General features: G+C 64.3%; 37 protein-coding genes. 16 read left to right on the plus strand and 21 right to left on the minus strand.

The features are described from left to right. Positions 1-91: 91 nt before the first annotated feature. From C7I87_RS34325 to C7I87_RS34355, 7 genes are all read right to left on the minus strand, one after another. Positions 92-1,090: an ABC transporter ATP-binding protein gene (locus C7I87_RS34325; protein ID WP_149908368.1), complete on the minus strand. Its 999-nt coding sequence runs from the start codon at positions 1,088-1,090 to the stop codon at positions 92-94. A 15-nt stretch (positions 1,091-1,105) separates the two neighbouring features. Next, complete coding sequence (locus tag C7I87_RS34330; protein ID WP_149908369.1) at positions 1,106-2,161, minus strand: Gfo/Idh/MocA family protein; 1,056 nt, start codon at positions 2,159-2,161, stop codon at positions 1,106-1,108. Between the two features lie 3 nt (positions 2,162-2,164). After that, the gene (locus C7I87_RS34335; protein ID WP_149908370.1) at positions 2,165-2,632 is read right to left on the minus strand and encodes a DUF4304 domain-containing protein; all 468 of its coding nucleotides are present in this window, start codon (positions 2,630-2,632) and stop codon (positions 2,165-2,167) included. Continuing rightward, positions 2,629-3,468, minus strand: a complete 840-nt coding sequence (locus tag C7I87_RS34340) for a carbohydrate ABC transporter permease (protein ID WP_149908371.1) — start codon at positions 3,466-3,468, stop codon at positions 2,629-2,631. Before C7I87_RS34340 ends, C7I87_RS34335 begins: the two co-directional genes overlap by 4 nt. A gap of 10 nt (positions 3,469-3,478) precedes the next feature. Further along, positions 3,479-4,408, minus strand: a complete 930-nt coding sequence (locus C7I87_RS34345) for a carbohydrate ABC transporter permease (RefSeq protein WP_149908372.1) — start codon at positions 4,406-4,408, stop codon at positions 3,479-3,481. A gap of 234 nt (positions 4,409-4,642) precedes the next feature. Beyond that, a complete protein-coding gene (locus tag C7I87_RS34350; RefSeq protein WP_149908373.1) occupies positions 4,643-5,902 on the minus strand; it encodes an ABC transporter substrate-binding protein in 1,260 nt (419 codons plus the stop codon). Between the two features lie 117 nt (positions 5,903-6,019). Then, positions 6,020-6,970 carry an N-acetylmuramic acid 6-phosphate etherase gene (locus tag C7I87_RS34355; protein WP_149908374.1) on the minus strand — a complete coding sequence of 317 codons (951 nt, stop codon included), beginning with the start codon at positions 6,968-6,970 and terminating at the stop codon, positions 6,020-6,022. Between the two features lie 199 nt (positions 6,971-7,169). Between C7I87_RS34355 and C7I87_RS34360 the strand changes: the two genes are divergently transcribed. From C7I87_RS34360 to C7I87_RS34380, 5 genes are read left to right on the plus strand one after another with little or no spacing between them, the layout of a single operon-like run. Then, positions 7,170-8,048, plus strand: coding sequence for a glucosamine kinase nucleotide-binding domain-containing protein (locus C7I87_RS34360; RefSeq protein WP_149908375.1), 879 nt, complete (start codon positions 7,170-7,172; stop codon positions 8,046-8,048). Beyond that, positions 8,045-8,827 (plus strand): GntR family transcriptional regulator, encoded by a 783-nt coding sequence (locus C7I87_RS34365; protein WP_149908376.1) that lies wholly within the window; start codon positions 8,045-8,047, stop codon positions 8,825-8,827. Before C7I87_RS34360 ends, C7I87_RS34365 begins: the two co-directional genes overlap by 4 nt. Beyond that, the gene (locus C7I87_RS34370) at positions 8,824-9,858 is read left to right on the plus strand and encodes an SIS domain-containing protein (RefSeq protein WP_149908377.1); all 1,035 of its coding nucleotides are present in this window, start codon (positions 8,824-8,826) and stop codon (positions 9,856-9,858) included. The genes C7I87_RS34365 and C7I87_RS34370 overlap by 4 nt, the downstream gene beginning before the upstream one ends. After that, the gene (gene nagA, locus C7I87_RS34375) at positions 9,855-11,027 is read left to right on the plus strand and encodes an N-acetylglucosamine-6-phosphate deacetylase (RefSeq protein ID WP_149908378.1); all 1,173 of its coding nucleotides are present in this window, start codon (positions 9,855-9,857) and stop codon (positions 11,025-11,027) included. The genes C7I87_RS34370 and nagA overlap by 4 nt, the downstream gene beginning before the upstream one ends. A gap of 10 nt (positions 11,028-11,037) precedes the next feature. Beyond that, a complete protein-coding gene (locus C7I87_RS34380; protein WP_149908379.1) occupies positions 11,038-12,150 on the plus strand; it encodes an NAD(P)/FAD-dependent oxidoreductase in 1,113 nt (370 codons plus the stop codon). Positions 12,151-12,172: 22 nt separating this feature from the next. Here the strand turns inward: C7I87_RS34380 and C7I87_RS34385 are convergent, their stop codons facing one another. The 5 genes from C7I87_RS34385 to C7I87_RS34405 form a co-directional block, all read right to left on the minus strand. Further along, positions 12,173-13,699, minus strand: a complete 1,527-nt coding sequence (locus tag C7I87_RS34385; RefSeq protein WP_149908380.1) for a malonate--CoA ligase — start codon at positions 13,697-13,699, stop codon at positions 12,173-12,175. Between the two features lie 189 nt (positions 13,700-13,888). Continuing rightward, positions 13,889-14,632, minus strand: a complete 744-nt coding sequence (locus C7I87_RS34390; RefSeq protein WP_149908381.1) for a GntR family transcriptional regulator — start codon at positions 14,630-14,632, stop codon at positions 13,889-13,891. A gap of 382 nt (positions 14,633-15,014) precedes the next feature. Further along, positions 15,015-15,692 (minus strand): ribulose-phosphate 3-epimerase, encoded by a 678-nt coding sequence (gene rpe / locus C7I87_RS34395; protein WP_149908382.1) that lies wholly within the window; start codon positions 15,690-15,692, stop codon positions 15,015-15,017. A 203-nt stretch (positions 15,693-15,895) separates the two neighbouring features. Continuing rightward, positions 15,896-19,756 (minus strand): DUF7929 domain-containing protein, encoded by a 3,861-nt coding sequence (locus C7I87_RS34400; protein ID WP_149908383.1) that lies wholly within the window; start codon positions 19,754-19,756, stop codon positions 15,896-15,898. 10 nt (positions 19,757-19,766) lie between these two features. Next, a complete protein-coding gene (locus C7I87_RS34405) occupies positions 19,767-21,731 on the minus strand; it encodes an NHL repeat-containing protein (protein WP_149908384.1) in 1,965 nt (654 codons plus the stop codon). 485 nt (positions 21,732-22,216) lie between these two features. Between C7I87_RS34405 and dnaK the strand changes: the two genes are divergently transcribed. From dnaK to C7I87_RS34435, 6 genes are all read left to right on the plus strand, one after another. Next, a complete protein-coding gene (dnaK, locus tag C7I87_RS34410; RefSeq protein ID WP_149908385.1) occupies positions 22,217-24,133 on the plus strand; it encodes a molecular chaperone DnaK in 1,917 nt (638 codons plus the stop codon). A 221-nt stretch (positions 24,134-24,354) separates the two neighbouring features. After that, positions 24,355-25,485: a molecular chaperone DnaJ gene (dnaJ, locus tag C7I87_RS34415; RefSeq protein ID WP_149908401.1), complete on the plus strand. Its 1,131-nt coding sequence runs from the start codon at positions 24,355-24,357 to the stop codon at positions 25,483-25,485. 104 nt (positions 25,486-25,589) lie between these two features. Then, complete coding sequence (pmtA, locus tag C7I87_RS34420; protein WP_140506955.1) at positions 25,590-26,195, plus strand: phospholipid N-methyltransferase PmtA; 606 nt, start codon at positions 25,590-25,592, stop codon at positions 26,193-26,195. A gap of 45 nt (positions 26,196-26,240) precedes the next feature. Then, on the plus strand, positions 26,241-26,837 hold the full coding sequence (locus tag C7I87_RS34425; RefSeq protein ID WP_149908386.1) for an NADPH-dependent FMN reductase: 597 nt from the start codon (positions 26,241-26,243) through the stop codon (positions 26,835-26,837). Positions 26,838-26,848: 11 nt separating this feature from the next. Then, complete coding sequence (gene pyrF / locus C7I87_RS34430) at positions 26,849-27,532, plus strand: orotidine-5'-phosphate decarboxylase (protein ID WP_188394116.1); 684 nt, start codon at positions 26,849-26,851, stop codon at positions 27,530-27,532. A 27-nt stretch (positions 27,533-27,559) separates the two neighbouring features. Continuing rightward, on the plus strand, positions 27,560-27,847 hold the full coding sequence (locus C7I87_RS34435; RefSeq protein WP_149908388.1) for a DUF1330 domain-containing protein: 288 nt from the start codon (positions 27,560-27,562) through the stop codon (positions 27,845-27,847). Between the two features lie 97 nt (positions 27,848-27,944). Here the strand turns inward: C7I87_RS34435 and C7I87_RS34440 are convergent, their stop codons facing one another. The 7 genes from C7I87_RS34440 to C7I87_RS34470 form a co-directional block, all read right to left on the minus strand. After that, positions 27,945-29,003, minus strand: a complete 1,059-nt coding sequence (locus C7I87_RS34440; RefSeq protein WP_149908389.1) for a D-alanine--D-alanine ligase family protein — start codon at positions 29,001-29,003, stop codon at positions 27,945-27,947. A gap of 123 nt (positions 29,004-29,126) precedes the next feature. After that, a complete protein-coding gene (locus C7I87_RS34445; RefSeq protein WP_149908390.1) occupies positions 29,127-30,002 on the minus strand; it encodes an SMP-30/gluconolactonase/LRE family protein in 876 nt (291 codons plus the stop codon). Next, positions 30,002-30,640: a 2-dehydro-3-deoxy-6-phosphogalactonate aldolase gene (locus tag C7I87_RS34450; RefSeq protein WP_149908391.1), complete on the minus strand. Its 639-nt coding sequence runs from the start codon at positions 30,638-30,640 to the stop codon at positions 30,002-30,004. The genes C7I87_RS34445 and C7I87_RS34450 overlap by 1 nt, the downstream gene beginning before the upstream one ends. Beyond that, a complete protein-coding gene (locus tag C7I87_RS34455) occupies positions 30,637-31,590 on the minus strand; it encodes a 2-dehydro-3-deoxygalactonokinase (RefSeq protein ID WP_149908392.1) in 954 nt (317 codons plus the stop codon). The genes C7I87_RS34450 and C7I87_RS34455 overlap by 4 nt, the downstream gene beginning before the upstream one ends. Next, a complete protein-coding gene (locus C7I87_RS34460) occupies positions 31,587-32,354 on the minus strand; it encodes an SDR family NAD(P)-dependent oxidoreductase (RefSeq protein ID WP_149908393.1) in 768 nt (255 codons plus the stop codon). The genes C7I87_RS34455 and C7I87_RS34460 overlap by 4 nt, the downstream gene beginning before the upstream one ends. Positions 32,355-32,521: 167 nt before the next feature. Continuing rightward, positions 32,522-33,871 carry a putative bifunctional diguanylate cyclase/phosphodiesterase gene (locus tag C7I87_RS34465; protein WP_149908394.1) on the minus strand — a complete coding sequence of 450 codons (1,350 nt, stop codon included), beginning with the start codon at positions 33,869-33,871 and terminating at the stop codon, positions 32,522-32,524. Between the two features lie 175 nt (positions 33,872-34,046). Further along, on the minus strand, positions 34,047-35,891 hold the full coding sequence (locus C7I87_RS34470) for a GtrA family protein (protein ID WP_246696533.1): 1,845 nt from the start codon (positions 35,889-35,891) through the stop codon (positions 34,047-34,049). A gap of 114 nt (positions 35,892-36,005) precedes the next feature. On the opposite strand from C7I87_RS34470, the gene C7I87_RS34475 reads away from it, so the two are divergent. The 3 genes from C7I87_RS34475 to gshB all read left to right on the plus strand — a co-directional run bounded on the left by C7I87_RS34475 (position 36,006) and on the right by gshB (position 38,395). Next, entirely contained in the window at positions 36,006-37,001 is a 996-nt protein-coding gene (locus C7I87_RS34475; protein ID WP_149908403.1) for a glycosyltransferase, read from the plus strand. A 3-nt stretch (positions 37,002-37,004) separates the two neighbouring features. Continuing rightward, positions 37,005-37,379 (plus strand): GtrA family protein, encoded by a 375-nt coding sequence (locus tag C7I87_RS34480; protein WP_149908395.1) that lies wholly within the window; start codon positions 37,005-37,007, stop codon positions 37,377-37,379. A gap of 71 nt (positions 37,380-37,450) precedes the next feature. Then, positions 37,451-38,395 (plus strand): glutathione synthase, encoded by a 945-nt coding sequence (gene gshB / locus C7I87_RS34485; RefSeq protein WP_149908396.1) that lies wholly within the window; start codon positions 37,451-37,453, stop codon positions 38,393-38,395. A 10-nt stretch (positions 38,396-38,405) separates the two neighbouring features. Here the strand turns inward: gshB and C7I87_RS34490 are convergent, their stop codons facing one another. Continuing rightward, on the minus strand, positions 38,406-38,780 hold the full coding sequence (locus C7I87_RS34490; protein WP_149908397.1) for a cupin domain-containing protein: 375 nt from the start codon (positions 38,778-38,780) through the stop codon (positions 38,406-38,408). Between the two features lie 448 nt (positions 38,781-39,228). Here C7I87_RS34490 and C7I87_RS34495 point away from each other — a divergent pair, with 448 nt between their 5' ends. Together C7I87_RS34495 and C7I87_RS34500 are read left to right on the plus strand one after the other, a co-directional pair. Beyond that, positions 39,229-40,761 carry a YifB family Mg chelatase-like AAA ATPase gene (locus C7I87_RS34495; RefSeq protein WP_149908398.1) on the plus strand — a complete coding sequence of 511 codons (1,533 nt, stop codon included), beginning with the start codon at positions 39,229-39,231 and terminating at the stop codon, positions 40,759-40,761. 204 nt (positions 40,762-40,965) lie between these two features. After that, on the plus strand, positions 40,966-42,069 hold the full coding sequence (locus tag C7I87_RS34500; RefSeq protein WP_149908399.1) for an acyltransferase family protein: 1,104 nt from the start codon (positions 40,966-40,968) through the stop codon (positions 42,067-42,069). A gap of 54 nt (positions 42,070-42,123) precedes the next feature. Here the strand turns inward: C7I87_RS34500 and C7I87_RS34505 are convergent, their stop codons facing one another. Next, positions 42,124-44,292: a malate synthase G gene (locus C7I87_RS34505; protein WP_149908400.1), complete on the minus strand. Its 2,169-nt coding sequence runs from the start codon at positions 44,290-44,292 to the stop codon at positions 42,124-42,126. Positions 44,293-44,604: the final 312 nt, after the last annotated feature.

Below are 44,604 nucleotides of genomic sequence, written 5' to 3' on the forward strand. Positions count from 1 at the left end.
CAACTCCCAAAACGTCATATGCGATTCCCCTGCCGTTTACGGGGAGAAATGTCCGGCAGGACAATGAGGGGCGGCGCCGACCTATTTCAGATTAGCTGATCGTCTTCCCATCAGCCCCAAACCTATACGTCTTCGCCGGATCCGGCGTCGCATAGAGCGTGGCGCCAGGCTCCGCGTCGTACACGCCGAAAATCCGCACAGTGATCAGCCCGGCCTTCTCGCAGTCGAGATAGAGATTGGTGTCGGCGCCGAGATGTTCGGCATGCACCACTGTGCCCTTCCAGGCGCCTGCCTTGGGATCGACGGTCAGGTGTTCCGGCCGCACGCCGATGGTCTTGGCCGTCTCGCCGAGACGGCCGCCATCGATGAAGTTCATCTTCGGCGAGCCGATGAAGCCGGCAACGAATTCGTTTGCCGGCGAATTGTAGAGCTGCATCGGCCCACCGATCTGCTCGATCCGACCGGCATTGAGCACGACGATCTTGTCGGCCAGCGTCATCGCCTCGACCTGGTCGTGGGTGACGTAGATCATCGTCGCCTTCAGCCGGCGATGCAGCTGCGCGATTTCCAGCCGCGTGTTGACGCGTAGCGCGGCATCGAGGTTCGACAGCGGCTCGTCGAACAGGAACAGTTTCGGCTCACGCACCACTGCGCGGCCGATGGCGACGCGCTGGCGCTGGCCGCCGGAGAGTTCCGCCGGCCGCCTTTCGAGATAGGGCTCCAGCGACAGCATGGACGAGGCGATGCCGATGCGGCGATCGATCTCCGCCACAGGGGTGCTCGCCTGCTTGAGGCCGAGGCCCATATTGTTCTTCACCGTCAGATGCGGGTAGAGCGCATAGGTCTGGAACACCATGGCAATGCCGCGTTTCGCCGGTGGGGTGACGGAGACATCCTCGCCATCGATCAGCACCCGGCCCGAGGTCGAATCCTCCAGCCCGGCAATGACCCGCAGCAAGGTCGACTTGCCGCAACCCGAAGGGCCGACGAAGACGACGAACTCGCCGTCCGTCACTTCGAGGTCGATGCCCTTCAGCACCTCGACCGGCCCGAAAGCCTTCTTCACATTCTCAATCTTCAGCGAGCCCACGGCTTCTTCCTGTCGTTAGAGTTTGACGGCTGCGCCACTGCGCACGCTCTCGTCGGCGGCAAGGCAGACGGCGAGCGACCGCACCGCGTCGTCCATGTGTCTGGTGAGATCGATGTCCTCGCGGATCGCCTTGAGGACAAAAGCCTGTTCGAGATCGCAGAGATCCTGATGGCCGGGTTCGCCTTCCATCGACAGCATCTCGTCCGGTTTTGCGAACTTGCCGTCCGCGCCGGTCGCCGCACTGTGCAGGCGGATGGTCGAAGTCTTGGTGTGGGTGTCGATGTCGTCCGACTTCACACCTTCCTTCATGACGATCGACACGCAGCCCTTGGGCGACATGACGTCCTTGACGAAGAAGGCGGTCTCCGAGATCATCGGCCCCCAGCCGGCTTCGTACCAGCCGACGGAGCCATCATCGAACAGCACCTGCAGATGGCCGTAATTGTACATGGAGGGCGCGACCTCCTCGGTCAGCCGCACCCCCATGCCGCGCACCTCGACCGGCTTGGCATCGGTGATCTGCAGCATGACGTCGAGATAGTGCACGCCGCAATCGACGATCGGCGACGTCGTCTGCATCAACTGCCTGTGCGTCTCCCAGGTATGGCCCGAGGATTGCTGGTTGAGGTTCATGCGGAAGACATAGGGACCGCCGAGCTTGCGCGCCTCGGCGATCAGCCGGATCCAGGACGGGTGGTGGCGAAGGATGTAGCCGATCACCAGTTTCCGGCCATTGGCCTTGGCCGCCGCGACGACGCGCTTGGCATCCGCCACCGTCGTCGCCAGCGGCTTTTCGACAAAGACGTGGCAGCCGGCCTCGAAAGCCTTCACCGCATAATCGGCATGGCTGTCGGAATAGGTGGCGACGCAGGCGACGTCGGGTTTTTCCTCGCGCAGGGCGTCATCAAAAGAGCGCCTGATGCCATAGCCCGCCAGTCCGTCCGGCAGCGGCACGTCGGAACGGTTGACCAGCGCGGCGATCTGAAAGCCGGGATTGGCGTGATAGGCCAGCGCATGGCTGCGGCCCATATTGCCGAGGCCGGCGACAACGGCTCGAAGGGGCTTAGTCATGTATCAATTTACCTTTTCTTGCGGGCGAGCCTTGAGAGCAACCATCACGTGAGGCTCGTATTCATCCGCGACCCGCAAAGCCGCTTGCTCGCTGTCGCAGCGGGCCAACAGTCGAAAACCGAAAGCATCGACGCCGTCCTTAATCAGCAACAGCCTCTGATCGTCAGGCAAAGGATGCTCAAGGTTGAGCGCTTGCTCGAAGGCCTTCGACTGCTTGTCTGCCATCGGCGAATTGACGCGCCAACGAATGTGACATTGGTGTTCTTTCGGTCGGCGCTCCGGCCCAAACCGCGTGAACCAGACAGCGGCGTTGAGGTAGAACTGCGACCCCCAGGCGGACTTCTGCAGGTTGAGCAGGCCGATCGTTTCTGGCCATTCGCGGTAGTAGTTCGTAGCGCGAACGCCTCGAAATCCATAGGGGCTCGCGGTTTCGGCAAGCCCTTGGACGATAAGCTCTCGCCCCTCACTCATTTCACCGCCCCCGACGTAATGCCGCGGATCAGCTGCCGCGAGAAGATGACGTAGAGGATCAGCACCGGCAGGATCGCCAGCGAGAGCGCGGCCAGGATGGCGTTCCAGTTGGTGACGAACTGGCCGAGGAAAAGCTGCGCGCCGAGCGTCACCGTCTTGGTTTCTTCCGACGGCGCCAGGATCAGCGGAAACCACAGATCGTTCCAGATCGGGATCATGGTGAAGACGGCGACGGTCGCCATCGACGGCCGCACAAGCGGCACCACCAGGCGGAAGAAAATGGTGTATTCCGACAGGCCGTCGATGCGGCCGGCATTCTTCAGGTCGTCGGACACCTGCTTCATGAATTCGGACAGGATGAAGACGGCGAGCGGCAGGCCTTGCGCGGTGTAGACCAGGATCAGCGCGGTCAGCGTGTTGACCAGCCCGCTCGCCACCATCAATTGCAGGATGGCGACCGTGGCGAGACGGATCGGGATCATGATGCCGAGCGCCAGGTAAAGCCCCATCAGCGTGTTGCCGCGAAAGCGGTATTCCGACAGCGCGAAGGCAGCCATGGCGCCGAACAGCAGCACGAAGAACAGCGAGCCGACGGTGACGACAAGGCTGTTCTGGAAATAATGGATGAAATCACCCTGGCCGATCACTGTGGTGTAGCCGATCAGGTCGAAGGTTTTTGGCGTCGGCGGCGTCAGCGGCGCACCGAATATGCCGGCGCGGGACTTGAACGAATTCATGATGACCAGGACCACCGGGAAAAGCGCGATCGCCGTATAGGTCAGCAGGATCGCGTGGGCGCCGATGGTGCGAGGCAGCGAACGGGTGGCGATGCTCATCTCTTGCCCCTCAGAACTGGTAACGACGCAGGCGCGTCTGGATGAGGAAGAGGTAGACGCAGACGCCGCCGAGGATGATCAGGAACATGATCGTGGCGATGGTCGCGCCCATATTGGGGTCGCCGACCTGCAGCTGGAAGCCGAAGAAGGCGCGATAGAGGAAGGTGCCGAGAATATCGGTCGAATAGTTCGGCCCGGCGAGCGCGCCTTGTGCGGTGTAGATCAGGTCGAAGGCGTTGAAATTGCCGACAAAGGTGAGGATCGAGATGATGCCGATCGACGGCAGGATCAGCGGCAACTTGATCTTCCAGAACTGCGACAGGCCGGTGATGCCATCGCATTCGGCCGCCTCGATCACCTCTTCGGGGATCGACAGCAGGGCGGCATAGATCAGCATCATCGGGATGCCGATGAACTGCCACACCGAAACCAGGCTGAGCGCGGTCAGCGCGTATTGTTCCTTGCCGAGCCAGGGCGTGAACAGGCTTTTCAGGCCGACGAAATCGAGCAGATGCGGCGCCACGCCCCATAGCGGCGACAGGATCAGCTTCCAGGCAAAGCCGACGATGACGAAGGACAGGATGGTCGGCACGAAGATCGCCGTGCGGTAGAAGGCCGAGAACCGCAGCTTCGGGCTGGACAGGAGGGCGGCCAAAAGCACGCCGACCGGGTTCTGCACCAGCATGTGGATGATGAAGAACCAGACATTGTTGCGCAGCGCGTTCCAGAAATTGACCGACCAGTTGGGATCGCCGAACAGGGTGCGGAAATTGTCCAGGCCGACGAAGATCTGGGACTGGTCGACGTTGCGGAACAGCGAGAGCTGCAACGTGCCGGCGAGCGGCAGGATCATGATCGCCGTATAGACCAGCACCGCCGGCGCCAGAAAGACGGCGATATGCCAGCGGAACGGTCTTTTCGGTCGTGTTTGTGCGGCCATGAGTTCGGTCCCCGCCGTCTCTCGGTTCCAGACGATGTGATGCTAGATGATGCCTCGATGCACGGCCCAAACCTTGCCCGGTGCGGCAAGACAGAGGCCTGCGACTGGTCAGCCAGCCTTCCCCAATAAGAGCAAGGGTAAGGCCGAGAGGCCGTGCCGACAATCGCTATCTGAACTGCCAGATAATCCGGAACCGGCCGGGCATGCGCCCAGCCGGCTCCGTCGCCTGAGCTCTTACTTGGCCGGATGATACCAGCTGTCGAGACCGGTCTGCAGCTTTTTGGCCGCGGCTTCGGGCGTATCGGTGCCGTTGATGACGTTGGCCGATTCAACCCAGGTCTCGTTTTCGAGGTTCGGCGTGCCGCGCGACAGGATCTGGTAGGTCGAGCGGATCGTCGACTTGCACTTGCCGCGCCAGGAGACGAATTCCTGCGCCAGCGGGTCCTGCATCTTCACCGGCGAGGAGTTCAGGCTGAAGAAGCCCGGCAGCGCGTTGGCGTAGATGGTGGCGAAATCCGGCGAGGCCACCCAGGACAGGAAGGTCTTGGCCGCATCCGCATGCTTGGAGGCCGCATTCAGGCCCATGCCGATATCGGTATGGTCGGAGATGTAGCAGGTGTCGCCGGCCTTCTCGACCGGCGGCGGGAAGGCGCCCATCTTGAACTGGGCCTGGGTGTTGAACAGGCCGATTTCCCACGAGCCGGCAGGGTAGATGGCGGCGCGGCCGAGCGTGAACAGGTTCTGGCTATCCGGATAGGTCTGGGCTTCGAAGCCGTCGCCCAGATAAGGCTTCCACTTGGCCAGTTCCTCATAGGGCGCGACCCAGTCCTTGTCGGTCAGCTTCTGGTCGCCCTTGATCAGCGCCTTGCGGCCGTCCTCGCCCTTCCAGTAGTTGGGGCCGATGTTCTGGTAGCCCATGGTCGCGGCTTCCCAGAGGTCCTTGGTACCCATCGCCATCGGGATGTAGGTGCCGTCGGCCTTGATCTTGTCGAGCGCGGCGAAGAACTCGTCGCGGGTCTGCGGCACCTTGATGCCGAGCTTGTCGAAGGCGTCCTTGTTGTAGATGAAGCCGTGGATGACCGACGCCATCGGCACGCAGAAGCTCGCCTTGCCGTCATCGGTCTGCCAGGCGGACTTGGCGACGGGCGAGAAGTTTTCCATGCCGGGCAGTGCCGAGAGATCGGCAAGGTTGCCCTTCTTGAACAGTTCGAGCGATTTGTCGAACGGGCGGCAGGTGATCAGGTCGCCGGCCGAACCGGCGGCGAGCTTGGCGCCGAGCGCGGCGTCATATTCGGTCGGAGCCGAGGGGGCGAACACCACCTTGATGCCGGGATTCTTGGCTTCGAAAGCCGGGATCAGCTTGTCCTTCCAGATGGCAAGGTCGTCGCCGCGCCAGCTTTCGATGTTGAGCGTTACGTCCTCGGCGTGAGCCAACCCGGCGGAGCCGAGAATGCTTGTGCCCAGAAGCAGTGCCGTCAGTAGTTTCGTTGTCATGCTCAGTCTCCCTGTTGACCTTTTTCAGGTTCGGTTTTGATGAGAACCTAGGCTTTGGAGCCCTTGTTCCCCTCGCAAGCCCGTTTCACCCCGATCGAAATCGGGATGAAACAGGCTCTATTTCTTTGTCCGAGCATGATCTTTTCCGAAAAGCGGTTTCCACTTTTCGGGATCATGCCCCAGCGCGGAAAGGGCTGGCCGCAATTTCTGGCCTGTCCCTTCCAGTATCTTCTGCGCCGCATCGGCGCTGTCGGCGCCGGCGGCGAGCAGAATGGCGGTCTTGACCGCGCCGCCGCTCTTTTCGAGCAGGCTGGCGGCATCTTCGCGGCTCGCGCCGCTGATGGCGGCAACCATCCGTGCTGCCCGGTCGCGCAGCTTCATGTTGTCGGCCATCAGGTTGACCATGTAGCCGTCATGAACATGGCCGAGATGGATGGCGGCCAGCGTCGACAGCATGTTGAGGGCGATCTTCTGCGCCGTGCCGGCGCCCATGCGGGTCGAGCCGGCAATGACTTCCGGAGGCGTTTCGAGCAGGATGGCGATGTCGGCCTGCTTGAGCAGAGCCGAGTCCCTGTTGTTGGCGATGCCGATGGTGGCGGCACCCCGGCGCCGCGCGTCCTCGATGGCACGCACCGCATAGGGCGTCGTGCCGCTGGCGGAAAGGGCGATCAGGCAATCGCCCGCGCCGATCCCGGCATTGGCGACCGCTGTCGCGGCCTCCCCGGTATCATCCTCCGGCCCGCCGGCCAGTACCTTGAAAGCTTGGTCGCCGCCGGCAATCAGGATGGCGATGCGGTTGCGCTGGATGCCGAACGTGCCGGGCAGTTCCAGCGCGTCGGCTAGCGCCATCAGGCCGGAGCTGCCTGCCGCGGCATAGGCAAGCTTGCCGCCGCCGCTCAGGCTGCCGGCAATGATCTCGGCTGCCTTGGCGATGGAGGGAATGGCGTTGCGGACGGACTTAGCGGCCTCGACCTGCGCATCGGCCAGCGAGCCGAGGATCGCTTCGGGGGCCTGGATATCCAGCCCCTCGGCATTCCCGTGCAGCGCTTCGGTGCGCGTTTCGGCCATCCCATTTCCTCCAACTCCGAAAACAATACCAAAAAAATACCACTTGTCCACAGTCATTAACGAATTCGTCGACTGGAAATCGGTGCGCCGGCAAAATGATCAGCTTTTTCAATAAAATACACCTTAATCTTTTTGAAAGACAAATTAAGACTTGGCTATTGGTACTTTATTGGTATTATCGGCTTGGAGGAGAAATCGCGTGAAATTCGTGCTCGGTATCGATGGTGGCGGCACCAGTTGCAGGGCCGCCCTGGCAACAGCGGGCGGCGTTGTCGTCGGCCGCGCCAAAAGCGGCGCCGCCAACATACGCACCGACCTCACCGGCGCCCGCTCGAACATCGTCGATGCGGCGCGGCAGGCTTTCATCGCCGCCGGTAAGGATCCGGACCTGATCCCGCAAACACCCGCCATTCTCGGCCTTGCCGGAGCCAATGTCGGAACCTACCGGCAGCAGCTCGAAGCGATCCTGCCGTTCAGCACCAGCCGCGTCGAGACCGATGCCGAGATCGCTCTCGAAGGCGCGGTCGGTTCCGGTGACGGCGCGATGGCGATCCTGGGCACCGGCACTGCCTATATGGCGCGCAAGAACGGCAAATCGCGCGCCATTGGCGGCTGGGGGTTCCAGGTCGGCGACCAGGGCAGCGGCGCCCGCATCGGCCGCGACCTGCTTGAACAGACATTGCTCGCCCATGATGGCGTGCGCCAGGCCTCGCCGCTGACCGACAGCATGATGGCCGTTTTCCGCAACAATCCCGAGGACGTGGTCGAGTTCACCACCAACGCCAAACCAGGCGATTTCGGCGGCTTCGCGCCGAAAGTGTTCGAGCACGCGCAAAAAGGCGACATCGTCGCCAACTGGATCCTCGACAAGGCAGTCGCCGATGTCGAGGCATCGCTCGGCGCGCTCGACCTCGCGGCCGGCGCGCCGCTCTGCCTGCTCGGCGGGCTGGCGCCGCTCTATGCGCCGCGCCTGTCGGCGCGCTACCGCGCCCTGCTGAAGGAACCGCTCGACGACGCACTTGGCGGTGCTGTTCAGATGGCGGCGCGTCTGTTCGCCAGGACGGAGGCCGCACGATGAGCGATGCCGCCGACCAGATCTTCGCCGCGCTCAAACAATCTTCGCAAAGCGGCGCGCCGCTTTACCTACAGCTGCGCAAAAGCATAGAGGACGCCGTCAATCGCGGCCTGATCGGCCCGGGCGACGCGCTGCCTTCCGAGCGCGACATCGCCACCAAGGCCGATATTTCGCGCGTCACCGTGCGCAAGGCGGTGCAGGACCTGGTCAAGGGCGGCATATTGGTGCAGCGGCACGGCTCCGGCACCTTCGTGGCGCCGCGCATGGAGCGTGTCGAGCAGTCGCTATCCAGGCTGACTTCCTTCACCGAGGACATGGCGCGGCGCGGCATGGCGGTGCGTTCGGCATGGCTCGACCGCGGCCTCTATGCGCCGTCGCCCGACGAGATGATGGTGCTTGGCCTGTCGTCGAGCGAGCTGGTGGCGCGCGTGGCGCGCCTGCGCATCGCCAACGACACGCCGCTGGCGATCGAACGCGCCTCGCTGTCGGCCAGCGTGCTGCCCGACCCGGCCGGCATCGGTTCCTCGCTCTACGCGGCACTGGAACTGACCGGCAACCGGCCGGTGCGCGCCGTGCAGCGCATCTCCGCCGCCAATCTCGGCGACGGCGATGCGCGCCTGCTCGAAGTGCCGCCGGGCATTGCCGGCCTGCACATCGAGCGTATTTCCTATCTGGCGAGCGGCAAGGTGATCGAATTCACCCGCTCCATCTACCGGGGCGACGCTTATGACTTCGTCGCCGAACTCCGGCTGACCGGGCCGGGAGAGGACAACAGACCATGATCCCCAACCCCACTCATATGCAGCGCGAGATCGAGGAGATCCCGCAAGCCGTCGCCCGTCTGCTCGACGGCTCGGGAACAGTGCTGGCCGAAGCCGGGCGCGGCATCAGGGAGCGCGACCCGCATTTCGTCGTCACCGTGGCACGTGGCTCGTCCGACCATGCCGCCACCTTCATGAAATATGCCGTGGAGCTGACCGCAGGCCTTGCCGTTGCCTCGGTCGGCCCCTCGATCGCTTCGATCTATGGCCGCAAGCTCCGGCTTGACGGCTCGGCCTGCCTGGCGATCTCGCAGTCGGGCAAGAGCCCCGATATCGTCGCCATGGCCGAAACCGCCCGGGCCGGCGGCGCGCTGACCATAGCCGTCACCAACACCGCCGATTCGCCGCTGGCGCGCGCCTCCGACTATGCGATAGACATACTGGCCGGGCCGGAACGCAGCGTCGCGGCGACCAAGACCTTCATCAATTCCGCCGTTGCCGGTCTGGCCTTGATGGCGCATTCGACCGGCGACGAAGCCCTTCTCGCGGCACTTGCCCGGTTGCCCGAGCATTTCGGCAAGGCGATCGCCTGCGACTGGATGAGCGTGCTGGCCGAAACGATCGAGAAACAGAAATCGCTGTTCATCCTAGGCCGCGGCCCCTCGGCGGCGATGGCCAACGAGGCGGCGCTGAAATTCAAGGAGACCTGCGGCATGCATGCCGAGGCCTATAGCGCGGCCGAAGTCATGCATGGCCCGCTGGCGCTGATCGGCCCCGACTTTCCGGTGCTGGCACTGGCCGCGCGTGATGCGTCCGAGCCCTCCGTCGCCGAAGCCGCCGACAGCCTTGCGGCCAAGGGCGCGCCGGTTTTCGTCACCTCGGCACTCGCCAATCGCGCCACGCGGCTGCCGCATGTCGCCACCGGTCACCCGCTGACCGATCCGCTGACGCTGATCGTCTCCTTCTACATGTTCGTCGAGGCCTTTGCGCGCCATCGCGGGCTCGATCCGGACGCACCGCGCAACCTTCGCAAGGTGACGGAGACCGTATGAGCGACCGTTTTGCCCTGACTGGCGCCCGTATCTTCGACGGCGACGACTGGCATGAAGGCGCAGCCCTTGTCGTGCGCGACGGCCTCATCGAGGCCATGCTGCCGCAAGGCGCACTTCCCGCGGATATCCGCGTCGGCGACACCGGTGGCGGCATGCTGGTGCCGGGCTTCGTCGACATTCAGGTCAATGGCGGCGGCGGGGTGATGCTCAACGACCATCCCGACGTCGCCTCGATCGAAACCATCTGCCGCGCGCATGCGCCGTTCGGCACGACGGCGCTGCTGCCGACGCTGATCACCGACACACCCGCGATCACCGCCGCAGCCATCGCTGCCGGCGAAGCCGCAGCGCTGCAAAAGGTGCCGGGCTTTCTCGGCCTGCATCTGGAAGGGCCGCATCTGTCGATCGCCCGCAAGGGCGCGCATGATCCGGCGCTGATCCGGCCGATGACGGACGCCGACCAGGCCATGCTGATCGCGGCGCGCCGGAAGCTGCCGGTGCTGCTCACCACGATCGCGCCGGAATCCGTCGACCCGGCCCGCGTCACGGCCTTGGCCAAGGCCGGGATCGTCGTCAGCCTCGGCCATTCCGACACGGGTTATATCAAGGCAAAGGCCTTCGCCGAGGCCGGCGCCAGCGTCGTCACTCACCTGTTCAACGCGATGAGCCAGATCGGCAACCGCGAGCCCGGGCTGGCGGGAGCCGCCATCGACATCGGCAGCTTGTCGGCCGGGCTGATCGCCGACGGTATCCATGTCGACCCGGCCACCATCGCGATAGCGCTGCGGGCCAAACAGGGGCCGGGCAGGATCGTGCTGGTCACCGACGCGATGGCAACGATCGGCACCGACATGACCTCGTTCACGCTCAACGGCCGCACCATCTACCGCAGGGATGGCAGCCTGCGGCTTGCCGACGGGACGCTGGCTGGCGCCGACCTCGACATGATCTCGGCCATCCGGTTCATGCACCGCACCGTCGGGATCGAGCTGTCCGAAGCCTTGCGCATGGCGTCGCTCTATCCGGCGCAGGCGATCGGCCAGTCGCACCGGCTCGGCCACTTTGCCAATGGCACGGCGGCGGACATCGTTGCGCTGTCGGACGACCTTGGCATAGGAAGCGTATGGATCGGCGGCGGCAAGGTGTTCGAGGCTGTCGCTCCACGCTGAGAGCGAGACCATGCAGACAATCGATTGTGTCGTCGCCGGAGCAGGCGTCGTCGGGCTTGCCGTCGCCAGGGCGCTTGCCTTGTCGGGCCGAGAGGTGGTGGTGATCGAAAAGGCCGACGCGATCGGCACCGTCACCAGTTCACGCAATTCGGAAGTCATCCATGCCGGGCTCTATTATGCGCCTGGCAGCCTGAAGGCCCGGCTCTGCGTCGAAGGCCGCCGGCTTCTCTACGCCTACTGCGCCAAACACAATATCGGCCATCGCCGCGCCGGCAAGCTGATCGTCGCCAGCGAGTCCGGCCAGGCGGACGCGCTGCGGGCGATCGAGGCCAACGCGAAGCGCTGCGGGGTCGACGACCTCCAGCTTTTGACAGGTGGCGAGGCCGAGCGCCTGGAACCGGCGCTGACCTGCGCCTCCGCGTTGCTGTCGCCATCGACCGGCATCATAGACAGCCATGCGCTGATGCTGTCGCTGCGCGGCGACGCCGAGGCCGCCGGCGCGTCCTTCGCTTTCCTCACCTGCGTTGCCGGGGCGACGATCGAAACCGACGGGATCCGGATCGACACGCGCGATGCCAATGGCGAGACTTTCGCGTTGGAGGCCGGCGCTTTCGTCAATGCCACGGGCCTCGATGCGCAGGCGGTGGCCAGCCGGATCGATGGTTTCCCAAGGGGTCTTATCCCTCGGCGGTGGCTGGCGCGCGGCAATTATTTCGCGCTTCCGGGGCGGTCTCCCTTTTCACGGCTGATCTATCCGGTTCCGGTCGAAGGCGGCCTCGGCGTCCATCTGACGCTCGACCTGGCCGGCAATGCGCGCTTTGGCCCTGACGTCGAATGGATCGACGGCGTGGATTACACGGTCGATCCCGGCCGAAGCGCTGTCTTCTACGAGGCGATTCGCCGCTATTGGCCCGCACTTGCCGACGACGCCCTGCAGCCGGCCTACGCCGGCATAAGGCCGAAGCTCTCCGGACCCGGCCAACCCGCCGCGGACTTCCTGGTGCAGGGGCCGGACGATCATGGCGCGGGCCGGATCGTCAATCTGTTCGGCATCGAAAGCCCCGGCCTCACCGCGAGCCTGGCGATCGCCGACCATGTCGTCGAACTCTTGTACCCGGCCTGAGCCGGCGCAGGAGGGTATCTGCCTAGCCGGCCTTGGTGGAGGCGTAGAGATCCTTGTAGCTGTCGCGCAGCAAGTTCTTCTGCACCTTGCCCATCGTGTTGCGCGGCAGTTCCTCGACGAAGATCACCCGTTTGGGATGCTTGTACTTTGCCATGCGACCGGTGACGGCGTCGAGGATTTCGGCCGCGGTGATCCGTGACGCGGGCGAGCGCACGACGACAGCGGTGACGCCTTCGCCGAAGTCCGGATGGGCAAGGCCGATGACGGCGCTTTCCAGGACGCCGTCGAGCGCGTCGATCTCGCTCTCGAGTTCCTTCGGATAGACGTTGTAGCCGCCCGAGATGATCAGATCCTTGCCACGGCCGACAATATGGACGTAGCCGTCGGCGTCGATCATGCCGAGATCGCCGGTGATGAAGAAGCCGTCGGCGCGGAATTCCGCCCTGGTCTTTTCCGGCATGCGCCAGTAGCCGCCGAACACGTTCGGGCCCTTGACCTCGATCATGCCGACCTCGCCTTGATCAAGCGGCTTGCCGCTGTCGGGATCGGCAATGCGCAGCGACACGCCGGGCAAGGGGAAACCAACCGTTCCGGCGCGCCGCTCGCCCTCATAGGGATTGGAGGTGTTCATGTTGGTCTCGGTCATGCCGTAGCGCTCGAGGATGGCGTGGCCGGTACGCTCGCGCCATGCCTGGTGCGTCTCGGCCAGCAGCGGCGCGGAACCGGACACGAACAGCCGGATGGTCTTCGCCGCCTCGCGATCCAGCCCGTGCTGTTGCAGCAGCCTGGTATAGAAGGTCGGCACGCCCATCAGGGCAGTGGCGCGCGGCAGCAGAGAGACGATGCGGCCCGCGTCGAATTTCTGCTCGAACAGCATCGAGGCGCCGGCCATCAGGACGACGTTGGTGGCGACGAACAGGCCATGCGTGTGGAAGATCGGCAGCGCGTGGATCAGCACGTCATCCCTGGTGAAGCGCCATTGCTCGACCAGCACCCGTGCGTTCGAGGCGAGGTTTTCGTGGCTGAGCATGGCGCCTTTCGAACGGCCGGTCGTTCCCGACGTGTAGAGGATCGCCGCAAGGTCGTCCGCGCCGCGCTCGACATCGTGGAAATCGGCGGATTGACGCGATGCCTGGTGCGCAAGGGATCCCTGGCCATTGCGGTCGAGCGTGACCACGACGGCACCGGACGGCTCGACCATCCCATGGATATCCGCCGACCGTGCCGGATCGCAGACAATCACCCGAGGTGCCGCATCGTCGAAGAAATAGCCAAGCTCGGTCAGCGTATAGGCGGTGTTGAGCGGCAGGAAGACGGCGCCGGCGCGCACGCAGGCGAGATAGAGCAAAACCATCTCCGGGCTCTTCTCGACCTGCACGGCAACCCGGTCACCGGGCGCGACATCCATTTGCAGCAGCACATGCGCGAGCTGCGCCGACCGCGCCAGCATGTCGCCATAGGTGAGCGAGCGTCCATCGTCGGTTTCCATCAACGGGTGCCCAGGCGCCGGCATCCGGGACCGGAATGCGTCGAACAGATGATTGCTCATGAAATCTTCCTGGCTGACGGCAATTGGGGGTGACGGCAATGTCGACGCCGGCCTTGGGGGTGGATCGGCACGCGGCGAAGCGTTCGCGTGTCCCGGCCCCGCCGTCAAGGCCGCAAACAGCTGCCCGGCCCACCCGTCTACCGGAAAGATTCGAGGGATGGGACAGCAAGCGCGACGATCAGACAGCCGTCAACGGTGGGCCCGCTGGCCCGGAACGGAGAGCTTTGGAGCCCCGCCTTGCTTGAAGCGTTCCATGCACATGGCGGCGGTCAGTTGGTAGTGAGTTATCAGGGCCTGGACGGCGTCATCCGCATTTCCGTCCAGCGCATTTTCAGCAATCAGCCGGTGTTCGGCAAAATCGTCGCGCTGAACGCTCTCGCTGTCATTGGCCATCTGGCGATAGCGGTAGGCGTGATCGGAAAGCTGGTCGCAGAAGCCCACCAGCCAGTGCGACCGGCAGGCCGAGATCAGCACCCGATGGAAAATGCGGTGCAATTTCTCCCAGTCCGGATCGAGCGACGAGGTACTTTGCCGCGAAAGACGTGAGGCGCGTCCCAGGCGATGCAGCGCCAGCACCAATTGTTCTTCCCATTCGGCGGTGCGGTGGGCGATCGATTCGCGCAGCGCCCGCTCCTCAAGCCAGCAGCGGGTGCGCGTCAGCTCCTCGAGTTCGGCCGCACTGACTGGCATGATGAAGAAGCCGCGCTGGTCATGGCGGCCGAGGAGACCTTCGGAGGCAAGGCGATTGAGAGCTTCGCGAACCGGAGAGGCGCCCGCGCCATACTTGGAAACGACCCACTCGACGCGCAGCTTGCTTTCGGCTTCCAGAGCGCCGCCCAGAAGATCATCACGCAGTTGATGATAGACCGTGCTGGCAAGCGTGCTCTTGGCTCCCGGGCCGTCGTCGGTCAGATCGGCAGCTCCATATGTCAAAGCGACTCCTTGTCCCCAACTGTCCTCTTGGGCAATTCGAGTCCGAAAATTCCGCTTCTGTACATATCATACAGCGCCACGCTTCCGCCGCTCAAGCAGAAGATCGCGCTATTGTACTTTAGGCCAAAGAAATATATCCGATCGGCACGCCGATCGTTGGAATTCGAATATCTCTACAACCAGCAGAACTTAACGTGTTTTGTATGCACGCAGAATCCTTTGTTTGCCGTGTCCTGTGCGAGCATCTTTTCTGTCGCGCGCAAAGACAGTGCCGGCTTCGCCGAATCAGGCCTTCCGCAAGGATTTGAAGTCGGCCTCGACACTGAGGGGCCGTCTCCGCCCACCGGCCTACCAAAATTGAAACCCGGACGACTGGGCTGAGCTAGCCTGCGGCCTTGTCAGCCGCTGTCCTGATCGCTTCGATATTAGCGCGGTAAGCGTCGACGTTGCCGCCCTTGAAGATGGCGGCACCTGCCACCAGCACATCGGCCCCGGCGGCAGTCACCAAAGGGGCTGTTTCCGGCGAGACGCCGCCGTCGATCTCGATGCGGATCGGCCGGCCGCCGATCAACGCCTTGACCCTTCTCACCTTGTCGACCATTGCGGGGATGAAGGCCTGGCCGCCGAAACCCGGATTGACGGTCATGATCAGGATCAGGTCGAGCCGGTCGAGCACATATTCGACGGCGCTTTCCGGTGTCGCCGGATTGAGCGAGACGCCAGCCCTCTTGCCGAGGTTCCTGATGGTCTGCAGCGAGCGGTCGAGATGCGGCCCGGCCTCGGCATGCACCGTCATGCCGTCGCAGCCGGCGTCGGCGAAGGCGGCCAGATAGGGATCGGCGGGCGCAATCATCAGGTGGCAGTCGAAAAAGGCCTTGGTGCGGCTGCGGATCGCCTTGATGACAGGTGGGCCGAAGGTGATGTTCGGCACGAAATGCCCGTCCATCACGTCGAGATGGATCCAGTCGGCACCGGCCGCCGCCACCGCCTCGACCTCGTCGCCGAGCTTCGAGAAATCCGATGCCAGCACCGACGGTGCGATCAAGGTTTTTTTGCTCATCTCGCGGCCTTTCCGGGCGCCCCTTCATACGATCGCCCCGAACCGACTGCCTAAAGCGCTCCCGGCGACTTGTCGAGGGTGCAAGCGCGGTTCCACAAGGTGGTGTCGCGGCGCGATCTTGTAGGCGCCGGTTCGGCCTGCCCGAGCCACGAAAAAACCCGCCGGATTGCCCCGGCGGGTTTTTCGTTTGGCGTCGCAGGTGCTTACTGCTGCTGGAGTTTCAGTATCCGGTTTGGAACCGGGTCCTGTTGCTGGTCGATCGGCTGTCTGCGCCGCGGCAGCAATTGCAGCAGCTGACCCGGGTTGAGCTCCAGCGACGGCTGCCCGCGGATCGGTCGGCAGTTCGGATACCGCCCGACCGTACCGTCCGGGCAGTGTCGCCTGAAGATCGGCTGGCACTGGCCATTGACCATCTGCGAGCCCGGCGCGCATTCGCTCTGTTGCCTCGGCTTGCGGCATGCCCCGTCGATCACCTCGGTCCCACGCGGACAGATGCATTCGCCGCGCTTGTTGTGGACCTGGCCGCGGATATCGCACTGCTGCACATCAGGCTGCTTGCGCCGGCAGGCATTGCCTTGCACCTCGGTACCCCTCGGGCAAACGCAATTGCCATCGGAGTCATGGACCTGGCCACGGATGGTGCACTGGTCAGGTTTCGGCCGGACCGGACGGCAGGTGCCGTTGCGCAGCTCGGTGCCTTGCGGGCAGACGCAATCGCCATCGGCATTGCGGATCTGGCCATCGATGCGGCACTGCTGAGGTTTTGGCCGGATCTGGCGGCAGGCACCGTCTCGCACCTCGGTCCCTTGCGGGCAGATGCAGTAGCCATCGGCGTCGTGGATCTGACCACGGATGGTGCACTGCTCAGGCCTCGGCCTGTCGCGGACGCAGGCATTGGCCTTCCTGTCGAGATGCGTGCCGTCCGGGCAGGTGCAGCCATTGCCGTCCGAGGTCGGGACCGAGCCGGGCATGGTGCAGCCCGGTTTGTCGATCCTGACACAGGCGCCGTTCTCCAGCCCAGTCCCGCGCGGGCAGACACAGCGTCCGTCCTCGGTGCGGATCTGGCCTTCGAGCAGGACGCAGCGCGGTGGCGGCGGCAGTGGCAATGGCAGAAGGTTGGTGCCGCCGCCAGTGCACTGGCCGTTGCGGAAGGTGGTGCCTTCCGGGCAGACGCAGCGGCCGGCGTCGTTCATGACGAAGCTCGGCGAACACTGGTTCTTCACCTCGTGCGTGATGGTGAAAGGATGGCACGCATAGGCCTTGCCGCGATCGCCCTGCCCGTTGGTCGCATCCTTGGACAGCACGTCGCCGCCCTGCACCCGTGTGTCGGGAGACAGCACGCCGACGCAGTTCTGGCCGTTGACGTTGCCCTGCAGGTTGGCCAGGCGCCCGTCGTCGGGAATGACCACCGTCACATGGTGCGACTGGCTTTCACCGGCGCCGAGCGTCAAGTTGGCGATGCAGGAGGCCGGCAGCGTCGTCGCTTCGGGCGAGCAACCGAAGGGCGGGTCGATCGAAGTGATCGCAACGCCATCCAGCCGGCCAAGCCCGTCCACGCCGATCGCATCGCCGATGCGGACCGGACCCGAGAAGGGGCTCGTCCCGTCATTGGATATGGTGATGTCGAACGAGCAGGGCTGGCCGACGCGGCACTCGCGGTCGCCGGTCTTCTCGACACGAATGGTCGAGGAGCCGCCGCCCTTGGCGCAGGCCTGGCCGATCGGATAGACGACGTCGTCGCCCTGTGCCGGGCCATAGGAGCCCCGCGCGCAGTTCTCGAACTCGCCATTGGCCGAGACAGTCACGTCGAAGTGCCTGGAGGTTCCGGGCGTCATGACGGCGCCGGGAATCTGGCACGACAACGCATTGGCCGGAACCGGTCCGCACGCCCATTCCGCGCCATCGGGGGTGACGGTCTGGATCTGGACCGGCGCTCCGCCCGACACCAGCGTGGCGGCATCGTTGACCCGCACCGGACCGGTGGGGGCAGCCGTACCGACGCTGGTGATGGTGATGCGGCAGGAAACAACTGCTGCACCCGCCAGCGAGCCGCTGCAGACCTTGGTGATGCGCAAGGTCGGCTGGCCGCCATTGGGATGGCGGATGCGTTCCTTGGCGCAGGCCTTGTTGTTGGTGAGGTCGACCTCACCGGGGATGGCCTTCACCTCGGCGCAGTTCTCGACCGTGTCCGACCGATAGCTGGCCGGCACGACCGCCTTGACGAAGATCGGCGTCGAGGCGCCCGCGGGCAGCGAGATGGCGGCATTGTCGCAGCGGAACTGGCTGGGGCCGTCCGGGCCGCATGTCCAGGGCGGGCTCGGCCCGAAGGTCGAGGATGTCGGCGCGCCGCTTGGGTAGTTGTCGATCACCGTCAGCGGCCCGTTATAGGTCGATGTGCCGTTGTTGATGATGTCGATGATGAAGGTGCAGACGCCGTCGGCGGTGCAGACTTCGGTGCGGGCACGCTTCTTGAGGATCAGGTCAACCTTCTTCTCGACCGGCGGCTGGCAATCCTGGTTGCGGTCGCCGCGGCGGCAGATCGGGATCGAGGCACAGCCACGGTCATTGGCCTGGCTGCCGAAAAGCGGCTTGCCGCTGGCGCCGTAATTGTAGGTGGCGCAGTTGCGCAGCACGCTGCCTTGCCAGCCTCCGGCCGGCCTGAAGCCGAGCTTGAGGTCGACGGAGGCTCCCGGAGCGAGCGTGGTCACCGGATAGGTGCACGTCATCGGGGTGGTTCCCGGCGCGCAGACCCAGGGCGGGTTGGGCCCCGAGCTCAGTGTCGAGCCGGCCGGCAGCGTCACCTCGTCAAGCACGATCTTGCCGTTGTAGGGCGCTGTGCCGACATTGGTGACCCGGATGGTGAAGTCGCAGCCGCCGGCCATGGTGCAGCGCGGAACGTCGGCGCGTTTCTCGACCTTGAGATCCGGCTCCTTGTCCCGGGGCGGGCACTTCTGGTCACGCGGGATGACGATGTCGATGGTTTGCGTGCAGCACAGGCCCCAGCCCTCCTTCGGCCCGGCATAGGTGTTGATGCCGGTGACGATGAGGTGGATGACGTCGCCGGGTGACGCGCCGACGATCTTCCAGTCGAGCACACCCCCGCCCGCCGGCACCTTCTGGGTGTCGGGGATGATGGTGATGCCCGGTGAGGTCGTCGAAACCTGCACCCACTTGCCGCCCATCTCGGGGCCGACCGGCATGTGGTAGATGAAGGCGCCGCCGCCGGGCACGCAGTCGACCGTGCCGCGTTCGACCTTGAAGCATTCATGGTCGGTGGGAGGTGGCGGAGGTGGGTTGCATTTGGTCAAATCGATCCGGATCGAGGTCTTCTCCCCGGTTGCGATGTTGCCGTCGTCCGGCTTGCCCGGATCCTGCGACGGGATGCTGGTGCTCGCGCCGGCTTCGTTGGTCACCTTGATCAGGCCCTGGTTGTCGACCATCGTCGGCGCAGGAAACGCCGCATGGTCGATCTTGGCCGTGATCTGGAAGGTGATGACGCGTTCGTTCGCAGCGCCGACGCCATCAAGATCACTGGCTGAAAGCCGGAAATCGGAAACCGTCGCCGTATCGTTCGGATTTGTCGACGTGCTGATCGAAGCGCCCGGCAGCGGTCCGCCGGACGAATCCGTGCCGTCTCCGGCCACATGCACGCCGACGATCTGCAGGCCGTGCGGAAGCACGTCCTTGAAATCGAGACGCGCCTTGTTCAGCAAAGCCGCCAGGTTTGGGTTGGCAAAGTTCTGCGGATCGCCGCGCACGCCGAAGCTGAGGAAATATTCGACATAGTCGCAGCTTCGTTGCCCGCCTTTCTTGGTGAAGAAGGGCACGAGCCGACCCGGCTCGGGATTCACGATGCGTGGGTTGTCGAAATCGAGCCTGGGCTGCGTGACAGCGGTGTAGACTTCAGAGGCGAAGCCTTGCACCGGAGTTAGGGTGGCGACCGCGATACCGGCCGCCATCAGCCAGCGCGCGCCGCGCCTGGCGAGTGACAGGGGTTTCATGATCGTCTCCATGACGGTTGACTTGTTGCCGGCCGCGAGCGGGGAGGGTGCGAGATTGTTCATCTTCCCCTCCTCAACGTTCGCAGCTGACGGCTGGGGTTCGGAGCGGCAAGGTCATCTTGCAGCAAGGGTAGTAGTCACCCTTGTCCTTGTCGGACTTCCTGTAGAAGCAAAGTCCAACATCCACTCTGTCGCCCGGATAGTGGCCGGTGATGTCGATCGTGTACGGCTTGCCAGGTACATGCGATATGGGTGATGTCACCCCGACGCCTGGTGTCCTGGACTGGGCCTTGATCGAATCGCCGCCGAAGCCGGCATGGTCATGGAGATAGAGATCGGCCTCGAGACCTGAGGGCGTGCAGTAATACTGGACGTCCTCGACATCGAGACACGGAGGCAGATTGCCGGGCGGTGGGAAGTCCGGCGGGTAGAAGGGAGGCTCATAGCCGCCCGGTATTTCCTCATAATAGCCAGCACGGCCCTCGCAGGGATGCCAGACGGCGACGTCGCCGACATGGCCTTCCACTTCGGGATCCTCGAAATAGCCGTCGAAATCGACAAACCAGGAGCCGAAGGGCGGCACGTTGGCCGGCTTGACCAAGTCCTTGGGCGTGATCTGCACGCCATGCACGGCAATCGGTCCGCCAGCCGCGAGCTTTTCTGCGAGCTCGGGGTTGTCGCGCAATTTGTCGCCGGTATTGACCAAGGTCTGGGTGCAGACCGAGGTGTCGAGATTGCCGTCGGCGTCGTAGCCATATTGCAGGTCGAGGCCGCCGGCCGACTGGCGGTTACCCTGCGGGAAGCCGACCGCATATTCCTGCGGCGTTTCCACCCAGACCGATTCCGTCGAGGGATCGTCGGGATTTTCTCTGAAGTAGCGGATGACTTCGCCCTTGCCGGAATCGGCGAAGCGGCTGTAGTCGTAGCGGTTTTCGATCGGGCCGCGCTGGGCGAGATACATGAAGCCGCTGTTGTCGAAGGCGATGTCGGTGACGGCGTAGTCCTTGTCGGCCTTGACCGTCAGCTCCCAGCGCGGATCGCCGGCAAAGGTGCCGTCGCGAGCTATGGCCACCGACCAGATTTCCGACTTTTCGCCGACCGAATAGTAAAGCCGGCCGCCATGATAGGAGACGGCCCAGACCCGGCGCTCGTCCTGGGTGTAGCCCCAGGTCTCGGCGTCTTCGGTGTCGAAGGCCGCGCCCCGTATGTCCATCACCGCGCCATCGTCGGCGACGGGAGCCAGCCCATGCGCCGGTCGCCCGGCGACGCCGTGATCGAACGTGTCCACCAGTCTGCCGTTGGCGTCGATGCGATGGATCAGGCCGGTATCGAGGTCGGAAGCGAAGAACTGGCGATGGACGGGATCGAAGGTGATATTGCCGATGCCGGGACCGCTGTTGGTGTCGATGTCGGCGAATTTGGCGACCTGGCCGGTGATGCCGTCGATCTTCCAGATGGTGCCCGGTCCGCCGCCGTTTTCGGTGCCGAACTGGCCCTCCATGAAGGTGGCGCCCGCGGTGCCGCGGCGCTGCCGCTCCGGCCTGCCGTCCTTGTCGGCGTCCGGCGTGACGATCTCGATGCCATGCAGCGAAGTGGCGGCGGCATAGAGGTTGGGAACGCCCGACGGCACACCGTCGCGCACGCCGTCATCATAGGTGAGGCCGAACACCTCGCCGATCTGGCCAGCCGTTACTTCGAAAGGCGGCGGCGTGAAGACGAGCTGGCCAGAGGCCGGACCGCCCAAGTGCGTAACGTCGAACACTCGCAAGGTGGCGCGCGACGTGTCGATGAAGGTCTCGTCGACCGGATCCACGCCGGGCGGCAGCCCTTCATCTAAATTGGGGATGACGGTGCCGGGAAAGCCGGTGACCGCCATCGAGCCTGGATAAATGATCTGGGTTTCCTGCGCCCGGGCGGCGCCTCCAAGCCAAAGGCTGGCGGCAAGCGCCAGGGCCAGCAAGCCGCCGGCCTGCAATGCACCGCGCAAGCGGCCGTCAAAGTCAAAAGAAGACACGAACGTGCCGCGGACGCGAGACATCAAGCTACCCCCGTTAGCCACGGGAGAAACACCCGGCGTCGCCGCGCAAACCAGGGCAAGGCGCGGTGGTCCGGCACGTTCTTCCCTGATCGAATTGTCTGCTTTCCTCTTGGTCACGATACGCCTGCTCCTGCACAGGGTCAACGGAATCAGCGGAAAGCCCAGCGCATCGACCCCGTCCCGAAGGCGGTGGTCGCGCCGAGCTCCTGTTGGTCCCGGAGACCGCGGAGTCTCTGGGTTGCTGGTCATGGGGCTTCCTTTCCGGTCCGCACCATGCGGCACCTGAGCGTCAGTCGCGTGCGATGGTGGAAAGGTTCATGGAAGCCTTGCGCAGAATGCTTGCGCGCGATCCCGGCTGTTCTTATATACGCGCCAGCCCTGCGGTGCCGGAACATCGGTGCCGAACGGGAATTCTTGTGAACAGGGGCTTTCGTCGGAACGCCTTACCGGGTCCTGAGAGCCTGCTTAGCGGAGAGACTAGAAAAATGGCAAAAGTAATCGGTATCGATCTCGGCACCACCAACTCCTGCATCGCCATCATGGATGGCAAGGAACCGAAAGTGATCGAGAATGCGGAAGGCGCGCGCACGACGCCTTCTATCGTCGCCATCTCAGGCGACGGCGAACGTCTCGTCGGCCAGCCGGCCAAGCGCCAGGCTGTCACCAATCCTGAAAACACCATCTTCGCGGTCAAGCGCCTGATCGGCCGCCGCTATGACGATCCGGTGACGGAGAAGGACAAGAAGCTTGTCCCTTACAAGATCGTCAAGGGCGACAATGGCGATGCCTGGGTCGAGGCCGGCGGCAAGAAGCAGTCGCCCTCGCAGATCTCGGCCATGATCCTGCAGAAGATGAAGGAAACGGCGGAAGCCTATCTCGGCGAGAAGGTCGAGAAGGCGGTCATCACCGTTCCGGCCTATTTCAACGACGCCCAGCGCCAGGCCACCAAGGACGCCGGCAAGATCGCCGGTCTCGAAGTGCTGCGCATCATCAACGAGCCGACCGCGGCAGCGCTCGCCTATGGCCTCGACAAGAAGGAAGGCAAGACCATCGCCGTCTATGATCTTGGCGGCGGCACGTTCGACATTTCAGTGCTCGAGATCGGCGACGGCGTGTTCGAGGTCAAGTCGACCAATGGCGACACCTTCCTCGGCGGCGAGGATTTCGACATGCGCCTGGTCGAGTATCTGGCGGCCGAGTTCAAGAAGGAACAGGGCATCGACCTGAAGAACGACAAGCTCGCCCTGCAGCGCCTGAAGGAGGCGGCCGAGAAGGCCAAGATCGAGCTCTCGTCGACGACGCAGACCGAGATCAACCTGCCCTTCATCACCGCCGACGCGACCGGTCCGAAGCACCTGACGCTGAAGCTGACGCGCGCCAAGTTCGAAAGCCTGGTCGAGGACCTCGTCCAGCGCACCATCGAGCCGTGCAAGGCGGCGCTCAAGGATGCCGGCCTGAAGGCTGGCGAAATCGACGAAGTGGTCCTGGTCGGCGGCATGACCCGCATGCCCAAGATCCAGGAGATCGTGAAGCAGTTCTTCGGCAAGGAGCCGCACAAGGGTGTCAACCCGGATGAGGTCGTCGCTTTGGGCGCCGCCATCCAGGCCGGCGTGCTGCAGGGCGACGTCAAGGACGTGCTGCTGCTCGACGTGACGCCGCTGTCGCTCGGCATCGAGACGCTGGGCGGCGTGTTCACCCGGCTGATCGAGCGCAACACAACGATCCCGACCAAGAAGAGCCAGGTGTTCTCGACCGCCGAGGATTCGCAGTCTGCCGTGACCATCCGCGTCTTCCAGGGTGAGCGTGAAATGGCCGCCGACAACAAGGCGCTTGGCCAGTTCGACCTGGTCGGCATTCCGCCGGCACCGCGCGGCGTACCGCAGATCGAGGTGACGTTCGACATCGACGCCAACGGCATCGTCAACGTTTCGGCCAAGGACAAGGGCACCGGCAAGGAGCACCAGATCCGCATCCAGGCGTCGGGCGGTCTTTCGGACGCCGATATCGAGAAGATGGTCAAGGATGCCGAAGCCAATGCCGACGTCGACAAGAAGCGTCGCGCCGTGGTCGAGGCCCGCAACCAGGCCGAAGCGCTGGTGCATTCGTCGGAGAAGTCGCTGAAGGAATATGGCGACAAGGTCTCCGAGGCCGAGCGCACGGCGATTTCGGACGCGATCGCGGCGCTGAAGACCGCCGCCGAGGGCGACGACCCGGCCGACATCGAGGCCAAGAGCCAGACGCTTGCCGAAGCTTCCATGAAGCTCGGCCAGGCCATGTACGAGGCCTCGCAGAAGGAAGCGGCGGAAGCCGATGCCAAGGCGGATGCCGCCAAGGACTCCGATGTGGTCGACGCCGATTTCGAAGAAATCAACGAAGACGACGACAAGAAGAAGTCGGCCTGAACGGCTTGACGGCAAGATAATGCGGAAAGCCCGGCGCAAGGCCGGGCTTTTTTGCAACCCTCGCGGAAAAAAGTGCGAGCGCTGCCGAAAAAATCACTGAAAACCACGGACAAGTTCGTGCCGACCCTAGCATACGGGCAGCACCGCTCCTAAATCGAACAACGTGCCGGCAAACGACGCACAACATGCATCAAGACGTTGATCCGGAACTGCGGGAAAAAATGAAAGCTGATTTCTACGAAACGCTGGGCGTGCAAAAGGGCGCCGACGAGAAGGAGCTCAAGAGCGCTTTTCGCAAGCTCGCCATGCAGTTCCATCCCGACCGCAACCCCGGCGATCATTCCTGCGAGCACAGGTTCAAGGAAATCAACGAAGCCTACGAGACGCTGAAGGACCCGCAGAAGCGCGCGGCCTATGACCGTTTCGGCCACGCCGCTTTCGAGCAGGGCGGCATGAATGGCGGCGCGCAAGGCTTTGGCGCCGGCGGCTTTGCCGACATCTTCGAGGATATTTTCGGCGACATGATGGGCGGCCGCCAGCGCCGCTCGTCCGGTGGCCGCGAGCGCGGCGCCGACCTGCGCTACAACATGGAAATATCGCTGGAGGAAGCCTTCGCGGGCAAAACCGCGCAAATCCGCGTGCCGGCTTCGATATCCTGCACAGAATGCTCGGGCAGCGGCGCCAAGCCGGGCACCCAGCCGGTCACCTGCTCGATGTGCAACGGCCACGGCAAGGTGCGTGCCACGCAGGGCTTCTTCTCGATCGAGCGGACCTGCCCGCAATGCCAGGGCCGCGGCCAGACCATCAAGGACCCCTGCCCGAAATGCGCCGGCCAGGGCCGCGTCACCGAGGAGCGCTCGCTGTCGGTCAACATCCCGGCCGGCATCGAGGACGGCACCCGCATCCGCCTTGCCAATGAAGGCGAGGCCGGCCTGCGCGGTGGGCCGTCGGGCGACCTCTATATCTTCCTGGCGGTCAAGCCGCACGAATTCTTCCAGCGCGACGGCGCCGATCTCTATTGCAAGGTGCCGATCTCGATGACCACGGCCGCCCTTGGCGGCTCCTTCGAGGTGACGACGCTGGACGGCACGCAGACCAAGGTGAAGGTGACCGAAGGTACGCAGAACGGACGCCAGTTCCGTCTTAAAGGCAAGGGCATGCCGGTGCTGCGCCAGCCCAATGTCGGCGACCTCTACATCCAGACCGCGGTCGAGACGCCGCAGAACCTGTCGCGCCGCCAGCGCGAATTGCTGGAGGAGTTCGAACAACTGTCCTCGCAGGACAATTCGCCCCAATCGAGCGGCTTTTTCGCCCGCATGAAGGATTTCTTCGAGTCTTTCGGCGAGCGTTGAGGCGCGACCAGAACTATCTTGTCCCCGACATAGGCATGGCCGCGCCTTGCCTTGCGTCACCCAGGTGTTAAGTAGCTTCAAGGGGAGCGCTGAGGAGAGCTTGCATGGCACGTGGTCACGGACTGCGGAAGGCGTTTGCCGAGAAGTTCGACGACGAACTCAAATTCTTCAAGGGCTGGATCGACAAGCCGAAGACGGTCGGCTCGATCGTTCCGACCAGCTCGATCACCGCGCGCAAGATGGCCTCGATCGTCAACCCAAAGTCCGGCCTGCCGGTGCTCGAGGTCGGTCCCGGCACCGGGGTCATTACCCGCGCCATCCTTGCCCAAGGCGTGCGGCCCGAGAACCTCTACGCGGTCGAATATTCAACCGATTTCGTGCGCCATCTGCGCCAGCTCTATCCCGGCGTCAACGTCATCGAAGGTGATGCCTTCAACCTCAACGCGACGCTTGGCGAGAGGAGCGGGATGATCTTCGACAGCGTCGTTTCCGGCGTGCCGCTGCTCAACTTCCCGGTCGCCCAGCGCATCGCCTATATCGAGAGCCTGCTCGACCGGATCCCGGCCGGACGGCCGATCGTGCAGCTGACCTACGGTCCGATGTCGCCGATCCCGGCCGGCCGCGGCGACTACACGGTCAAGCATTTCGACTTCATCTTCCGCAACATCCCGCCGACGCAGCTGTGGATCTACCGACGCGAAGCGCATTGATTTGGGCTGGCCTAGGCTGTACCTGTCCGTCGACAAGGGTGGCCAATGGCAGTGATCCCGAAAATCCTCGTCTTCGCCGGCTCGGTGCGCAGCGGCGCCTATAGCGGCAGGACCGCCGACGTGGCGCAGAAGGAACTTGCGGTGCAAGGCGCCGAGGTCACCCGCATTTCGCTCGCCGACTATCCCTTGCCTATCCTCGACGAGGACCTGGAGAAGGAAAGGGGTGTCCCCGAAAACGCCCAGAAGCTCGCGCGGCTGATCGCCGCTCATGACGGGCTGCTGATCGCGACGCCGGAATATAACGGCTCCATCCCGCCGCTGCTCAAGAACACGATCGACTGGGTGAGCCGCGTGCGCAGGGATGGCGGCCGGTCGGTCAGGCCTCTTGCCGGCAAGGTCGCCGGCCTCTGCTCGTCCTCCAACGGACACTTCGCCGGCATCCGCTGCATCAACCATCTGCGCGCCGTGCTGGTGCGTTGCCAGATGGAAGTGGTGACGCCGGAATGCTCGGTGCCGGAGGGTGGCGACGCCTTCGACGGGGACGGCCATTTCCGTGACGAAAGACTGCACAGATCGATGGAGCACCTATGCCGCACGCTGATCGAAACCTCACGCATGCTGTCCACGCGGATCGAGGCGTGATCGCCGCGACGATGCAAGACCGATTGATCGTCGGCCTCGACGTGCCGACCGTGAAGGAAGCCGAGCAGGCGGTGCGCGAGCTCGACGGCGTGGTCTCCTTCTACAAGATCGGCTATCAGCTGGCCTTTGCCGGCGGGCTCGACTTCGCCAGGGAGCTGGCCAGCGGCGGGACGAAAATCTTCCTCGACATGAAGCTGCTCGACATCGACCACACGGTGGCCAAGGGCGTCGAGAACATCGTCAAGATGGGCATGACCATGCTGACCATCCACGCCTATCCCAAGGCGATGCACGCGGCGGTGGAGGCATCGCGCGGCAGCGAGCTTTGCCTGCTCGCCGTCAGCGTGCTGACCTCGATGGACGAACAGGACATGATCGATGTCGGCTATGAATATGACCCGCACACGCTGGTGCTGAGGCGCTCGGAACAGGCGCTGCATGCCGGCATGGGCGGCATCGTCTGCTCGGCTGCGGAGGCCGAAGCGGTGCGCCGCATCGTCGGCCCCGACATGGCGGTGGTGACGCCCGGCATCCGGCCGGCGGGCAGCGACCATGGCGACCAGAAGCGCGTGGTGACGCCAGGGCAGGCGATCCGCAACGGTGCCAGCCACCTCGTTGTCGGCCGGCCGATCGTCGCAGCCGGCGACCGGCGCGCGGCGGCGGAGGCGATACTCGAAGAGATGCGCTCGGCCTGACGAGCCCGCATGGATAGGAGGAAGAGAATGCCCAAGGGATACTGGATCGCCCGCGTCGATGTACGCGACGCGGAAGGTTACAAAGATTACGTCGCGGCGTCGAAGCCGGCTTTCGAGCGCTTCGGAGCGAAATTCCTGGCGCGCGGCGGCGAGCATGAGAAAGCCGAGGGCCCAGGGCGGGCACGCAATGTCATTATCGAGTTTCCGTCGCTCGCCGCCGCGCATGATTGCTATCACTCGCCGGAGTATCAGCGCGCGGTGGCGATCCGCCAGAAGGTCGCCGACGGCGAGATCGTGCTGGTCGAAGGCATCTAAAGCGCGTCGCGTCGAAACGGATTCAGGCGACGCGCTTCAGGTCTTGTCTTATGCATGTCGTCTTCCCAAAACCGAGGTCACTTTTGGGCGACATGCATCAGCGAAAGAGGCTGTTCGCCGCGGTTTCAGCCATGGCGTCGGCCAGGCTCAGCCCCCATTGCTGGCGGCAATAGGCGCGGAAATCGAAGCAGGGCAGGCCGGGGCAGACCTCGAACTCGATGAGATGGACCGTATCGTCGGCCTCGACGCGCAGGTCGACGGAAAACACGTCGCGCAGGCCGAGCCCATCCATCAACCGCTTGGCAATCGCGCGTATCCTGGCATCGGCCACCGGCTGGCTGTCCGCGACCGGGGCGAGTTCGGGTTCGGCATAGTGCCCGGCAGCCTTCGCCGCCTCGCCGGTGTCACCGTAAAGCGCCAGGCTGTCGGCCATGGTCTGGAAGTCCGCGCCTGACTCGACAAAGGCGATGCCAAGCGCCTCGACACCAACTTGCGGCGTCAGCCCGAGGAAGGAGGCGCGCACGTTGCGGCCGGAGACATAGGGCTGGACGACGACATCATCGCGATAGGCGGAGAAGACACGCCGGCTAAGCTCCAGCGCGTGGCCGAGATCGGTTACGCGCGAATCCGGCCAGATGCCGATCTTGGCACCGAGCCGGTTGGGCTTGACGAACCAGCCGGCCGCGGAGGCCGGCGGCTCGACCAGCCAGTTTCCATTCCGGGCGAGACCCGCCTGCGGCACCGGCAGGCCGAGCGCGCCAAGCACGGCGCCGGAGCGGAACTTGTCCTGGCAGAGCGCGAAGAGCGAATCGTCGGCGCCGATCGTCTTGAACCCACCCAGCCTCGCCAGCGCCGGGGACACGCCACCACGGAAATAGGCGATGCCGTCGGACAGTGTCCAGACCAGCGTGCTTTGCGGATCCTCACCGTCAAGCGCCCCGGCGGCATCGTCGAGTGCCACGGGCGCAAAGGACAGGCCGCGCGCCGCGCAGGCATCGGCAAGCGCACCGAATTCAGGGGCGAGGTCCGTCGACTGCGCCAAATAGGACGAGATTTCAGTGGCGCGCTGTGGTGCGTAGCCGTCGGCGATCAGACGGTCGAAGCAAGCCTTTTCGGGCTCGTAGACAAGGATCAGCTTTGGCTTGTGGCTGGACATGCGATGAATGAATCCCGGCAAATGCGATCGCCCAGCATGGCACGGCGCATGCCACGGGCTTTCGCGAAACCGACCGTCCCGGACGGTTGCGTGACAACGCCGGCTTTCATCCGCCGCCTCTATTCAGGCGATCAGCACGCGCGGCTCGAAGCGGCCGTTGACCTTGATGTCGAGCAGGAAGGTCATGCCCGCCTGCGGATCGAGCTGGCGCTGCTTGTCGTCCTTGCCCTTCCAGGCCGACGTCACCGCCAGCCGGTCGGCGTTCCTGCCGACGAAGGCCGGGCAGGAGGGCTGCGTCACCGGCATCGCAATTTCGCGCAGCAAGGTGCCGTCGGGCGAATAGGCCTTGACCGCCTTGCCACCCCAGACGGCATTCCACAGCACGCCGTCGCCGTCGATGACCGATCCATCGACATAGCCCTTGGACGAGCGGTGATCGACGAACACTTTCGGATCACCGTCGGGCAGGCCGGTCGCCGGGTCACAGGCGACGCGCATCAGCAGGCCGGTCGAGGTGTCGGTGTAATAGGCGAGCGCGCCATCCCCGGAGAAACAGATCGAGTTCGAGACGGTGATGTCCGAAAACAGACGACGCAGTTCGCCCTTGAAGAACCAGTAGATCGAACCGGCACCCTTTGCCTCGCCTTTGCCCATCGTCCCCATCCACAAGGCGCCGCAGGGATGGACACGGGAATCGTTGGAGCGGGTAAGGGGGTTGTCCGCCTCGACAGGCGTATGCAGCGTCATCTGGCCGGTCGCGACGTCGCGGACGAAGAGGCCGGTCTCCGTGGCGATCAGCTGGCGCCTGTCGTCGATGATGGCGATGGCGCTGGCCATCTGGCCAAGCTCGTGGATCTTGAGCGCGCCGCCGGCCACGGGCTTTTCCAGCAGTTGGCCGTTGACGATGTCGAACCAGAACAGCGCGTCGGTGGCGGGATCGTAGCTTGGCCCTTCGCCGAGCTCGCAGACATGGTCGGAAAAAACCGAAACCTCGCTCATCATGCGTCTCCGAATGCTGCGTCCCAGGCCGCGACGGCGGCGTGAGCGCGCGCCGCCACGTCGTCGACGCTCATGCCTGGCTTGAACAGGCTGGAGCCGAGCCCGAACACCGTCACGCCAACCGCCTTGTAGCCGGCAAAGTCCTTCTCCGAAACGCCGCCGACCGCGCCGACCAGCGTCTGCGCCGGCAGCACGGCCCGGATCGCGGAAATGCCCGATGCGCCGAGCACGCTGGCGGGAAAGAATTTCAGCGCCGAGGCGCCGAGCCGGATCGCCTGGAAGGCTTCCGTGGGCGTAAACACGCCGGGCATGGTGACCATGCCGTATGTCCTGGCGCGGCCCATTACCTCGGCATCGATGTTGGGGCTGACCAGCAGCCGTCCGCCGGCGTCGTGAAGATTGTCGACATCGGCGGCCGTGAGCACCGTGCCGGCGCCGACCAGGGCCGTTTTCGGCAGCACTTCGACGATCCTGGCGATCGACGAGAACGGCTCGGGCGAGTTGAGCGGCACCTCGATCGCCTCGATGCCGGCGTCGAACAGCGCCTGGCCCATGGCGATCGCCTCAGTGGGCTTCAGGCCGCGCAGGATGGCGACCAGCCCGCGCTTGAGCTCGGGAAAAGGTGCGGTCTGGCTCATATGGCGGCTCCGGTTCTGGCGATCATGCCGTTCTCGCGCGCGGCTTCGATCAGCCCGGCGCGTACTGCTTCGTCGGCGTCGACGGTGCGGAGGCCGAGCCCGGCAAGGCCGAGCGCGGCCTGGTAGAGCCCGGCCAGCGCGCCCGAGGCAACCAGCACGACCGCTGTCGCGCCGGCGCCGTGCCTGCGTCTGGCGGAGGCGATCTCGCCGCCGATCAGCAGGCCTGACAGGCAGGCGGCGGCGTCTTCGGCCTTGAGATCCTGGAGCAGGCCGGCGGCGCGGATGGCAAACAGCCGCGAGGTGACGTCGCCACCCTCGCCCAGCGCAATCTCGCACCAGCGGCGGAAGAACGGATTGTCGGCAGCAACCGGGCTGGGATGTTCGCCCAGCGAATGGCGCAGGATCGAGTGCTCTCCAAGCACGGAAAACAGCTCGCCCGTCGGCCAGGTGCCGAAACCAGCGACGGCGCCATCCTCGACCAGCACCCATTTCGAATGGGTGCCGGGCATGCAGACGAGGTCGCGGCCTTTGGCCGGCAGGCCGGCACCGGCAAGCTGCGTCTCCTCGCCGCGCATGACGTCGGGCGCATCGGCCAGGCGCTGGGCAAGGCCGGGGACGATGCGGATGTCGCGTTTCTGATCAGGCACCCGGGCGGCGCCGCCGAGAATGGCGCCTAGCGGCGCCGGCACGCTGACATAGGGCGCCTCCAGCCAGCCCTGGCGGGAGCCGGCCATGCCGCAAATGATAACGGGCAATTCCTCCGGCGCGCCGATCGCTGCCAGATGCCCCTCCAGCACGTTGGCGAAGCCCTTTTCGCGCGCGGTGATCAGGCCGTCGTCGCCGCGACGCTCGGCAAGCACCTTGCCGCTGCCATCGACCAGCCATGCCCGAAGCCGGGTCGTGCCCCAGTCGAGCGCCGCGACTGCCGGAACGTTGCTGGCTGAGCTCACAGGAAGCCTCCATCGACGATCAGCATTTGCGCGGTCAGCATGCGCGAGGCATCCGAGGCCAGGAACAGTACCGTGCCGACCATGTCGTCCGGCCGCATGACGTCCCTGATGCATTGCTTGGCGACGTGAGCGGTGAGCGCTTCTTCCGTCACCCAGCGCTCCTGCTGCCGCTCGGTGATCACCCAGCCAGGCGCGACGGCGTTGACGCGGATGCGGTCCGGCCCGAGCTTGCCGGCCAGACCCTTGGTGAGGCCGAGGATGCCAGCCTTGGCGGCGGTATAGGCCGGCATGTCGGGATGGTTGATGAGATAGGAGGTCGAGGTGAAATTGATGATCGAGCCGCCGCCGGCCCGCTTCATGCCTGATGCCACGGCCTGCGCGGTGAAGAAATGCGGCCGCAGGTTGACGGCGAGATTGTTGTCCCAGAACTCGACGGTGACGTCCTCGACGGCGTGGCGTTCGTCCCAGGCGGCGTTGTTGACCAGCACCGTGACATCGCCATGCGCCTCGGCCGCCCTCGCCGTAGTGGCGCGCAGCGCCTCGACGTCGCGCAGATCTGTCTTGAGATAGAGCGGTCGGCGACCGAGCTCCTTCTCGATGCGGTCGGCGAGCGTGGTGCTTGGCGCATCGGCGATGTCGATGAAGGCGACCTTGGCGCCCTGGCGCATGAACCCTTCCGTCAACGCCGCGCCGATGCCGGAGCCGCCGCCGGTGATCAGCACCGAAGCGCCTTCGAGGTCGGCAAAACGCGCCGATGGCATCATGATTTTCGTCTCCCGGGTCAACCGGCGCGCATCCTAGCCAGACACGTCCGGCGGGCAAGGGCGAAAAGACGCTATTTCGGGCTTATGTCTGACAAAAAGGCGACGGCGCCCGCGCGCGACCCGCCAAACGGCGTCGCCGCATGGCGGGCAACGCCGAAACCTGCCGCTCAGATCGCCTTGGCGCGCAAGGCGCCACGGAAGGAATCACGGAGATAGCCCAACGTGGCGTCGGCATCGGCCGGCTTGCCGAACAGATAGCCTTGTCCGCCGGCGCAACCGAACTGGACCAGCCGGTCGGCCTGTGCTTCCTCTTCGATGCCTTCGGCGACGACGTCCATGCCGAGCCCTTCGCACATGGCGAGGATGGCGCGGATGATGTGTTCGGACGGCCGGTCGTCGAGAATGGAGGAAACGAAGGCGCGGTCGATCTTGAGCTTGTCGAAATGGAATTCGCGCAGGCGGCCGAGCGAAGACTGGCCGGTGCCGAAATCGTCGAGCGAGACACGGATGCCGACACGGCGCAGATCCTCGACGATCTGTGCGGCCGAGGCCGGGTCGTTCATCAGGCCGGTTTCGGTGATCTCGATTTCCAGCCGGCGCGGATCGAAGCCGGTGCGATCGAGGATCGCCAGAATGTGCAGGCCGGTGTTCTGATCGACGAGCTGCGATGGCGACAGGTTGAAGGACAGGAACAGGTCCTTCGGCCAGCTCCTGGCGGCTTCGGTCGCCTTGCGCAGCACCAGCTGCGACAGCGGGCCGATGATGCCGCGCTCCTCGGCGATGGGAATAAAGACGGTCGGCGGCACCGCGCCGAGGTCTCGGTCGGTCCAGCGCGCCAGCGTCTCGAAGCCGATGGTGCGGCGCGTGGTGAGGTCGACGATCGGCTGGAAGTGCGGCTCCACCTCGCCGGCGGAGACGGCGCGGCGCAGCGCCTGCTCGATGCGGGTGACGCGCTTGGCGGCCTCTTCCATCTCACGGGTGTAGATGACGACTCGGCCACGGCCGGAGCGCTTGGCATGGTAAAGCGCCGTTTCGGCCTTGTTGACGAGGATCTCGGTGGTCTCGTCGCCGGAATAGAACAGCGAGCAGCCGACCGAGGCGGAAAGCCTGGCGGTGCGTTCGCCGACATCATAGGGTGCCGACAGGATCTCGATCAGCATGCGGGACTTTTCCGCCGCCGCTTCCTCCGAGAACACCAGGGGATAGAGGAAGGCGAATTCGTCGGCGCCGATGCGGCAGACCGTCGAATGGCCGTCCATCGAGGCGCGCAGCCGCATCGCGACCTGGATCAGGATGTCGTCGCCGGCCTTGTGACCGAACAGGTCGTTGATCGGCTTGAATCCGTCAAGGTCGAGAATGCCGACGGTGAAGGGTGCGGGATCGTCGGCGCGATCGCTGATCAGGCGATCGACCTTGTCGAAGAAGCGGCGATGATTGCCAAGCCCGGTCAACGGATCGGTGAAGGCCAGATCCGTGCTTTCCCTGTTTGCCTGACCGGTGCCAAACGGAGTTTGCATCGGTGTCCCTGTTCGTCCCTGCTTTTGTCGTCGGAATTTATTTGCGAGACTGGCAGCAAACCCTTTAGGAAACGTATCGCTTGAATCGATTTTTATAGCCGGAGCATGATCCCAAAAAACGGGATCCGGATACCTTCGTGAAGCCGGCTACAACATACGTCAAGCACCCGGATTTTCAGCCGTTTGGCTTGATGACGCGATAGAGTTCCAGGGGGCTACCCCTGGTCTCTGCCACCGGCTCCAGCCAATCGGGCACGCTGCCGCGCATTAGTGCGGCCAGGAAGCCATTCGGCGCCTTGGCCGCGAACAGCCGGCTTTCCGGGTTGTCGCGGCACAGCGCGACAAGGCCGACATGGTGGCTTTCGACGATGGCTTTGGCGTCGGCGGACGAGCCCAGCAAGGCATCGAACACGAGCAGGTTTCCAGCGACGTTGCGATGGTAGGGCCCGGCGAACACACGATGACCGGTGAAGGCGAGGATCGGCGAGCCAAGATTGGAGATGGCAAGGACCGTTGTGGGGGCCATCGCGCCAAGCACGGCGAACGAGGCCTTGCTGTTGCAGGGTGCATCGATGCTGGCGTCCGTGGCGGGTGCTGCGGTTGCGAAGGCGCTCGATGCGGCCTCGGCGGCACCCGACCAGATGGCATTGACGGAGATCAACCAGGCCGCGGCCATCCTGAGCACGGAACCGCTGGACGGGCTGGCCTCCGCCCGCTGCCGCCATTTTGCGATCCAGGCCGAAAGCGGGATCACGGCGAAGGCGATGGAGAAGGTCGAGCCGCGCACTTCCCAGGCGCTGACCAGGACTGCCACCATCAGCAGCGCGGCGACGAGGCTGTCCTGGCGTCGCCAGCCGCCATGGCTGAAGTGGAGCGCCATCAGGACGATCGCCACCAGGGGCGTGGCAAAACGTGCCACGGCCCTTGCCGGATCGTCGGCGACGAGCTGAACGATCGACTGTGCCTCCTCGATATAGCCGAGCCACATCTGCTGCAGGCGCGGGTCGAGGTGGGCATAGGGCGCCGCCAGACACTGCGGAAACAGGAGCCCAATAACGAGAGAGAGAACGACGGCAAGCAGGCCAAGCGACATAAGGCGCCGGGCGGCCGTCGCATTGGCGGCCTGCCATGAAGCAATGATTGCTAGACCGGTGCCGGCAAGACCTGTGACGGCGAACTGCACGACCGAGAACGTGTCGCACTGGGCCTGGCCCCAGGACGACATCGGGCTGGTAGCGGCGAAGACGAGAGCCGAGGCGCCGGCAACGCCAAGGCCGAAATCCCTGGCGATCAGCCTTTCACCCTCCCGATTGCCGAGAAACAGCAGTGCGACGACGGCGCCGAGGGCTCCGGCATAGGGAGCGCTTTCCATGCCTATGGCCAGGGTCAGCGTGGCGCAAATGCCCGCGACAAGAGCGGCCGGCCGGTGCGTGGGCGCCTCGAGCAGCAAGGCGAGGCTGGCCAGCGTCAGCATCAGCTGGACATTGTGATGGTCGAGCGCGCCGGGACAAAAAATCCCAATGTAATACAAGGCCGCGCCGCCGACGACGGCGGCGGGCAGCACGGCGGACGCGCCAGCGAAAGCGCGCGCGGCGCGGATGGTGAAGAAGACCGCCAACCAGAACTGCAGCGCAGGCCAGACTACTTGCACGATCTGTTCGGCCAAGGCGGCGCTGCCGGTCAGGGCCGAAGCGGCAAGGATGCTCAGCGCCAGCGGCGCGTCGAGCAGCCGCGACCAGTGCATGACGAAGCCGCCCTCCAGTCCCATCCTGTACTGGTGCAAGTCGAACCAGCCCTGGCCGGCCAGCAGGTCGCGGACTTCGACCAGTTGCAGCAGGCTGTCATTGTCGCCCGCCGGATTGGCAAGTTGCGGGAATCCCTGCTGCGCCTCGAGCGCCAGCAGCAGCAAGGCGGCAAGCAGCGCGAACGCGATATCGGACTTCCAGGTGGAAGTTCCCCTTGCTGTGCCCATCCGATCGCCCTTGGCGGGAATGCCGGGCCTTTCCAGACCAATCGACACTCGTGAAGTCAGCCTTAAACCTAGCCTTAACGGCTTCAATAAATAGTAAAACCGCCTGAACGCGGCCGGCTTCCGGAGCGCGACCGCATGGTCGACAAGGCATCGGAGACGAAAATGCCGCAAGACATCAGCCATGAACCCATCATCGCCGTGCTCCTGCCTTGCTACAATGAGGAGCTGACCATCGCCGAGGTGGTGCGGCGATTCCGCGAGACGCTGCCGGCGGCAACCATCTATGTCTACGACAACAATTCGAAGGATCTGACGGCCCTGCGCGCCCGCGCGGCCGGCGCCATCGTGGTTCGCGAGCCGCGCCAGGGCAAGGGCAATGTGGTGCGGCGGATGTTCGCCGACATCGACGCCGACATCTATGTGATGGCCGACGGCGACGGCACTTATGCGCCCGACGACGCGCCGCAGCTGATCAACACGCTCTTGACCGAGCGGTCCGACATGGTGGTGGGCACCAGACGCGGCGTCACCGACGATGCCGGCCGCGCCGGCCATGCCTTCGGCAACCGTGTCTTCAACAGTCTCTACAAATGGTTGTTCGGCAGCGATTTCACCGACATCTTCTCCGGCTACCGCGTCTTTACCAGGCGTTTCGTCAAGAGCTTTCCCGCCGTCTCCGGCGGCTTCGAGATCGAGACCGAAATGTCGGTGCACGCCTCGCAGCTCAAATTGCCGATCAGCGAAATCGCGCTCGATTACGGCCACCGGCCGGAAGGGTCGTCGTCGAAACTGTCGACCTTCCGCGACGGCGCCCGGATCCTGTGGATGTTCGCCATGCTGATGAAGGAGACGCAGCCGCTGCGCTTCTTCGGCGTCTTTTCGCTGTTCTTCCTGGCCTCGAGCCTGTTCCTGATGGCGCCGGTGCTGGTCGAATTCGCCGAAACCGGCCTCGTTCCGCGCATGCCGACATGGGTGCTGTCGGTCGGCCTGCTGCTTCTTTCCATGCTGGCGGCGGTGACAGGGCTGATCCTCGATTCGGTCTCGCGTGGGCGCGCCGAACAGAAGCGGATCTTCTATCTCTCCATGCCTTCGGGCCGTGTCGAGCGCCGCCAGGGCGACGTGGTTCAGAAGCCGGGCAAGGCCTCGCGCGCGGCCTGACCGATGCAACGCGTGGTCCGCTTTGTCTTCGCAGGCGGCATCGGCTTCGTCACTGATGCGGCCGCACTCTGGCTGCTGCTCGCCGTCACGCCGCTCGGGCCCTTCGTCAGCCGCATCCTGTCGATCGGCTTTGCGCTCTGCGTCACCTGGCAGATCAACCGGCATCTGACCTTCTCGCCGTCGAGCAGGGGAATGACTCGGGAGGGCGCCCGTTATGGCGGCGTCGGCGTCGCCACCAGCATCGTCAACTATGCTGTCTACTCGGCCATCCTGTTCGCGGTGCCGGCAACCTCGCCTCTCATCGCTCTCGCCATCGCTTCGCTGGTGGCCATGACGCTGTCCTTCCTGGGCTACTCGCGGCTGGTCTTCGACCGTTAACGGCGTGGCCCGATTGGCAGATGGCGCCGCGACCCTTATATCGCTTGCGTTGACTGCGCTGGGGATCCGCCATGAAGCTGAAAATCGCCGTCCAGATGGACCATGTCTCCACCGTGTCGATCGCCGGCGACACTTCGTTCGCGCTCTCGCTGGAAGCGCAGCGGCGCGGCCATCAATTGTTCCACTATACGCCCGACCGGCTGTCGCTGCGCGACGGCAGGGTGTTTGCCCGCATCGAAGAGATGACGGTGCGTGACGAGAAGGGCAGCCACTATTCGCTGGGCGAGAAGGTGCGAACCGACCTGTCGGAGATGGACGTCGTCCTGCTGCGCCAGGACCCGCCCTTCGACATGAACTACATCACCACGACCCACATCCTCGAGCGCATCCATCCGAAGACGCTGGTCGTCAACGACCCGGCCTGGGTGCGCAACAGCCCGGAAAAGATCTTCGTCACCGAGTTTTCCGACCTGATGCCGGACACGCTGATCACCAAGGATCCGCTCGAGGTCGCCGCCTTCCGCAAGGAGTTCGGCGACATCATCGTCAAGCCGCTCTACGGCAATGGCGGCGCCGGCATCTTCCATCTGCTGGAAGCCGACCGCAACCTCGCCTCGCTGCTTGAAATGTTCGGCCAGCTGTTTCGCGAGCCCTATATCGTGCAGCGCTACCTGAAGGACGTGCGCAAGGGCGACAAGCGCATCATCCTGATCGACGGCGAGCCGGTCGGCGCCATCAACCGGGTGCCGGCCGAGCACGATTCGCGTTCCAACATGCATGTCGGCGGCCGCGCCGAGAAAACCGAGCTGACGGCGCGCGAGCGCGAGATCTGCGCCCGCATCGGGCCGTCGCTCAGGGAACGCGGCTTCATCCTGGTCGGCATCGATGTCATCGGTGACTACATGACCGAGATCAACGTCACCTCGCCGACGGGCGTGCGCGAAGTGCAACGCTTCGGCGGCGCCGACATCGCCAGCCTGTTCTGGGACGCGGTGGAAGCGAAGCGCGGGAAATAGCGCCTACGTCCTACGACGGCCTGGCATACTGTTCGGCGCTCATGACTTCGATGCAGGTGAAACGTTCGTTGCCTTCCACCCAGGCGTCGTGGCCCGGCGGAATTGTATAGGACGTGCCCTGCTCGAAAGTTTTCTGGGTTCCGTCATTCATCTTGATGGTGATGGTTCCCGATACGACGTAGCCGACATGCGAAACCTGACAGCTGTCGGTCTTGACGACCGGCTTCACGCATTCCGACCATTTCCAGCCCGGCTCCATGTTGAGCCGGCCCAGCGTATAGCCGGGAAGGCGCACCACTTCGACGCGCGTCTTGTTCGGCGTGCGAACTTCATCCGGGCTGTTGTGAGACTTGGATGCTAATTTGGTGACTTCAACACCGGCCATGTCATCCTCCCCTGTACTCGACGCGGAGCCTGACGTTGCGATTGTCGGAACCGCGGCCGGATTCATATCCCATTTCGGGCCCGCATACAATTATAAGCAATCGCTAAAATACGTGACGCCGAATGTGCCCGTCCCTCTCCGACGGCGCCGAGCCGAGCAGCCTGTTTTCATTTTGTCTTAACCATGTTCCGCTTTTTGCAACCTCATACAAACGCGGTGCAACCAGGACGCTTACAGGTTCCGGTGCTGTTCCTGATTTGATCAGAGGCCAGTAGAAGACTCGCGGGCAAACCAAGGTACGGCGGGCTGGCCTCTCCCACAACATTCGCCCGCCCTCTTTGTTCATGTAATGTTCTTGCCCTGGGCTGAAATCTGTGGTTGTCTTGCGTTGACGTCGCTCGCGGCCTGTTTACAAAGGCTGGGGGGGCGACGGCATCGGGGGCGGAATATGGTGGCGCGGGTTCGTACGGTCGCTTTCCAGGGCATCGAGGCCGTGCCGGTCGACGTGCAGGTGATGATCGCGCCCGGCAAGGTCAACATGCACATCGTCGGCCTGCCGGACAAGGCGGTGGCCGAGAGCCGCGAGCGGGTCCAGGCCGCCCTTCATGCATCGGGCCTGTCGATGCCGTCGAAGAAAGTGACCGTCAATCTGGCGCCGGCCGACCTGCCAAAGGAAGGCAGTCACTACGATCTGCCGATCGCGCTCGGCCTGATGGCAGCACTTGGCGCCATTCCGGGCGACATGCTGGCCGGCTATGTCGTGCTCGGCGAACTGTCGCTCGACGGCACGATCGCCGCGGTCGCCGGTGCCTTGCCGGCGGCGATCGGCGCCAATGCCGAGGGCAAGGGCCTGATCTGCCCCTTCGCCTGCGGGCCGGAGGCGGCCTGGGCCGGCAAGGATTTTGATATCCTCGCGCCGCGCAGCCTGATTGCCATCGCCAATCATTTCCGCGGCACGCAGGTGCTGTCGCGTCCCGAGGCCGGCATCCATGCCTCGGCGCGCGACCTGCCCGACCTTGCCGACATCAAGGGCCAGGAGACGGCGAAGCGAGCGCTGGAGGTCGCGGCCGCCGGCGGCCACAACCTGCTGATGATCGGCCCGCCGGGCTCCGGAAAATCGATGCTGGCGCAGCGTCTGCCGTCGATCCTGCCGCCGCTGGCGCCGAAGGAATTGCTCGAAGTCTCGATGATCGCCTCGGTGGCGGGCGAGCTCGGCGAAGGCAAGCTGACCGACCGGCGGCCGTTCCGCGCCCCGCACCACTCGGCCTCGATGGCGGCGATGGTCGGCGGCGGCATACGTGCGCGGCCGGGCGAGGTGTCGCTGGCCCATCACGGCGTGCTGTTCCTCGACGAGTTCCCCGAATTCACGCCGCAGACGCTCGATGCGCTGCGCCAGCCGCTTGAGACCGGCGACTGCATGATCGCGCGCGCCAACCACCGCGTCACCTATCCGGCGCGCATCCAGCTGGTGGCGGCGATGAACCCGTGCCGCTGCGGCATGGCCGGCGAGCCGGGCTATCGCTGCCTGCGCGGCGAGCGTTGCCGCACCGACTACCAGGCGCGCATCTCAGGCCCGCTGCTCGACCGCATCGATCTCAGGATCGAAGTGCCGGCGGTCTCGGCTAGCGACCTGATCCGGCCCGATCGGGCAGAGAAGAGCGCCGAAGTTGCACTCCGCGTCGGCCGCGCGCGCACCCTCCAGCGCGAGCGCTTCGAACGGCTCGGCGTCAGCAGCGCCACCACCAACGCGCATTGCGCGCCGGCTGTCATCGAGGCGATCGCCATGCCCGATGCCGCCGGCCTGTCGCTGCTCAAGGATGCCAGCGAAAAGCTCGCCTTTTCCGCACGGGCCTATCACCGGGTCCTGAAAGTCGCGAGAACGCTGGCCGATCTCGACGCCAGCGAGACCGTCGGCCGCATCCATCTGGCCGAGGCGATTTCATACCGCATGAGCTCGGAGCGGGTTGCGCAGGCGGCGTAGAAGACCGCGCCACTGAGCACGACATCGCCGGCGGTCGGCGCGCGCGGCGGCGCCAAGAACTGGTTATCTCCTTGCAAATGTAAAAGGTTAATTATCGAACTTCTGTTAGCTGCCTGCTGTGGCGCTCGAAGCGTTCGGATCATGGCGCGGTCTTGACGCCTGGTTGGCGCCCATTCGTCACTAAGCTCTCTCAGGTTTTGCAACATGCCCTCTTCGAGAAGCAGCCTCGACGGACTTCGGACCGACCAACTGGACGGCCTCAGATTTCTGGCATTCGCCATGGTGTTCTTCAGCCACTTTTCGGCGCCTGCCGAATACAGCTCGGTTGTCATGGTTCAAAGACAAGGATGGGTTGGGGTCGAGATATTCTTTGCCCTATCCAGTTTTTTGCTCTTTCGGCTCTTCGAACAGGAGCGGACCAGAACTGGAAGAATTTCCATCTCCCAATTCTTCGTACGAAGGCTGCTGCGCATCTATCCGCTGATGGTGCTCTTTCCGCTTGCGATGCTGCTCGCCTATGGTCCCCAGAACCCGGCTGCCTATGGGTGGCTTCTTGGCCTGGTCTCGTTTGTCGGCAACTACATCGCCTGGTTTCCGGACAATTGGTCGTCGATCCAATACACCGCCCAGCTCTGGTCTCTGCCCTATGAGTTCCAAATCTACCTGCTGCTGCCGCTTCTCTTCCTCCTGTATCTCAGCGTTGGTAGGCACGCCCTTGCCACCGGTTTGCTTTGCCTTCTTCCATTGTGTCTGCTTGGAAGGGTGGCGTTCGCGTTGAGTGGAGTGTCAACTCAGGCGGTCTATATGACGCCGCTCTTGAGGCCTGAATCGACAATCGTGGGAATCCTCGTTGCAATGGGCCTGACCAGGAGACTACTGCTGCCGCTGGTCGCGGCTGTATTTCTCTCGAGCGGGATCGGGCTGATTTTCCTGCCCTATATTCACACCCCCGTCGGGTCGGTTCTGGTCTATATCCCGGCCGGGCTTTTTGCTGGCTCACTGCTTCATATGGCGCTGCATGTGCAAAACGTCGCACGCCTGCTGCGCTGGCCACCGCTATCCTATCTCGGGACGATTTCCTTCGGCCTCTACGTTTTCCATACTTGGTCATTCGATCAGGGCAAGGCTCTGATGCAGATGGCCCACATCCCGGAAAGCTATGCCATTTCTTGCCTGGCAGGCTTGGCACATTGCATTTTGGCGGCATCGTTGAGCTACCGTATCCTGGAGCAGCCGCTTCTCCGGCTGAAGCCACGCCGCAGCCATCCTGAATCCGTCCAAGATGATGCGGTGGCGGCAAACGCGTGATCTTGCACAGCTACAGCGCATCTGCGGCGGACCGGGCCGAGATGGCGCGCCAGTTCAGCCTTGTTTCGCCTTCAGCTCCAACCGCCGCGCATGCAACACCGGCTCGGTGTAGCCATTCGGCTGGCTCGTCCCCTTGAAGACCAGGTCGCAGGCGGCCTGGAAGGCTATGGAAGCGTCGAAATCCGGCGCCATCGGCCGGTAGAGCGGATCGCCGACATTCTGCAGGTCGACAATGGCGGCCATGCGTTGCAGCGAATCCCTGACCTGGATTTCCGAGCAGACCTTGTGGCGCAGCCAGTTGGCGATGTGCTGCGAGGAGATGCGCAGCGTGGCGCGGTCTTCCATCAGGCCGACATCGTTGATGTCGGGAACCTTGGAGCAGCCGACGCCCTGGTCGATCCAGCGCACGACATAGCCCAGAATGCCTTGCGCATTGTTGTCGAGCTCGCGCTGGATTTCGTCGGGCGTCCAGTTGGGCCGAACGGCCACCGGCACCGACAATATATCGTCGAGCCTGGCCTTCGGACGGCTCTTCAGAGCCGCCTGGACTGCGTGCACATCGACCTTGTGATAGTGCGTGGCGTGCAGCGTCGCCGCCGTCGGCGACGGCACCCAGGCGGTGTTGGCGCCGGCCTTGGGGTGGGCGATCTTCTCGACCAGCATGGCCGCCATCAGATCGGGCATCGCCCACATGCCCTTGCCGATCTGGGCATGGCCGGCGAGCCCGCATTCGAGACCGGTGTCGACATTCCAGGCCTCGTAGGCGGAAATCCAAGCGGCCTGCTTCATGTCACCCTTGCGGATCATCGGGCCGGCTTCCATCGAGGTGTGGATCTCGTCGCCAGTGCGGTCGAGGAAGCCGGTATTGATGAACACCACCCGCTCCCTGGCGGCGCGGATCGCCTCCTTGAGGTTGATTGTGGTGCGCCGCTCCTCGTCCATGATGCCCATCTTGATGGTGTTTGGGGCCATGCCGAGCAGGGCTTCGACGCGGTCGAAGATCTCGACGGCGAAGGCGACCTCCTCTGGCCCATGCATCTTCGGCTTCACCACATACATCGAGCCGGCGCGGGAGTTCATCCGCCGCCCCTTCGGCCCGACGTCGTGCAGCGCAATCAGCGCCGTCATCGCCGCGTCCATGATGCCTTCCGGCACCTCGTTGCCGTCGCGGTCCAGGATCGCCGGATTGGTCATGAGGTGGCCGACATTGCGCACCAGCATCAGCGAGCGGCCAGGCACGGTCAGCGTGCCGCCGGCGGGCGCGGTGTAGACGCGGTCGGGGTTGAGCTTGCGGGTAAAACTCTTGCCGCCCTTGCTGATTTCCTCGGCCAGGTCGCCCTTCATCAGGCCGAGCCAGTTGCGGTAGACGACGACCTTGTCCGGCGCATCCACGGCCGCGACCGAATCCTCGCAGTCCTGGATGGTCGTCAGTGCCGATTCCAGGATGACGTCGGCAATGCCGGCAGGATCGGTGCGGCCGATCTGGTTGGCGCGGTCGATCACGATCTCGACATGCAGGCCGTTTTTCACCAGCAGAACGGCTTGCGGATTGGCGGCGTCGCCGCGATAGCCGACGAATTGTCTGGGATCGGCCAGCGTCGTCGAGCCGGCGCCGGCGCTGAGCTTCAGGGCGCCGTTGGCGACCGACAGGCCGTTTACCCCTGCCCATTTGCCCGAGGTGAGCGGCACAGACTGATCGAGAAAGTCCTTGGCCCAGGCGATGACCCTGGCGCCGCGCGCCGGGTTGAATCCCTTGCCCTTCTCGGCGCCATCCGTTTCGGGAATGGCGTCGGTGCCGTAGAGCGCATCGTAGAGCGAACCCCAGCGCGCATTGGCGGCGTTGAGCGCATAGCGCGCGTTCATCACCGGCACGACGAGTTGCGGCCCCGCGACGATGGCGATTTCGGGGTCGACATTGTCGGTCGAGACGCTGAAGGCCGGCCCTTCCGGAACGAGATAGCCGATCTCCTTCAAGAACGCCTTGTAGGCCTCCATGTCGATTGGCGCGCCGTTGTCGCGATACCAACCGTCGAGCTTTTCCTGCATGGCATCGCGCTTTGCCAGCAGCGCCCGGTTCCTGGGCGCGAGATCATGGACGATGGCCGAAAACCCGTCCCAGAAACGCGCCGCTTCGATGCCGGTGCCGGGCAACGCTTCGTCGACGACGAAGTCATGCAGCTCGCGGGCAATCCGCAATCCCGCGATCTCGATGCGATCGGTCATCAGGGCTTCTCCAGATGAAAGGCTTTGCGGGGCGTTTGGCATGTCAGGGGTGCAGGGTCAATTCGGCTTAGGGTGAAGGTGGGGCATTTTGGGCGGTTAGCCAATCTCCCCCCTCGTGGGGGAGATGCCCGGCAGGGCAGAGAGGGGCGCGAAGGATCACCGACGTTGCCCACTCTTGCCGCGGGACTCATCCCAACCAGAATGCAGGAGCGAAAGGAGAACGGAGATGCTGGCGGGACAGCGCCCCCCTCTGGCCTGCCGGCCATCTCCCCCACAAGGGGCCTGTTGCACAATTCTGGCATTGTGATTCAC

The sequence above is a fragment of the Mesorhizobium sp. SARCC-RB16n genome (assembly GCF_008520305.1).
In the GTDB taxonomy this organism is placed as follows: domain Bacteria; phylum Pseudomonadota; class Alphaproteobacteria; order Rhizobiales; family Rhizobiaceae; genus Mesorhizobium.

Bases quoted from the DNA above. Each gene is read 5' to 3' on its own strand.
- C7I87_RS34330 (WP_149908369.1), bottom strand. From the start codon at position 2,161: ATGACTAAGCCCCTTCGAGCCGTTGTCGCCGGCCTCGGCAATATGGGC.
- C7I87_RS34335 (WP_149908370.1), bottom strand. From the start codon at position 2,632: ATGAGTGAGGGGCGAGAGCTTATCGTCCAAGGGCTTGCCGAAACCGCG.
- C7I87_RS34340 (WP_149908371.1), bottom strand. From the start codon at position 3,468: ATGAGCATCGCCACCCGTTCGCTGCCTCGCACCATCGGCGCCCACGCG.
- C7I87_RS34345 (WP_149908372.1), bottom strand. From the start codon at position 4,408: ATGGCCGCACAAACACGACCGAAAAGACCGTTCCGCTGGCATATCGCC.
- C7I87_RS34350 (WP_149908373.1), bottom strand. From the start codon at position 5,902: ATGACAACGAAACTACTGACGGCACTGCTTCTGGGCACAAGCATTCTC.
- C7I87_RS34355 (WP_149908374.1), bottom strand. From the start codon at position 6,970: ATGGCCGAAACGCGCACCGAAGCGCTGCACGGGAATGCCGAGGGGCTG.
- C7I87_RS34365 (WP_149908376.1), top strand. From the start codon at position 8,045: ATGAGCGATGCCGCCGACCAGATCTTCGCCGCGCTCAAACAATCTTCG.
- C7I87_RS34370 (WP_149908377.1), top strand. From the start codon at position 8,824: ATGATCCCCAACCCCACTCATATGCAGCGCGAGATCGAGGAGATCCCG.
- nagA (WP_149908378.1), top strand. From the start codon at position 9,855: ATGAGCGACCGTTTTGCCCTGACTGGCGCCCGTATCTTCGACGGCGAC.
- C7I87_RS34380 (WP_149908379.1), top strand. From the start codon at position 11,038: ATGCAGACAATCGATTGTGTCGTCGCCGGAGCAGGCGTCGTCGGGCTT.
- C7I87_RS34385 (WP_149908380.1), bottom strand. From the start codon at position 13,699: ATGAGCAATCATCTGTTCGACGCATTCCGGTCCCGGATGCCGGCGCCT.
- rpe (WP_149908382.1), bottom strand. From the start codon at position 15,692: ATGAGCAAAAAAACCTTGATCGCACCGTCGGTGCTGGCATCGGATTTC.
- C7I87_RS34400 (WP_149908383.1), bottom strand. From the start codon at position 19,756: ATGAACAATCTCGCACCCTCCCCGCTCGCGGCCGGCAACAAGTCAACC.
- C7I87_RS34405 (WP_149908384.1), bottom strand. From the start codon at position 21,731: ATGTCTCGCGTCCGCGGCACGTTCGTGTCTTCTTTTGACTTTGACGGC.
- dnaK (WP_149908385.1), top strand. From the start codon at position 22,217: ATGGCAAAAGTAATCGGTATCGATCTCGGCACCACCAACTCCTGCATC.
- dnaJ (WP_149908401.1), top strand. From the start codon at position 24,355: ATGAAAGCTGATTTCTACGAAACGCTGGGCGTGCAAAAGGGCGCCGAC.
- pmtA (WP_140506955.1), top strand. From the start codon at position 25,590: ATGGCACGTGGTCACGGACTGCGGAAGGCGTTTGCCGAGAAGTTCGAC.
- C7I87_RS34425 (WP_149908386.1), top strand. From the start codon at position 26,241: ATGGCAGTGATCCCGAAAATCCTCGTCTTCGCCGGCTCGGTGCGCAGC.
- pyrF (WP_188394116.1), top strand. From the start codon at position 26,849: ATGCAAGACCGATTGATCGTCGGCCTCGACGTGCCGACCGTGAAGGAA.
- C7I87_RS34435 (WP_149908388.1), top strand. From the start codon at position 27,560: ATGCCCAAGGGATACTGGATCGCCCGCGTCGATGTACGCGACGCGGAA.
- C7I87_RS34440 (WP_149908389.1), bottom strand. From the start codon at position 29,003: ATGTCCAGCCACAAGCCAAAGCTGATCCTTGTCTACGAGCCCGAAAAG.
- C7I87_RS34445 (WP_149908390.1), bottom strand. From the start codon at position 30,002: ATGAGCGAGGTTTCGGTTTTTTCCGACCATGTCTGCGAGCTCGGCGAA.
- C7I87_RS34450 (WP_149908391.1), bottom strand. From the start codon at position 30,640: ATGAGCCAGACCGCACCTTTTCCCGAGCTCAAGCGCGGGCTGGTCGCC.
- C7I87_RS34460 (WP_149908393.1), bottom strand. From the start codon at position 32,354: ATGATGCCATCGGCGCGTTTTGCCGACCTCGAAGGCGCTTCGGTGCTG.
- C7I87_RS34465 (WP_149908394.1), bottom strand. From the start codon at position 33,871: ATGCAAACTCCGTTTGGCACCGGTCAGGCAAACAGGGAAAGCACGGAT.
- C7I87_RS34475 (WP_149908403.1), top strand. From the start codon at position 36,006: ATGCCGCAAGACATCAGCCATGAACCCATCATCGCCGTGCTCCTGCCT.
- C7I87_RS34480 (WP_149908395.1), top strand. From the start codon at position 37,005: ATGCAACGCGTGGTCCGCTTTGTCTTCGCAGGCGGCATCGGCTTCGTC.
- gshB (WP_149908396.1), top strand. From the start codon at position 37,451: ATGAAGCTGAAAATCGCCGTCCAGATGGACCATGTCTCCACCGTGTCG.
- C7I87_RS34490 (WP_149908397.1), bottom strand. From the start codon at position 38,780: ATGGCCGGTGTTGAAGTCACCAAATTAGCATCCAAGTCTCACAACAGC.
- C7I87_RS34495 (WP_149908398.1), top strand. From the start codon at position 39,229: ATGGTGGCGCGGGTTCGTACGGTCGCTTTCCAGGGCATCGAGGCCGTG.
- C7I87_RS34500 (WP_149908399.1), top strand. From the start codon at position 40,966: ATGCCCTCTTCGAGAAGCAGCCTCGACGGACTTCGGACCGACCAACTG.
- C7I87_RS34505 (WP_149908400.1), bottom strand. From the start codon at position 44,292: ATGACCGATCGCATCGAGATCGCGGGATTGCGGATTGCCCGCGAGCTG.